The 57671-nt window shown below is 41.8% G+C and carries 43 protein-coding genes (1 of these 43 running past the window's edge); 23 read left to right on the top strand and 20 right to left on the bottom strand.

The window, feature by feature from the left end; all coding sequences use genetic code 11:
- A protein-coding gene (locus G3O08_RS07470) for a hypothetical protein (RefSeq protein ID WP_163284465.1) crosses the window boundary here: on the bottom strand, positions 1-19 show its 5' end (the start). 1091 nt of this gene lie to the left of the window's left edge; only the first 19 of its 1110 coding nucleotides appear in the window; it begins with the start codon at positions 17-19; its stop codon lies beyond the left edge, outside the window.
- A 139-nt stretch (positions 20-158) separates the two neighbouring features.
- Here G3O08_RS07470 and G3O08_RS07465 point away from each other — a divergent pair, with 139 nt between their 5' ends.
- Entirely contained in the window at positions 159-1304 is a 1146-nt protein-coding gene (locus G3O08_RS07465; protein ID WP_163284463.1) for a hypothetical protein, read from the top strand.
- 103 nt (positions 1305-1407) lie between these two features.
- Here the strand turns inward: G3O08_RS07465 and G3O08_RS07460 are convergent, their stop codons facing one another.
- The 11 genes from G3O08_RS07460 to gcvP all read right to left on the bottom strand — a co-directional run bounded on the left by G3O08_RS07460 (position 1408) and on the right by gcvP (position 18192).
- Complete coding sequence (locus tag G3O08_RS07460; RefSeq protein ID WP_163284461.1) at positions 1408-2775, bottom strand: hypothetical protein; 1368 nt, start codon at positions 2773-2775, stop codon at positions 1408-1410.
- Positions 2776-3099: 324 nt separating this feature from the next.
- A complete protein-coding gene (locus G3O08_RS07455; RefSeq protein WP_163284459.1) occupies positions 3100-4065 on the bottom strand; it encodes an alpha/beta fold hydrolase in 966 nt (321 codons plus the stop codon).
- Positions 4066-4074: 9 nt separating this feature from the next.
- A complete protein-coding gene (locus G3O08_RS07450) occupies positions 4075-5670 on the bottom strand; it encodes a hypothetical protein (RefSeq protein ID WP_163284457.1) in 1596 nt (531 codons plus the stop codon).
- Between the two features lie 64 nt (positions 5671-5734).
- Complete coding sequence (locus G3O08_RS07445) at positions 5735-6493, bottom strand: fibronectin type III domain-containing protein (RefSeq protein ID WP_163284456.1); 759 nt, start codon at positions 6491-6493, stop codon at positions 5735-5737.
- On the bottom strand, positions 6480-7979 hold the full coding sequence (locus G3O08_RS07440) for an AMP-binding protein (RefSeq protein WP_163284454.1): 1500 nt from the start codon (positions 7977-7979) through the stop codon (positions 6480-6482). The genes G3O08_RS07445 and G3O08_RS07440 overlap by 14 nt, the downstream gene beginning before the upstream one ends.
- Entirely contained in the window at positions 7976-9496 is a 1521-nt protein-coding gene (locus G3O08_RS07435) for a sodium/pantothenate symporter (protein WP_163284452.1), read from the bottom strand. Before G3O08_RS07435 ends, G3O08_RS07440 begins: the two co-directional genes overlap by 4 nt.
- Entirely contained in the window at positions 9489-10529 is a 1041-nt protein-coding gene (locus tag G3O08_RS07430) for an alpha/beta hydrolase (RefSeq protein ID WP_163284450.1), read from the bottom strand. The genes G3O08_RS07435 and G3O08_RS07430 overlap by 8 nt, the downstream gene beginning before the upstream one ends.
- Before the next feature lie 6 nt (positions 10530-10535).
- Positions 10536-11531 (bottom strand): 3-oxoacyl-ACP synthase III family protein, encoded by a 996-nt coding sequence (locus tag G3O08_RS07425; protein WP_163284448.1) that lies wholly within the window; start codon positions 11529-11531, stop codon positions 10536-10538.
- A 12-nt stretch (positions 11532-11543) separates the two neighbouring features.
- Entirely contained in the window at positions 11544-12287 is a 744-nt protein-coding gene (locus G3O08_RS07420) for a beta-ketoacyl-ACP reductase (protein WP_163284446.1), read from the bottom strand.
- A gap of 333 nt (positions 12288-12620) precedes the next feature.
- Entirely contained in the window at positions 12621-14741 is a 2121-nt protein-coding gene (locus G3O08_RS07415; RefSeq protein ID WP_163284444.1) for a T9SS type A sorting domain-containing protein, read from the bottom strand.
- A 571-nt stretch (positions 14742-15312) separates the two neighbouring features.
- Positions 15313-18192: an aminomethyl-transferring glycine dehydrogenase gene (gene gcvP / locus G3O08_RS07410; protein WP_204336807.1), complete on the bottom strand. Its 2880-nt coding sequence runs from the start codon at positions 18190-18192 to the stop codon at positions 15313-15315.
- A 149-nt stretch (positions 18193-18341) separates the two neighbouring features.
- Here gcvP and G3O08_RS07405 point away from each other — a divergent pair, with 149 nt between their 5' ends.
- Positions 18342-19055, top strand: a complete 714-nt coding sequence (locus tag G3O08_RS07405; RefSeq protein WP_163284440.1) for a hypothetical protein — start codon at positions 18342-18344, stop codon at positions 19053-19055.
- Positions 19055-19894, top strand: coding sequence for a UbiA prenyltransferase family protein (locus G3O08_RS07400; RefSeq protein ID WP_163284438.1), 840 nt, complete (start codon positions 19055-19057; stop codon positions 19892-19894). The genes G3O08_RS07405 and G3O08_RS07400 overlap by 1 nt, the downstream gene beginning before the upstream one ends.
- A 429-nt stretch (positions 19895-20323) precedes the next feature.
- On the opposite strand, the gene hemL is transcribed toward G3O08_RS07400, so the two are convergent.
- On the bottom strand, positions 20324-21616 hold the full coding sequence (hemL, locus tag G3O08_RS07395; protein WP_163284436.1) for a glutamate-1-semialdehyde 2,1-aminomutase: 1293 nt from the start codon (positions 21614-21616) through the stop codon (positions 20324-20326).
- A gap of 84 nt (positions 21617-21700) precedes the next feature.
- Between hemL and kynU the strand changes: the two genes are divergently transcribed.
- The 3 genes from kynU to G3O08_RS07380 all read left to right on the top strand — a co-directional run bounded on the left by kynU (position 21701) and on the right by G3O08_RS07380 (position 25305).
- Positions 21701-22978 carry a kynureninase gene (kynU, locus tag G3O08_RS07390; protein ID WP_163284587.1) on the top strand — a complete coding sequence of 426 codons (1278 nt, stop codon included), beginning with the start codon at positions 21701-21703 and terminating at the stop codon, positions 22976-22978.
- 80 nt (positions 22979-23058) lie between these two features.
- A complete protein-coding gene (locus G3O08_RS07385; RefSeq protein WP_163284435.1) occupies positions 23059-24402 on the top strand; it encodes an FAD-dependent oxidoreductase in 1344 nt (447 codons plus the stop codon).
- Between the two features lie 63 nt (positions 24403-24465).
- A complete protein-coding gene (locus G3O08_RS07380; RefSeq protein ID WP_163284433.1) occupies positions 24466-25305 on the top strand; it encodes a hypothetical protein in 840 nt (279 codons plus the stop codon).
- 387 nt (positions 25306-25692) lie between these two features.
- Here the strand turns inward: G3O08_RS07380 and G3O08_RS07375 are convergent, their stop codons facing one another.
- A complete protein-coding gene (locus tag G3O08_RS07375; protein ID WP_163284431.1) occupies positions 25693-26277 on the bottom strand; it encodes a tetratricopeptide repeat protein in 585 nt (194 codons plus the stop codon).
- Between the two features lie 18 nt (positions 26278-26295).
- Here G3O08_RS07375 and G3O08_RS07370 point away from each other — a divergent pair, with 18 nt between their 5' ends.
- The 3 genes from G3O08_RS07370 to G3O08_RS07360 all read left to right on the top strand — a co-directional run bounded on the left by G3O08_RS07370 (position 26296) and on the right by G3O08_RS07360 (position 30034).
- The gene (locus G3O08_RS07370) at positions 26296-26547 is read left to right on the top strand and encodes a hypothetical protein (protein WP_163284429.1); all 252 of its coding nucleotides are present in this window, start codon (positions 26296-26298) and stop codon (positions 26545-26547) included.
- 100 nt (positions 26548-26647) lie between these two features.
- A complete protein-coding gene (locus G3O08_RS07365) occupies positions 26648-29302 on the top strand; it encodes a PKD domain-containing protein (RefSeq protein ID WP_163284427.1) in 2655 nt (884 codons plus the stop codon).
- 3 nt (positions 29303-29305) lie between these two features.
- On the top strand, positions 29306-30034 hold the full coding sequence (locus G3O08_RS07360) for a hypothetical protein (protein WP_163284425.1): 729 nt from the start codon (positions 29306-29308) through the stop codon (positions 30032-30034).
- 222 nt (positions 30035-30256) lie between these two features.
- Here the strand turns inward: G3O08_RS07360 and G3O08_RS07355 are convergent, their stop codons facing one another.
- Positions 30257-31078: a T9SS type A sorting domain-containing protein gene (locus G3O08_RS07355; RefSeq protein ID WP_163284424.1), complete on the bottom strand. Its 822-nt coding sequence runs from the start codon at positions 31076-31078 to the stop codon at positions 30257-30259.
- A gap of 605 nt (positions 31079-31683) precedes the next feature.
- Positions 31684-32172: a GNAT family N-acetyltransferase gene (locus G3O08_RS07350; protein WP_239541051.1), complete on the bottom strand. Its 489-nt coding sequence runs from the start codon at positions 32170-32172 to the stop codon at positions 31684-31686.
- Positions 32173-32205: 33 nt separating this feature from the next.
- Between G3O08_RS07350 and G3O08_RS07345 the strand changes: the two genes are divergently transcribed.
- A complete protein-coding gene (locus G3O08_RS07345) occupies positions 32206-33000 on the top strand; it encodes an SOS response-associated peptidase (protein ID WP_163284422.1) in 795 nt (264 codons plus the stop codon).
- On the opposite strand, the gene G3O08_RS07340 is transcribed toward G3O08_RS07345, so the two are convergent.
- Positions 33001-36183 carry a UvrD-helicase domain-containing protein gene (locus G3O08_RS07340; RefSeq protein WP_163284420.1) on the bottom strand — a complete coding sequence of 1061 codons (3183 nt, stop codon included), beginning with the start codon at positions 36181-36183 and terminating at the stop codon, positions 33001-33003.
- 102 nt (positions 36184-36285) lie between these two features.
- Here G3O08_RS07340 and G3O08_RS07335 point away from each other — a divergent pair, with 102 nt between their 5' ends.
- From G3O08_RS07335 to G3O08_RS07295, 9 genes are all read left to right on the top strand, one after another.
- Positions 36286-37059: an MbnP family protein gene (locus G3O08_RS07335; protein ID WP_163284418.1), complete on the top strand. Its 774-nt coding sequence runs from the start codon at positions 36286-36288 to the stop codon at positions 37057-37059.
- A gap of 14 nt (positions 37060-37073) precedes the next feature.
- On the top strand, positions 37074-38213 hold the full coding sequence (locus tag G3O08_RS07330; protein WP_163284416.1) for a cytochrome-c peroxidase: 1140 nt from the start codon (positions 37074-37076) through the stop codon (positions 38211-38213).
- A 215-nt stretch (positions 38214-38428) separates the two neighbouring features.
- Positions 38429-39349: a T9SS type A sorting domain-containing protein gene (locus G3O08_RS07325; protein ID WP_163284414.1), complete on the top strand. Its 921-nt coding sequence runs from the start codon at positions 38429-38431 to the stop codon at positions 39347-39349.
- 227 nt (positions 39350-39576) lie between these two features.
- Positions 39577-44616 (top strand): PKD domain-containing protein, encoded by a 5040-nt coding sequence (locus G3O08_RS21680; protein WP_163284412.1) that lies wholly within the window; start codon positions 39577-39579, stop codon positions 44614-44616.
- A gap of 5 nt (positions 44617-44621) precedes the next feature.
- Positions 44622-46169, top strand: coding sequence for a PD40 domain-containing protein (locus G3O08_RS07315; RefSeq protein ID WP_163284410.1), 1548 nt, complete (start codon positions 44622-44624; stop codon positions 46167-46169).
- 5 nt (positions 46170-46174) lie between these two features.
- Positions 46175-47200: a PorP/SprF family type IX secretion system membrane protein gene (locus G3O08_RS07310; protein ID WP_163284408.1), complete on the top strand. Its 1026-nt coding sequence runs from the start codon at positions 46175-46177 to the stop codon at positions 47198-47200.
- A 96-nt stretch (positions 47201-47296) separates the two neighbouring features.
- Positions 47297-47875 carry a SiaB family protein kinase gene (locus G3O08_RS07305; protein WP_163284406.1) on the top strand — a complete coding sequence of 193 codons (579 nt, stop codon included), beginning with the start codon at positions 47297-47299 and terminating at the stop codon, positions 47873-47875.
- 4 nt (positions 47876-47879) lie between these two features.
- On the top strand, positions 47880-48200 hold the full coding sequence (locus G3O08_RS07300) for a hypothetical protein (RefSeq protein ID WP_163284404.1): 321 nt from the start codon (positions 47880-47882) through the stop codon (positions 48198-48200).
- Positions 48201-48902: an NRDE family protein gene (locus G3O08_RS07295; protein WP_163284402.1), complete on the top strand. Its 702-nt coding sequence runs from the start codon at positions 48201-48203 to the stop codon at positions 48900-48902. It abuts the gene before it with no gap.
- Positions 48903-48917: 15 nt separating this feature from the next.
- Here the strand turns inward: G3O08_RS07295 and map are convergent, their stop codons facing one another.
- The 3 genes from map to G3O08_RS07280 all read right to left on the bottom strand — a co-directional run bounded on the left by map (position 48918) and on the right by G3O08_RS07280 (position 51460).
- Positions 48918-49736, bottom strand: a complete 819-nt coding sequence (map, locus tag G3O08_RS07290; RefSeq protein WP_163284400.1) for a type I methionyl aminopeptidase — start codon at positions 49734-49736, stop codon at positions 48918-48920.
- Complete coding sequence (locus G3O08_RS07285) at positions 49706-50173, bottom strand: BT0820 family HAD-type phosphatase (protein WP_163284398.1); 468 nt, start codon at positions 50171-50173, stop codon at positions 49706-49708. The genes map and G3O08_RS07285 overlap by 31 nt, the downstream gene beginning before the upstream one ends.
- Positions 50174-50254: 81 nt before the next feature.
- Positions 50255-51460, bottom strand: coding sequence for an OmpA family protein (locus G3O08_RS07280; RefSeq protein ID WP_163284395.1), 1206 nt, complete (start codon positions 51458-51460; stop codon positions 50255-50257).
- A gap of 177 nt (positions 51461-51637) precedes the next feature.
- On the opposite strand from G3O08_RS07280, the gene G3O08_RS07275 reads away from it, so the two are divergent.
- From G3O08_RS07275 to G3O08_RS07260, 4 genes are read left to right on the top strand one after another with little or no spacing between them, the layout of a single operon-like run.
- Positions 51638-52774 carry an OmpA family protein gene (locus tag G3O08_RS07275; RefSeq protein WP_163284393.1) on the top strand — a complete coding sequence of 379 codons (1137 nt, stop codon included), beginning with the start codon at positions 51638-51640 and terminating at the stop codon, positions 52772-52774.
- Positions 52771-53520 (top strand): polysaccharide biosynthesis/export family protein, encoded by a 750-nt coding sequence (locus G3O08_RS07270; RefSeq protein WP_163284391.1) that lies wholly within the window; start codon positions 52771-52773, stop codon positions 53518-53520. Before G3O08_RS07275 ends, G3O08_RS07270 begins: the two co-directional genes overlap by 4 nt.
- 3 nt (positions 53521-53523) lie before the next feature.
- Positions 53524-55935, top strand: coding sequence for a GumC family protein (locus tag G3O08_RS07265; protein ID WP_163284389.1), 2412 nt, complete (start codon positions 53524-53526; stop codon positions 55933-55935).
- Positions 55932-57290 (top strand): lipopolysaccharide biosynthesis protein, encoded by a 1359-nt coding sequence (locus G3O08_RS07260; protein ID WP_163284387.1) that lies wholly within the window; start codon positions 55932-55934, stop codon positions 57288-57290. The genes G3O08_RS07265 and G3O08_RS07260 overlap by 4 nt, the downstream gene beginning before the upstream one ends.
- Positions 57291-57671: the final 381 nt, after the last annotated feature.

Here is a 57671-nt window from a genome sequence, read left to right as displayed (position 1 = left end):
GGGAGATATACTTTTTCACAGTATCAAATCTGTATTTTTAATTTGGATACGACAAGGAAACGATTTATGTTTTGTTAGGAACAAAATGTTGAAAACATCCTGAATTTCCAGAATAAATGTTTCCTTTATTGTCTAAAATTGTTAACTAAACATTTTTTGTGCGCCATTCAATTTTAACCTTACTTTTTGCTCTTTTCACCGTTTCGCTATTTGCGCAGCAGAAAGACGTAATTGAGAGAGAATACTTTCCTGGAGCTCGGGCTAAAAATTCGGCTATTGCTGCAGCGCGTTATGCACAGGAAGGATATTATTACACCAAGTTTACTACTTATATCAGTGCGGTTGACAGTTCGCGCATGTTTGCCGATACGGCCCTGTTTTTTGTAAAGCGCTCACTAATGCTCGCCGATACAGCCCTTTTTTATGCCCCGGCAATCAATTACCCGGCGGTTGACTATCTAAATATAGGTCGGACGAAAACCGTTGAAGCGGACAGGGTTATCAGAGAATATTATCCGATGACTGCCATAGGTTCTCACAATATTTTTGGCAGGGAAGCCGCCTTAAATCTCAGTAATTCGGTCATGGACTTCTACAATGCCTCATTACTGCTTAATGCAGAATCAAATGCACCGAATTCTGAAGAGAAGCGATATGAAGTATTGCCTTTTGCAGATGAAGTAACCCGTCTTGAAACGGATGAAACAGCTTTCCAGATGGCTTCAAATGCTTTGGAAGAAGAGCTTACAGAACTGGATGTTCTCGCAGTTTCCATTCAGACGAAAATCAATAGTGCCTCTGATCAAAAAACCCGCTTTGCGCTTCGTCAAAACCTCGATAAGGTTGATAAGATGATGGCTCAAAGTACTTCACGGTTGAAGGATACATCGCTTAGAATTGAGGAAATAAGGCAGTTGCTCAATAAAAAGCACCTTGATGATGTAAAGAATGTGGAAGAACCCGAACATCTTTCTTATTTTGAGACATCGGGCACCCAAGAAAAGATTGAAATGGATAAAAAAGTACCCGATGGGCTGGTTTACAAAATTCAGCTAGGCTACTATCCGAGCGATGTGGATATCGAAAATTTCCACGGTTTGTTTCCAATATCCGGTGAAACCGTACGCAAAGACCTGGCGCGCTTCTATGCTGGCTTGTTTTACTCCTATAAAGATGCCGACGTGGGTAATGACTATGTGCGAAACAATGCCATAGCAAATGCATTCATTGTGCCCTTTAACAATGGGAAAAAAATAAGTATCAGCACTGCCGTGGAGATGGAGCGCGAAAGAGGGGTTAAGTAAACTCTTTTAATTAGAGTCTGTAAATAAACGCTAGTGTGTCGGTCAAAATTTTTGATAGTCCTTAAGGGTGCTTTTTGGTTGTTAGGCTATACAAAGACTTTAATTAATTCAATTTCTCAACTTCCGTTAAAAGTGATTGCATTTCTGCTTTCTGCTCGGGTTTTATAATTGATCTTATTTTTTCCAGTTTTGATTTATAATGCGCCGAAGCCAGTTTCATTTCCAAAAACCCTGCAGCCAGGGTATATAATTGCAGATATGGAGCAAATTCCAATTGATTTTCCCGGTCATTAAGTTTGTGTTTCCGCTCCATTCGCAGCAAGTCGGCGTGTCTGTCATCTTGCATTAAAGCCGAAAAGTAAACCCGAAAGAGGTAATGCCACTTGAACTGGAAAATGGAATTTCCAAGTTCATCAATCAATCTTTTGGCCAGACGGATACTTTTTTTGTACTCCAGATAATTGTTCAGGCAGCGGCAATAATTTGCCATAAATATAAGTCTGCGTCCGCTATCTTGCGAAGATTTGTACACGTGCATTGCATCTCTTGATCGGTACAGTACTTCATCAAATTTATTTAAATTCATCAATACGCTGCAGTAATTATTCAAGTAGTACAAATAATCTTCGGTGTATTGCTTAATAGATTGAAGTCCGCAGAACGCTGCGCGCTCATGGTCGCCTTCATAGTTTCGCAAGAGCAATTTGTTGGCGTAATAGTTAGCCAAGATTCTTCTTGAATAAAAATCGCCTTTCAATAGACTTTTTTCCAAAGCCGCCATGGGAGCGTGCATAGGCGTAATTTGCCGTGAAATAATGTGAAAGAGATTGTAGGCTACAATAGCCTGGTAGCGATTTTTCTTGCTTATTTGATCATTGTTAAATGTATTAAGAAGCCAATCAATGTCGGCGGTCTCTACAGAATTTGAATGAAGTGATTCAGGCAACACGAATTTAGATGTTAAATCGTCAATATGCTTTTCAATTTCTTCATTTTCAGCATAATATATTTCATATTGCTCAAGGAAGTTTTTAATGATGAGATACTCTTTTTCGCGGTATCGGATAAGCAAATACCGCTTATAGTTTTGCATTGTACGGTAAAAGCTCGCTGCGTGAAACCACCCGGGCTCAAAGCTTTCTATTTCGCGCAGTATGCGTTGCTGCTCTTCAGGAGGAATAGCGTCTGTAGTGATTTGATAATCAATTTTCGTGATCCATGCATAATAGGCATCTACATCAATTTTATCGAGTTTGGTATTGAAGTAACTAATTATCCGCGAGTATTTTCTCGGGTCAATTTCAGGATTAAATACAATATGTCTTTCGGGAAAATTGACGAGTATGTGAAGCTTATCCAGAATAGAAATCAGCTCTGGATCTGAAATCTCATTGTTATTTCTAACGTGTTCTACTTCGGTAGGGAAGAGCGATAGAGCAAAAGAGTCAAATTTCTGGAGGGGCTTTTTCACAAACCGAAGTTATGAAAATTTTATGTGCTCTCCGTCGCCAAGCTTTGAGCTCGGGGACTATTCTTCCGGCATCTTGTTTGCCCGTAAAAACCGAAGGTTGAGGCCGGGCTCTGTTGAAAGATCGTTAGTTTTTATTTGAGCTTTTTTTAATCCATAGAACAAACTTGTTCAAAGAAGCCTTGCCCCGATTGCTTCGGGATTCGAAACGAGACGCCAGAGCACGGCACCCTCGTCGCGATTCCTTTGGTATAAACAGAGACGCGAGCGTGTGCAAGAAGCCTCCAAAGCCGAGTACACTTTGCACCAACAATCTGAAATCTGAAATCAAAAATCCGAATTCAAAAATCCAGAAATCATCTGATTCACCTCCTCAGCTTTTTCGTACATCACAAAGTGCCCCGCTTTTTTAATAACTTCAACTTTGCTGTGGGGAATAAGCTCTCCCGCTTTTTCAGCAATTTTTGCGGTCTGACCTCCGTGAAGATATCTATTTGGAATCAATGCATCAGAATCGCCAAAAACGACAAGTGTGGGTTGTATGATTTTTGGCAAATCGCGAATTACCGGCTGATTGACCATTCCCTGCACACATTTGGGAATAATATTGCAATACCATTGAAATTCTTCTCCCGCGCCGGTCATGGCGTATCGGTCTCTAACCATAAAAAAAGCGTCTTTTGGCATTTTATAGAAGTTGCTGCCAAAGTTTGTTTCAATGTCCTGAAGGCTGCTCAGCATTACGCCTTTTGCCGTAAGGGCATTTCTAAACCAATCTTTTTCGCCTATGCTGAAAGTTTCTATCCCTGCCGGAGCGATCAAGACGAGTTTTGATACCAACTCGGGATATTTTAGCGCAGCTATAATAGAGATTTGTCCGCCCATTGAGTGGCCAGCAAGGACGATATTATCTAAATTGAGCGCTTCGGCGAATTCACTTATCACAGCTGCATAAAACGTCATGCTGCCAGAGAAATTTCCCTTCGAAGATTTGCCATAACCGGGTAAATCAATAGCAATACAGCGATAGTTTTTGCTCAGACCGGCTACCGTTTTCTTCCAGGCTGGAGCGTAGCTTCCCAGGCCGTGAACAAAGATAATTGTTTCTGTTCCGTTGCCTTCATCCATGTAGGCGATTTCAATTCCATTTGAAACGGTTATTTTTTTTACCGGAAAGGGATAAGTGATTTCTTCATAGCTGCTCACTTTTTCCAAATCCTGATACATTCCCTGGGCGTGTACAAAGCCATGTGAAAGAAATGCTATTACGAGTATTAGTCCAATCTTTTTCATAGTGTGAATTTAAAACATAAGCCATTTAAATGCTAAGAATGCGGTCCAGGGATCAATGGGTCGCTTATTAAGCCTTTTATCGGCATCTACAAACTGGTCGCCATTTGCGTAAGGCGCATCATAAAAATCGCCGAGCCAAACGTGGGCTCCGCGAAGCTCGAGCTCCATGAATGTTTTTATTTTCCAGATTAATCCCAGGTTTGCTTCTGTTCCCAGGTGCAATCCGCCCTGGTTTGGTTCGGCATTGGCGAAAGCAAAACCACCATTTGCCGAAAGGATAAATTTGTGTGGTACAATGGCTTTCTTAACCCTCACCGTAGCTGCATTGAGCCCATAACCCATGTTAGAGATGTCAGAAACTAGTGGCATATAGCGGTTTACCACATTCCCGGAAGGGAAGAGAATATTAGCTCCCGTACTGATAGGTAGGTTACCGGGTGCTCCCCAGGTATTTCCGGTAATTACCCCAGTATAATTGCCATCAGTAATTCCATCTTCGTCACCGGTAGTATATATATAATCAAATCCCACTTCATCATCTTCGGTTTTACCGTAGCGATATCCATAACGCAGGTTGGTACCAAAACCGCTGATGGAGGCAATTTCACCATTCTCACCTTCAATATTTCCGGTATTGTAATTAAAGAATCCCGATACGCGATGATTGTTATAGGCATAGTCTTGATTGTAATCAAAGAAGGTACCCAGCCAGGCAACATTGGTTTTGTACTCCTTATCTGGAAATACGAAACGATATGCTCCCGTATATTCTGTAAGCAGGCTTTTTGGTCCCTGGCCCAGAATCGAAGTACCGCCTTTTCCGGTTGAATTATCGTTCATCCAATAAACCGATCCACCCAAATTGAATTGGGGAGAAAAGCGATACATTCCCATTATTTTTGACAACCATACGTCGTCTTGAAGTTCAATTTTGTTTTCCCAAAGATTATAGATTCCCGCTGAGATAGTTCCGCGATCAAAATCTTTACGTCCGCTTATTCCTGCAGCATCACCGGCCCAGTACATAAGGCGGTATCCGCTTAGTTGTAGTTTGTCAAAGGTGGTTCTATAAGGATGATACGGCGAATCGAAAGCGCGCATTAGCCCAAAATTGATCGCGTAGCCCGCTGCGGGAACGATCTCAACTTCAATATTTTGTGTTTGAATGTTTACAAAGTCGCCATTAAAACCTGCTCCCTGGTTTCCGCCTGAGCCGTAAGAGGCATCTCCCCATGTCCAGTCTATTTCAAATGAGGCGCGCAGGGTAACTTTTCCGTCCATTAATTTAGGTGTGTAAATAAAGAAAGGCAGGAGGCGCTGTTCAACAAAATTCGTTGATAGGGTATCTGAAGTGCGTGCCGTGCTACGACCAAATAAACGACCAATAACTTGTCCCTGAAAAAAGTCACTTGTCGGAAAATAATTGGATGTAACGGCTTGATTGAAATAATAAGCGATAAAAGTGAGCTCCTTTCCTGATTTTACGGGTATTTCCTGATTGAAATAATACGGTATGGCTACCAATGCAGAGTCTGGATTAGACTGCGAAAAGAGGGCGAAAGGAGAGCTAGCTAAAAGGGTTAATAAGTAGAATTTCAATCGCATAAGTAATGAGTTTGATTGTGAAAAATATCTCCCTTCGCATTTTGATGAGAAGGGAGATATTTAATTATTGTCTGTTGTATTTCTGGATATTCGTCATTCCAAAAGCACCACCGGAAGTGGATCCAAAACCAGCTTCCTGAGTAGGCGGAGTAACTCCTGTAATGCCTGGGTCAGTCTGTGCTACTTCATACCACATTGAATCTGGAGAAGCTGCATATACTTTAAATATACCCTCTGATGTCAATGAATTTGGCGATGATTGATTTAGTACAATTGAATAAATTCCTTCAGAATTTGGGTCACCAATTGTGTATGTACCTTCAAGTACGGTTTGGGCACCGGCAGCTTCTGAAGTTACCACATAGCCATTGTTTGAGCTAAATTCGGCCGTAATGCCCGTAATTCCGAAACTAGCCAAAAGAGGTGAAACATCATAAGCAGTCCACGAGCCCACTAGCGGGGTTGGTGTAGAAATGCTAACTGAACTTGAGAAACCACTTGCTCCATCCGTGCAATTATTACGTACGTAAAAGTTGTACTCGGTATTAGAATTTAAACCATTGATTGTAAAGGGTTTCGTGTTAGCTTCTACTTGTGTGCCAGAACCTTGGGTAAAGCCGGCTGCACCGTATTCAATGGTCCATGCACTTCCGGTAGACGTCCAGCTAAGAGTTACCGAGCTGGCAGTCGTGTTGTCAATGATCAAATCTGTTGGTGTTGCACAGGTTCCTGCAGGTGGGGTCTCTTCATCATCGCTACTACACGATGAAAATGCTACACCAAGGCTTAAAAGCCCTAAAAAGAAAAATTTACTTGTTTTCATGATTACTTGTTTTTATTGTTTGATTTAATTTAGATTTAATTTCTTTTTTATCGATTTTCCCTGTTGCGTTTTTTGGAAATTCATCCAGGAAAACAATGTGTTTAGGGAGCTTAAATTTTGCGAGATATTCCTTGCAATAATTCAAAACTTCCTCTTCTGTAATTTCGCTTCCCGGTTTTTTAATCACGAATGCAGCTCCGGTTTCTCCCCACTTTTCGTGTGGTACTCCAACTACAACCGCTTCTGAAATAGCCGGATTTGTTTGCAGCACTTTTTCAACTTCACGCGGGTACACGTTTTCGCCGCCGCTGATGTACATTTCCTTTTTGCGGCCTACCACATAGATATATCCTTCGGAATCGCGCTTTACCAAGTCGCCGGTTTTAAAATAATCGTCTGCAAAGGCTTTAGTCGTTTCTTCCGGGTTGTTCCAATAGCCCGGCGATACATTCGGGCCGCTGATAAGCAATTCGCCAACTTCTTCAGGTTTGCATTCTTGTCCGGCCTCGTTTACCACCTTGCCGGTAATGTAAAAATTGAAAAATCCGATTGATCCACGCTTTCGGGTAGTATCTGATTGGTGAAGTGAAGTAACATTGGGTCCAACTTCTGTAAGGCCGAATCCTTGTCTGATTAGAATTCCTTTCTTATCCCAAGTTTCAATTTCAGGAATAGGCAATGCCTCGCCACCCACAATAAAGTAGCGAATTGCGGTGAGGTCTGCTTCCGCAAATGCGTTTGAATCTGACATGATTTTGAGCATAGTTGGAACCGCCATAAAAAGTGTTGATTTACTTTTTTCAAGGCATTCCAACACCAAATGTGGTTCGAACTCATTAAGCAGCCAAATTGTACCACCATGATGTAAAAATGGGGTTATTAACACATTCCAGCCACCTGTATGAAAGGACGGCATGCAATTAAGTGTAATATCATTTGATGTAATATCAAGACGTAGCTCTGTATTTATACTGTTCCAAAAGAGCATTTTATGAGTGTAAATGCATCCTTTGGGTCTTCCTGTAGTACCCGAAGTGTAAAGAATAAAAATTGGGTCGTCTTCAGAAATTGAATTGGAATAAGTCTCCTTTGAACTGCCAGATATTTCATTCCAGTTAATCTTCGGCGGTTTCAAGTCTTTAAGCTTACCGGCAAAGGCATCTTCAAAAATAATGAGTTTGGCTTGCGAATTTTCAATCTGGTACGCCACTTCGTGTGCGGTGAGGTGTGTATTTATTGGCACCAGAATATACCCTGCTTTTTGGGCGGCGCTAAAAAGAGCTATAAATTCGGCATTGAATGCAGATAAAATCGCAATTCTATCGCCTTTTACAAGTCCGAAATTCTTATGAAGATTAAATGCAATATCTTGGGCCAGCTCATTGAGTGCCTTGTATGTAAAGTCAATAGCCAACTTCACATCGCGTATTGCAACTTTTTCAGGCGAATATTCAGCCCATTTTCCTATCCAGTCAAAAGCCATCATGTCTTGATTGATTCTGTTCTTAGAAATGTTTCATTCGAATTTGAAAATCGCAGCCATAGCAGTCCCACCATTACTGAAGACAAGATAGCGAAAGTAGCCGCTATTGCCGGATTATTTACCGGGTTTTGCATATAGCTTCCTATATTGCCATAATACACCGAAAAGTGCACAACCAGAGCTGTGAGCGAACTCGCAATCGCCGCTCCGGCGTTGGTCTTTTTTGAAAACATTCCCATAACCAATGGAAAGAATGCAGCACTAAAAAAAGCGTAGACACCGTTTTGTGCGAAAATGGCAACGCTCAATTCCGGCTCCAGAATTTGCCTGGTTGATAGGGCAATGGTGATCAGCGCAAGCACCACAATAACCATTCTGTTTAATCTAATTTTTTTTCTGTCAGAGAGAACCTCAAGTTTGGGGCTATTCGCGATAAGCAAATCTGAAGTAAATGTTACCGACAAGCTTTGTATTAAACCTTCCAGCGTGCTTATACCGGCTGCGATCAGGCCCAGGGTTACCACTAGTCCGGTGCCTACTTTAAAATGTTCAACGATATACAAGGGCACAAGCTGATCTGGCTTAATGGGTGTGCCATCAAGGGTAAAAGCCGGAAAGGTAAGTCGAGCATAAAGCCCCACAATCACCACCAGAAAGAAGATAACCATCGTACCAATTCCGGCAGCAAGAAACTTGTTTACTTGAGATTCCTTAGTCAGAATCAAAGATTTAGTAATAATGTGAGGTTGGCACACTATCGCAATTCCAATCACAATTTGGCAAACAATAATTTCAAAATAGTCTCTGAATAAAAAGCTTTCGGGATTTGTGGTCTTCACCAAATTTGGGCTTATGGCGGCGAGCTGATCCATAAACCCCGCGATACCATCAGAGAAAAAATTTCTTCCCGAAGCGAGCAGGATAATAGCCACGATAAGCATGAGCACGGCTTGTATAGTATTGGTGTAAACCAGCGAATTGGCACCACCAAACATCATGTAGGTAAATACAAATGCTACAATACCAATCATTACTATAATTGGCTCTACTTGAAGAGATTGTGAAAGAAGTTGCGCCAATCCCACCACAATAAGTACAATAAAAGTAATCAGTAAGACTGAAAGAATAGAAAAGAAGGTTGCATAGCCTTTGCTGTCGTACCTCTTACCCATCCACTGCGCCATAGTAAGTGCCTTTACCTTTGTGCCATGCGCTCTAAATCGCTTGGTGAGCACTACAAGTGAAACAAATGCGGCGACTGGAAGAACGATGGCGTAAGAGATGACCCCCGAAATTCCGTAAAGACCTATTAAACCCGGATTTATAATGAAAGTCGCAGCGCTGGTCATACTGGCGGCGAGTGCCAAGCCTACGGCGACAGGCGAAAAAGCAAAGCTGCCAAGAGCATAATCTGACATGGTGGTTGTTTTCTTGGCACCCCGAAAAACCAGATATAAGATTACCGCCATAAGCACAGCGAGCATTCCAATGGTAGGCAATATGTATTCTGAACTATTCATGCGCTTCTAACCAGGGAATAAATAATGCATTAAAGGCTGTGAAATCTTCTATATAAGGGGAGTGAGCACAGTTGTCCAATACGAGCTCGCTGTATTCTCCACCCGACTTTTTATAAGCATCAAGTGCAAAGCGGGTTTGCTTAATCATGGGCTGCGGGGGACAAATCTCGGCTCCGGGCCACCCCTTTATGTGACCCGCAGCGCCGTGCACAGCTGTGTCAAAAAGCGAATTGTCTGATACAATTTTATCTTTTGCACCCCGTAACCAAAGCACTGGAGGCTTGACTTTCAAGGAGCAAAGATTTGCCAGTATATCGAATTTTGTAAGCGGAGCAGCAGCATTAATTTGCCCAAATTTGCCCGGTGCAGAAAATGGAAAGTTCTCTGATGGTTTCGAATCTCCAGGATAAAATTTATCTCCGGTTTGCATTTTTAAAAGTCCGTCTAAAAGCTCTTCAATATCTTCTGGAACGAATGGAGGATCCCAGTAAAAATTGTTCATTATATTCAATGGGCTGGATGGATTGTCCATTGATTTATCCTTTTCCTGAAGTAGCTTTACAAAGTCGGGATTTATCACTCCCGCGCCACTACCGGCACCATCTTCAAAAGTTGGTGTGCCTTTTTCGTCTTTGCTTCCGCCAAATCCAAATGGGGAAGCCGGATTAATCATAGTAAGCGATTTTATCCGGGCATGATCTTTTATCAAAAGTTCCCAACCCACCCCGCCACCAAGAGAATGACCAACGAAATGGTATTTCTCAATTGCCAGTTCATCAAGTAGGTCTGTGATATCATCTACAAAGCAGCCAAAACTTCTGGAAGCATCGCAGGGAATGGCTTCGGTTTTTCCAAATCCGCGCAGATCGGGCGCAAGAGCTCTATACTTCTTTGAAAGTTTGCGCATCAGCGATTTCCAAAAAACAGAATCTGAGCCATTTCCATGCACAAACAAAATCGTGTCTTCACCGCTCCCGTTTACCAGCAGGTGTTGGCGAATTCCATTTGCCGATATGTAGGAACTTTCAACCATGATTAATCAATATTTAAAGAGTGCTCCGGCAAATGCAAGTCCTCCACCCGAACCAATGAACATTAAATAGTCACCTCGATTAATAGCGTTGTTTTCTACGGATTGATGCAAAGCCATAGGAATACAGGCCGAACCGGTATAGCCATAGTAGTGCATTACATATTCTGCTTTATCATGCTTAACACCGAGAATGTCAAGTGTCTCGTGAATAGCATTGATATTTATTTGAGTAATATAAAACCGGGCGATATCATCCGGATCGATTCCGGCTTTTTCGCACAGTTCTTTTATCATCCGCGACCAGGTAACGGGGTTTAGCTCTTTCGGGAACTTATGGACAAACTGCAGCAACTGGGTTTTTTCTTCCAGAACCTTTACAGAAACCGGGGTTTTTGCGCCACCAGCGTAAATGCCCATCCACTCGTTGTACTCACCTTTTGATTCCAGCACAGAAGCCAGCATGCCTCCGTTGCCAGTTTCAATGGCCGATAAAACTGCTGCACCAGCACCATCTGCGAAAAGTGTAACGGTTTTCTTGTCTTTTAAATTCAGGAACTTTGACATATTGTAAGCCCCGATTACCAAGATATGTTTGTACTGCGAATCAACTTTAATGTACTTTGCAGCCATATCAAGGGCTGTAACAAATCCGGCACAGGCAGCATTTATATCAAATGTACCTGCGTTTAAAGCTCCTAAGCGGTTTTGTACCACACTGGCAGTTGACGGCGATACAAACTCGGGAGTATCTGTAGATATAATAATGAGATCGAGATCTGCGGCGGTAACCCCTGCATTTTCTAGAGCCATTAAACCAGCTTTTTCAGCAAGGTCGGCGGTAGATTCATCTGGCCCGGTCCAGCGACGTTCATAAATCTGAACGTTATTGCGCAACCAAGTGTCAACATCTTCGCCTAGCAATTCATTAAAATAGCTATTGGTTACCACTTTAGGTGGTGCGTACATTCCTGTACCTGCTATTATGGCATTTCTGTTCTCCATTTCACGCGTCGTTTAAAATACCATTCCGCCATCTACATTCAAGACGGTTCCAGTGATGTAATTTGATTTGTCAGATGAAAGAAAAACATAGGCATCTGCAATATCCTGCGGTTTACCAAGACGCCCAAGCGGCGTTTTACCACGCAATCCTTCAAGCACCTTTTCAGGAACGGAGAGAATCATTTCGGTTTCTATAAAACCAGGCGCTACTGCATTTACATTTATTCCGTATTTACCAAGTTCGCGCGCCCAGACTTTTGTAAGACCAATTACTCCGCTTTTTGTAGCTACGTAGTTACTCTGTCCAAAATTGCCATTGTGCGCCACAACCGACGATGTATTGATAATCTTACCCGAATTCTTTTCCATCATTTTAAGGCTTACCGCTTTTCCGCAATTAAAAACGCCCGTTAGATTTACATCAATCACTTTTTGCCATTGCTCCGGCTCCATCTTTTTGAGGGTCGAGTCGGACGTTATTCCCGCATTATTAATTAGAATATCAATCTTACCGTGCTTATCAAATACTTTGTTTGTAGCATTCTCTACTTCGGTGTAGTTGCGGGTATCAACGTGCATAAACTCCACAACCGATGTATGTTCTCCTGTAAGTTTCTGTGTTTCTTCCGCATTGGTTTTATTTATATCCCAAATAATTACGGTAGCTCCTTCTTTAAGAAATGTGAGTGTAGTTTCACGACCTATGCCGCTCGCGCCACCTGTAATTATGGCTATTTTTCCTTCCAACGATTTCATTGTTAATTCTGTTTTTATAATCAAGTTTCAATTGATATTTGTGAATGTAAAGGCAAAGATTCAATATCGGAAAAGAAATTTAAAATATTTACGTGGGATAATATGTCTCCATATATTCCAAAGTACAGATATTGAAGTTGATAGGGTGTATTGTATCACATGTGATAATTCTATTTGTTTTTGCGCAAGGGGCAGGTATAGATAAGCCGGTCTGACTTTTTTTTGGGAATGCACATCTGATTTTACGAGCCGTATGACCTCCTAAACTAAAGCACGTAAAAAACCCCTCAACGCAAGCGCCGAGGGGTTTAAATATTTGAGATTTACGTTTGCTTACTGAACTGTAAGTTTACGTGAAACCTGGTATTCTGAAGTTACAATGCTGTATGTGTACATACCTGGAGCAAGGTTACCTCTTTGAAGCTCATAGCTTTGTGGCATACCTGCAGGAACTGTACCCATATCTTTTTCGAATACAAGTTTTCCTGAAATGTCTCTTACTTCAAGTTTTACATTATCAGCTTTGTCAATACTATACTGAATTCTTGTTACATCTGTAAAAGGATTCGGATAGTTCTGTACCAAAGAAATTCCTGTTTCGTAAGTAATCTCATCAACATTTATGGTAACAGGATCTGCAACTCTAAAACGAAGCGGCATTACTGCATCACCCAAACCATACCAGCCTGGAGCGTTGGCGTTGTAATTGAAAAGATAAACAAGCGATCCCAATTCTTCCTCTGGTGAAGATACCGGAACGTAAACCGCATTTCCGAATGGAATTCTAACCTCTGCCTGGTAGGCTGTATTTGGCTCTATAAGAACAGGAGTAGGCAACTCAAAAGAAGCATAGTGGTACGCTGCTATACCGTCAGCTGTGTACCAAATATCGTCTTCAGTAATCGTAAACTCAATATCAATTCCTTCGTAGTTTAGCGGGTCATTACCAAATTCAACAGTGGTAAGTGATTCCGGAACATCTGGATCTTCGTCTATAAGTGAACCTTTACGAACGTTGAAATATACTGTTGTACCAACAACTGTTGGAGCAAAAGTTGGTCCTGTGAACATAAATACCGCCTCAACGTGAGTAATAGCTTTAGGCCCTACACCTTCGGCTACTTCTGGAAAAGAGTATGCTGTTGACCAAATAATATTATCGGCGAATGGATATCTTCCACCGTTAACATTTCTCGTGTTTTGCATAATAGAAAAGTAATCAAATGCACTGCTCTCATCAGTAAAGCGCGTTGCAGTTGTATCACCTACGTTATCCATAGGTCGTGAGTCTGCTTCATTTTGAATAACAGTATAAGCAAATCGATACAGACCTGTTTCAAGATCCGGAATTGAAGTGGGCTCTAAATTAATTGTATCTGTCATACCGTAAGGCATGTTAATAGACTCAGTTGCGCCTATGGGGAAAGTAGAACCATCAGGCTTAATTCCTGTAACTACAACCTGAACACCAGTTTGTGTTTCAAAACCATTATTCGTTACGACCATTCCAAAAGTAAGTGGACGTGCAAAATAAATAGGGGTTCTTGAATTCTCAAATGTGCGAAGATATTCTTCACCATTTAAAAGACCTTCATTGTAATCGGTATATCCGGTAGAGTGGTTGTTATACCATGTAGCTCCGGCTTGAAGATCATTGTCTTCAAGTTCTTGAATAGATACGTCATCAATTTGCCAGAAGTAGTCTGTTTGAGCGCCGGCCCATAAGAAACGAACCTTAACGTTATCAAGGGTTATTGCACCCTGAAGCGTTTCAGAGATATCAATTCTGATTTCCTGATTGATATTGTCATTCGTACTTCCGTATGGATAGAAAACATCGTAAGGAACCCAAGTAACACCACCATCAACACTTACTTCAGCATTGGCAACCAGTCCGCTACCTGCACAGCACATACGTAGTCGCTGATAAAATACAAGGTTTGCGTTGGTAATGCCTTGACCGCTAAGGTCAATTGAAGGAGAAACAAGAGCTGAAATAATTTCAGCACCACCGGAATTATCCCAACGGGTAGCGTCAATCATCATGAATCCATTATCGCGTGTTGGTGAGTTTACCTCAGCACCACCATAGAAACTTGATAGGGCATCTTGATAAGCTGGCTGACCAACAAGTGGCGCGTCAGGATCATAACCATTTGGCTGATCAGCAGGGAATGTTTGAAACCACAGCTCACCATTGTCCAAATCGAAATTCCAGGCGCCATTGTCACCTTGTCCGTCAAATCCATTGCTGAAATCTTCAGACCAAAATACTATTGCGTCTGTAGATTTAGTGTCAAGATTGCCTTTTACTACTTGATTGTCTGTTGCTACAGTGCGCTCTGCATCCGGATACTCAGGAGCAAATTTCACTGTTTTGTTTACCTGTGCAAACGATTGCGTTCCAAAAGCAACCATTGACAGAGCTATACTTAATGTGTACAGTTTTTTCATATTGATTTTTGTTTTTTGTGTTAAGAAGCCTAAAAGTATATATTAATACCGAACTGGCAAGGGTATTCTGATAGCAATTTTTCACATTATGCATTTCCTAAATGCGAAATTAGAATATTATGAAGCGATAAAATCCAGTATTTATTTGATTTTAAGGCATTGATTTGGTTTAAATATAGATTTAAGTAGTTGACAATGAAGTTTTTAAATCAAACACTCTCCGCAAGTCGTGTACCCTAATCTTAAATTTGCACCTTCTTGTAATCCATCCGACAGTTTAACTGCAAGCTAACCCGGAAGCTTCAAGTTCTTGTTAAATCCTAAACTCAGGGATCTCATGACAGTAGGGAATAATCTGAAATCTGAATCCTCCCGCGCCCTAGCCCTTACGTACGCACTCCCAAAAGGTCGAAAGGGAATCCCGCACACAAATTAGAGTTTCAAGAGTTAATTCAGCATGTTTTGCACTTTTGATTAACTCAGTGATGGCAATTTTCGAATTCTAAATCCTAATTCTGAAATCAACACTCTGAAATCTGAAATCAACACTCTGAAATCTGAAACGATTCGATTAGATAAGCAAATCTTCATACTCATCAATAGGAGGGCATGAGCACATCAGGTTTCTATCGCCATAAGCATTATCTACTCTTCCTACCGGAGCCCAGAATTTAGATGCTCTGGTGTAGGGCAATGGAAACACTGCTTTTTCACGCGAGTAGGGGTGTTCCCATTTATCGGCAGTAGCCTCAACCGCTGTGTGTGGCGCATTAACCAATACATTATCATTCTTTGGATAAATCTCCTTTTCTACTTCATCTATTTCCTGCCGAATAGAAATCATAGCATCGCAAAAGCGGTCTAATTCCTGTTTCGATTCACTTTCAGTAGGCTCAATCATCAGCGTACCGGCAACAGGAAATGAAACAGTTGGTGCGTGGAAACCATAGTCGATAAGCCTTTTCGCAAGATCTTGCACCTCTATACCCATTTGTTTAAATGGTCGGCAATCAAGAATCATTTCGTGGGCTACTGTTTTGTTTTTGCCTGAATAGAGAACGGGGTAATGCTTCTGAAGGCGCATTTTAATGTAGTTAGCATTCAGAATGGCATACTTTGTTGCAAGTGTTACGCCATAACCGCCAAGCATTTTAATATAGCCATAAGATACAAGCAATATGAGGGCACTTCCCCACGGTGCTGCGCTTACAGCGGTGGTATTGTGCACACCTCCGGTTTCTACAATGCTGTGCCCGGGAAGGAAAGGTACCAAATGGGCTGCTACGCCGATGGGGCCCATACCGGGACCACCACCTCCATGAGGTATCGCAAAGGTTTTGTGGAGATTTAAATGGCATACATCTGCACCAATAATTCCTGGATTTGTCAATCCTACCTGGGCGTTCATATTGGCACCGTCCATATACACTTGTCCGCCATTTTCATGAATAATGGCGTTCATTTCCATAATGCGCTCTTCAAATACACCGTGGGTAGATGGGTAAGTTACCATCAATGCCGAAAGGTGTAATGCGTGTTTTTCTGCCTTTGCCTGCAGATCTTCCACATCAATATTTCCGTGTTCATCGCATTTTACTACCACGACCTCCATCCCGGCCATTACGGCGCTTGCAGGATTTGTGCCATGTGCACTGCTGGGTATCAAGGCAATATTTCTGTGACCTTCGCCCCGGCTTATGTGGTAATTGCGAATAACCATCAGTCCTGCGTATTCGCCTTGAGCGCCACTATTTGGCTGCAAAGACATACCCGCAAAACCGGTAATTTCGCAAAGCATACGCTTTAACTCCTCAAACATTTGGCGGTAGCCTGCCGTTTGCGATGGCGGTGCAAAAGGATGAATATTAGCCCACTCCGGCCAGGTAATTGGCATAAGCTCACTCGCGGCATTTAATTTCATAGTGCATGAACCGAGCGAAATCATGCTGTGGGTAAGCGAGAGGTCTTTATTTTCCAATCGCTTGATATAACGCATTAATTCGGTTTCGCTATGGAAGCTGTTAAATACAGGATGCTCCATAAATCTCGACTCGCGTTCAAAAAATCCTTTGATCGGAGAATCAATTTCAGTTGAAATTTCAGGCGATGAATCAGGGGTCTTTGCAGCTTCTACAAATACGGCAAAGAGATCTTCAAAATCTTGTCTGCTAATTGTTTCGTCAAGGCTTACGCCAATGTGATTTGAATTGTAATAGCGCAGATTGATTTCTTTCGCCTCCGACAATTCTTCAATACGTACTTTGGTAATCCCTTCGGGAAGTTCTACAAATAAGGTGTCAAAATATACATCATTGTCAATTTTATAGCCAAGAGATTTTATCCCTTGAGCCAGACGCACTGTTTTATTGTGAATGTCTTGGGCAATTGTGCGAATTCCATCAGGACCGTGATATACGGCGTACATAGAAGCCATAATGGCAAGCAAGGCTTGGGCAGTACAGATATTAGAAGTCGCTTTATCTCGTTTTATATGTTGCTCGCGGGTTTGCAATGCAAGTCTAAAGGCCGCTGCACCATGTCTGTCAGTAGAAACACCTACAATACGTCCGGGAAGATGCCTTTTATAAGTTTCGCGGGTAGCAAAAAATGCTGCGTGAGGTCCGCCAAAACCCATAGGAACGCCAAAGCGCTGACTGTTTCCCAATACGGCATCGGCACCCCACTCTCCAGGAGGAGTCAAAAGAGCCAGGCTCATTAAATCTGTTGCTACGGCTACAAGCGTATTATTTGAGTGGGCTTCTTCTACAAATTTTCTGTAATCTGCCGCATTACCTGTTGAATCAGGGTATTGTACAATGGCTCCAAATACTTTATCATTAAAATTAAAATTGGTGTGATCTCCCAAAATAAGCTCTATACCCATTGGTACTGCTCGCGTGCGCAATACATCTATCGTCTGTGGATAACACTGTGCCGAAACGAAAAACTTATTGGCTCCGTTTTTTTGTGCTTCGCGGCTGCGCAATGCATAAAACATATTCATAGCCTCGGCAGCGGCAGTAGCCTCATCGAGAAGCGATGCATTGGCCATTTCCATTTTAGTAAGATCCATTACCATGGTTTGAAAGTTGAGCAACGCCTCCAGACGGCCTTGTGCAATTTCACTTTGGTAAGGAGTGTAGGCCGTGTACCATCCCGGATTTTCAAGCACATTGCGCTGAATAGCAGGCGGCACAATGGTGTTGTTGTAACCCATGCCTATATACGTGCGAAATAGCTTATTCTTCGCTGCCATTTTTTCCAATTCGCGCAGGTACCAGTGCTCGCTGCGCGAACCCGGTAAGTCAAGTGGTTTCTTTAAGCGGATCTGCGCCGGAATGGTTTTGTCAATTAACTCATCCATAGTGCTGTAACCCATGTCGTTCAGCATTTGCTCCGCATCTGCTTCGCGCGGTCCGATATGTCTTTTTGGAAAATCTCTTAGTGGCATAATATATTCGGCTTTACCTTGTTTTTTAAAGCCGCAAATATACATACAAATGATATCACAAACATTATTTTTGCTTCCATCTGAAATCTTGGAAATCCAATTTTGAATTGGCCATTTTCAATCTATCTTTGACTCCTAATTTTACCCTGTTGAGATTATTTCTTTTTCTGATTCTTTTTACGCCATTCGGTCTTTTGGCTCAAAAACCGGCAGAGCTCCTGTTTATGAATGGCAAGAGGCTGGAAGTGTACGATTTAAATGATACTTCGTACGTACCCCTTCAGTATAAGTATGACAAGAATTTTTTTAAAAAGGAACGCATGAATATCAAGGCCGCTCGCAAGCAAGGTGTGTTGTTTAATCCCAATTTCTCTACTCCCAAGGCAGAAGCGATTCCTATTGTTTTGAAAAATGGTGGCATAGATCGCGAAGATGTGTTTTCGGTAACCTATCCATCGGGCGATGAAAAGGTATATTACTTTTTTGACGAACCGATGGGGAATTACTTAAGAGAAGACCAAATGCGTGCTTTCGTTTACGGCGAGCGCGATGCGCGGAATGCTGTAACAGGAAAAGGTTGGTTTTATGGCGGCTTGGCTACCGGAGCAATTACGGGGTATGCGCTCAAAACCAGCGTAGTATCCCTTGCGGTGCCTCCACTTTTTGCGCTTACCGCCAAAATCCCTACCATTCATATCAAAGAACGATACATCGCTGATAAGGCTTATCAATACAATGAAGATTACGCATCGGGTTTTGAATCTTTTGCGCGAAGCAAGAACACCATCGAAGCTTTGAAAGGCAGTGCAATAGGAACGGTATTGGGAATTATTGCCTACTCCATTATCGACAATAACAGGTAATGAAATCTGAATCTTCGATTTCCAGAGCTTTGTTTTGGTTAGGCGAAACAAATATTTTTATCGCTTTTGCGGCCGGCGCGTGCACATTGGCTACGTATGCTTTTCACGATGTTGCGCCCAGCTACAATCTTGTGGCATTTATATTCTTTGCCACCCTACTCATTTACAACTTACAGCGCCGTATTGGTGATTTAAATGCTTCGGCGGTTTTTTACAAAAGCAAAACCATTTTGATGATTCTGGGTGCAATAGGATTGATTCCTTTTGCCTTCCATCTCACACTTATAGAATTGGCTGGTCTGGCCGTGGCAGGTGCCATTTCGTTGGGTTACGCATACCCGTTCATTCCGTATAAGGGCGAGCGTTATTCAATTCGCAGAATTCCCTATCTGAAATTATGGGTAATTGTTTTGGCATGGATTCTTAGCACCACCATCGTTCCGCTTATCGAAATTGTTGATCTCAATTCTGCTGACGACCGTCTAAGCACCATTTTATTTGCTTTGCAACAAGGCGCCTTTATTCTGGCTTTAACTATTCCATTCGATGTGCGCGATCTGGAAGATGATTATCCATTTCAACGCACATTGCCCATGGTTTTTGGAATAGAGTGGAGCATTAAATTTGCTCAAAGGGCTATGATCGCCGCTTTTTTGTTCGCCTTTTTCAATTATTTGATTGGCTTTTTCGCGTTTCCGCAAATGTTGATGCAGATGGGAATCTCCGCTCTCGGCTTTTTTGTTGTCGCCCGTGGCAAAACACACCGCTCTCCGCTTTACTATTCTATTGTATTAGATGGAATGATACTGCTGCAGGGCTTGTTGGTGTTGGCTGTATAGGATTAGTATAAATTCAATACTATTGAGTCATTTAGCAATGGAATGGTTTCAATTTATTCTTACTCGATTTTACAGACACTTGGGCAATAAATATAAATGTGACGTGCTGAGCGCAGTCGAGGTAACCGTGTAATAGAATTCTGATTTTCGCGTGGATTATCAACGTAAAATTATCGCAGGACGATATAACTGTTGTTAGAATTCAATTCCATAAACCTTTAAATCGAAGCTGTCCATTTCGAGTGCCTCAACGCGGCGCATAGGGATTCCCTTCGGTCTTTAGGTGTAGCATATTAAAAAACAAAAAGTTAAGTACGAAGAGGTGCGACACCTCACAGGGTCGTAAAATACGTTATATTTTAATCAATCTACAGACATTTGACCCTAACAGGCTCATGATGAAAAGAGGAGTTTTACAGGTGAACATTATTATCCAAAAATCATCTCCAAACTTTCTTTAAAGGCAGCTACCGCTTTCTTTAAATCGTCTGATGAGTGCGCCCGCGAAATAAACCCGACTTCAAATCCGGAAGGGCCGATATAAACACCACGCTCAAGCAACGCTCCGTGCAGTGTTTTAAAATTTGCCATGCTATTTTGGTCAATATCAGAGCTTCTTACAATCGCCTCTTTTTCTGTAAAGGCAACCCAAAAAATAGAGCCTACTCTAAAAATCTTAAAGGCATATCCTTTTGCTTCCGCGAATGCGTTTATTTCACCTGCAAATCCAGCTGCTTTTCTTTCAAGATTTTCGTAAAATCCATCGCTTAGGCAGGCTTTAATCTGGGCTTTTCCTGCAGCCATGGCTACCGGGTTTCCGCTTAGGGTTCCGGCCTGATAAACAGGGCCATCGGGAGCCACGCAACTCATTATTTCATTGCTGGCACCGTAAGCTCCTACAGGCAATCCGCCACCGATAATCTTTCCAAAAGAGATAATGTCGGGAGCAATGCCGTAAAGTCCTGCCGCGCCTTCAAATCCCACCCGGAATCCGGAAATCACCTCGTCAAAAAAGAGCATAATTCCTTCGCTGGTGCAGATATCGCGCAAAAACTGAAGAAACTTTTTATCCTGAAGCAGCAATCCATTATTTGCCGGAATCGGCTCGATAATAATGCAGGCAATATCGTCTTTGTATTCTTCAATAGCCTTTTTTACAGCGTCTTCGTCGTGAAGCGGAAGAACAATGGTTTCTTTTACATAAGCTTCAGGTACACCTGCCGACGATGAGGTACCCAGCGTGGCCAGACCGCTGCCGGCATTTACCATCAGCGAATCAACATGGCCGTGGTAGCACCCTTCAAATTTTATGATTTTATCGCGACCCGTATATCCACGTGCAAGCCTCACGCCAGACATAACTGCCTCGGTACCCGAATTTACAAAACGTATTTTTTCAATATAGCTGTGATTGGAAATAATCATTTCTGCCAGCTCATTTTCCAATTTTGTCGGTGCGCCAAAAGTGGTTCCTTTTTTAACCGTTTCATTCACAGCCGAAACAACTTCCGCAGGAGCGTGACCCAAAATTAAAGGGCCGTACGAACAACAAAAGTCTATAAATCCATTTCCGTCGGCATCGTAAATATGTGCTCCTTCGCCGCGTTCAATAAAAAGCGGATGGCCACCCACGGCTTTAAATGCCCTTACTGGACTGTTTACACCACCGGGAAACAGGGTTTTAGCCTTCTCAAAAAGTTGGTCGGAAATAGTACGTTTCATGAGCTATCGTATTTTAACTATTGGCAATAAATTGAAATGCCGTATTTTGTGCGCAAATTTAATGTTTTAATCCCCATTTGCGAAATGCAGGAGTATAAAGAAGAAGCCAAAAACCACGATGCGCAAGATGCCCTTGCGGATTTTAGAAACTCGTTTTATTTTCCGGAAACGGAAGCCGATCACTGTGTGTACTTTACAGGAAATTCGCTTGGGCTGCAACCAAAAACGGTACGTGATGAAATAGATATTGAGTTAAGAGATTGGGCTAAATACGGTGTAGAAGGGCATTTTGAGGCCGAGCATCCCTGGTTTAGCTATCACGAATTGCTTATGGAGCCTGCTGCAAAAATGGTTGGTGCTCTTCCGGGAGAGGTGGTGCATATGAATGGGCTCACCACAAATATTCACCTTTTAATGGTGAGTTTTTATAGCCCTACAAAGCACCGCTACAAGATAATTTGTGAAGCTAAAGCCTTTCCAAGCGATCAATATGCACTGGAATCTCAAGTGCTTTTTCATGGATTTAACCCCCATGATGCCATAGTGGAAGTGCATCCCCGAAAGGGCGAGCACACCATACGCCAAGAGGATATTGAAGCAGCTATTGAAGAGCATAAAGATGAATTGGCACTCGTTTTTTGGGGCGGAGTGAATTATTATACCGGACAGCTTTTTGATATGAAGGGTATTACGGAAGCCGCTCATGCACAGGGGGCGGTAGTTGGGTTTGATTTGGCGCACGCCGCCGGAAATGTGCCGCTTGAGTTGCACAATTGGGATGTTGATTTTGCAGCCTGGTGTACTTATAAATATTTCAATTCCGGTCCCGGATCGGTTGGCGGAGTTTTTGTACATCACAAGCACGCCAACACCAAAAACCTTCCGCGCTTTGCCGGGTGGTGGGGATACAACAAGGAAAAGCGGTTTAAAATGGAATCTGGTTTTGATCCTATTCCGGGGGCAGAAGGATGGCAACTAAGCAATGCTCCGGTTTTTGCCATGGCGCCACATTTAGCTTCGCTAAAAATATTTGAGAAGGCCGGAATGGATCGACTAAGAGCTAAAAGTGTAAAGCTGACCGCATTTCTGGAAAGGATAATAAACCATGTTGCCGAAAAGAATACTGCTGAAATAGAATTGATTACACCTTCTGATCCCGATGCGCGGGGAGCGCAACTAAGCATTCTGGCACACGGATATGGTAAAGGATTGTTTCACGATATTCAAAAAAATGGCGTATTTGCAGACTGGCGTGAACCCAATGTTATAAGAATTGCACCTGTGCCGCTGTACAATTCGTTTTACGATTGTTATAAATTTGGTGAATTGCTTGACAATGCGCTAAAGAAGTATAAAAAATAGAACGACTCGATATCCAAGTGAGTCTGTAAGAAATTGAATACGAGAAAATTGCGTTCTTCACGCGCGCTTATTGAAAAAATATGAAAAAAGTACTGGTAATTGGAGGCGGACTTGTGGGCTCGCTGCTTTCTGCAAATCTTTCGCGCCACGGATATAAGGTGAAACTCTATGAACGCCGGCCTGATGTGCGTGGCATAGAACTTCAGGCTGGAAAATCGATTAATCTGGCCTTAAGTACACGCGGTTGGAAAGCGGTAGATTTAATTGGCTTACGCGAAAAAATTGAGAAGATTTCCATTCCGATGTACGGGCGTATGGTGCACGATGAAGAGGGGAATAAATCATTACAGCCATACGGCAAAGAGGGTCAGGCCATTTATTCAGTATCGCGAGGCGAACTAAATGTGTGCCTACTTGATAAAGCAGAAAAAGAATACGATGTAGAAATGAACTTCGACTGGCGCTGTGTACATGTTGATTTTGAAACAACTACAGCCGAGTTTGAACATACGGAAACCGGAGAGAAGCGAAAAGAAACGGCTGATTTAATCTTTGGAACCGACGGAGCATTTTCGCAGGTACGTGCAAATATGCAGCTTACCCGCAGGTTTGATTACCAGCAAGAATTTATTCCCCACGGCTACCGCGAGTTGCTCATGCCCGCAAATGCCGATGGATCTCACAAAATTGAGAAAAATGCACTCCACATTTGGCCCCGAGGCGGGTATATGCTTATTGCTCTCCCAAATTTGGACGGTAGCTATACGTGTACCCTTTTTATGCCTTACGAAGGCAAAGATTCGTTTGCTGCACTGGAGGATGATGAGAAAGTAAAACGCTTTTTTACGGAAGTATTTCCGGATTTTACAGAAATGATGCCCGACATCATCAAAAATTACCGCGAGCACCAACTTGCTGATTTGGTTATTATTCGTTGCTATCCGTGGGTTAACAAGAATACGGCAATTCTGGGCGATGCTTCTCATGCCATTGTTCCTTTTTACGGACAGGGGATGAACTCGGGTTTTGAAGATGTTTCGGTAATGGACGAGCTTATTGAAAAACACAATCATGACTGGGAAAAAATTCTTCCCGAATTTCAGCAATTGCGCAAGCCCGACGCTGATGCTATAGCGACATTAGCCATGCGCAACTATGTAGAAATGCGCGACCTGGTGGCCGATCCGGGTTTTGTACTTCGCAAAAAAATTGAGGGCAAGATTTACCGCAAGCATCCCGAACAATGGATGCCGCTCTATTCGCAAGTTACATTTAGCCATACGAGATACAGCCAGGCTTTAAAAACCGGAATGATTCAAGATCGAATTATGGAAGAGGTGATGAAACGCCCTGATATTGAATCTACTTGGGATAGCGCTGAAGTGGAGGAGGCAATATTAGAGAAGCTCAAAGCGTTAAAGTAGGTAACAATTCGGGTCTTTCTGCGTATTTTAATGGCGGATTATTCCGTTTTAAGAGAAGCGTATATGAGAAAAGTCCTTTTGATAGTCTCCCTTTGTTTGCCATTACTGTCTGTAGGGCAATACCAGCGTAGCAATGATATATTTCCAAATTTTGGAAATTACGAGCGCAAGGGGTGGTTGATAAATCCGGCAATTACCTATACCCTAAAGCCGTTTAAGAAGAACCAGCAACGCATGTTTACCGGTTCAGATTCGGTGTATGATGTGCTGATTAATGCCAAAGGAAAAATGGGAGTAGGGCTTGAAATAGGGCGCTTCTACGCCATAGACAATTCGCGGATTATCTCTTATGTTGATTTCTCGCTGGGTATAAAAATACTGCGCGGTGCCGAAAAATTTGAAGCTACCCTTGATGATCCAGATCGCGCTGAACCTTATATTTTGAATGGCGAAGGGGTGTTTTCGCAAAACTATGCTACGGCGAGTTTTAATGTTACAAACGCACAGCCTCTAAGCCGCGGGACATCTATGCACAATACTATAGGAATCAATGCCGATTACCGCCTTACTGAGTATTATGAATACAATGATCGTAGCTTGCCAATGGACTTAAATGTTCCCGGACGGTTTGTATTTCAGGCACATTATAAACTTGGTTTTGGATTTACAATGGGCAAAAACCTTATGCTTATCCCATCTGTGGAAACTCCGCTGGTTACTTTTCACGAATACGACGACTTAAAATCTACGCTTTCAATTTTTAACTCACGCTATCGCCCGGTTATTTTCAGACTTACCGTTTTGGTAATGGACAATAAACCCGACAGGAAATGCCCGAAAAACAAAAAGCGAAGTAAAAGCGAGAGTTTGTTTGGCGCATTGGATACCAAAAGGCCATGGTAGAAAGAACAACAATTGTAATTTCTTAGTGTGCGACACCTTACAGGGTCGTTTTTGCCCATCATGTAATATTTCTCCTACAGACCTGCGACGCCTTTAGACCGAAGGGAATCCGTATGGACAGGGTCGATTTTAGGGTTTATTGAAATTAATTGTACCAATGATTAGGCTGTGTCACATGAAAATTCTTGTTTATGTCTTACTTGAAATTAACGGCCACTGTCCATACGAATACTTCTACTCATCTTGATTTCGCTCGATAATCTACGCTCAATACAACCTGCTTTTTCGGTGTACTGGTCAAATGTCTGGAAGCATCGTAAGAAATGGCTCGAAACCTTACTTTTCAGGATGACTGATTAGCTACACCCATCAAAAGGTTGTTGCGGTTTATGATTTATGCTTAAATCCGTTTTTGACGAAACGCAAAAACTCATTAAACTGATCTCCAGAAGAAAATACCTTTGCTATTTCGGCTCCCAGAGTCGTGCCTTTCTTTTCCTTGTTGAGGTCTGTTTGAATGTTTCGAGGTCTTTCGGCTGTAGCATTGGGATCGCCAGACTGATCTTGGGCGAGCTTATCAGCAAAATCAAAAAAGACTTTCGCCTTTTGATGGTGCCCCAGTTTTTCAATCAATAAGCCCAGATTGTTGTGCGCAATGGCATCGTCGGGGTCTAATTCTACAGCTTTTTCGTAGTCTTTTACTGCCCCTTCCACGTCGCCCATGGCATCGCGAATGTACGCGCGGCTCGAGTATCTGTATGAACGTGCAGGCTCCAGTTCTTGCGCGCGATTCATATCTTCAAGAGATTCTTTTAATTGATTGTTATGAAAAAATGCCACAGCTCGCTCGCTGTATAGATCAGCACTACTATTTTCTGAAATAGCGCGGGTATACCAATAAATGGCTTCTTTAAATTTGTGCTCCGAATAGAACTTCTCGGCTTTTTCGGTGTATTTAGTTAAGTTTGACATGTAAAAAATTTAAAAATCTTGTTTCCGATTTATAGAAAGTACTCAAATAACAAGTCGTTCTTTAAAGTGTTCGATTCAAATTCATTTGAAGAAATTCAGGTATTGGGATCAAATTACTGGATTTATCCTTTTGTTGCAAAGATACTTCCCGACAGGAATTTTATCAAAGATATGATAGAAATGGAAGGAGGAGGGTGGATCGAAATTTCTGCGGAAGCGTATAATGGTTTTAAATCAAATTGCGAAAAGGAATTCAAGAAACAGAATTAATTAACTGACGCTAATTATCGGTAAATTAGGTCTTGGTCGAAGAATTTATTAGTTTTATCAATCCTAGAAAAGCGATCTATCGCGAGGCAAAATAAATATATTGCGTAAAGTTCTATTCATATTCATACTCTTATTCCTAACCGGTAAGGGATTCGCGGCTCATATAATTGGTGGCGAAATGTATTATGAATGCCTGGGAGGTAATCTGTATCAGGTTACTATGAAGCTTTACCGGGATTGTAATAGTTCGGGAGCTCCTTTTGATGCACCTGCCATGTTTGCAATTTTCGATGAGTCCAATAATCTGGTTACCGGCAAGTCTGCATTTCTTGCCTCTGAGGCGAATATTGAACCTGATTTGAGCTCGCCCTGCCTCACCTTCCCGCCCGATATTTGCGTGCAGGAGGGAATTTATGTTTTCACAGTGCAACTGCCATCCAATACGCAGTCGTATCAAATTGTTTATCAGCGCTGTTGCCGGAACGGAACCATTCAAAATTTGATAAATCCGGGCGATCAGGGGCTTACTATCGTAGCAGAAGTACCGGCAATTGATCTTGCGGAGTGCAATTCTATGCCTTCCTACAACAATTTCCCACCACCGGTGCTTTGTGGTCAGGAATATTTTGAATTTGACCATAGTGCAACAGATTTGGATGGAGATTCGCTGGTTTACTCGTTATGTTCCCCTTTTATTGGCGGCACCACTAATAATCCTGCACCCGATCCGCCTTCTAGTCCTCCCTATACTCTGGTAGCGTGGGGAGCGGGATTCGGAGCACTAAATCCACTCAATGCAAATCCGGGACTTTCTATCGACCCAATTACGGGTTTGCTCACGGGTACACCCACCCAGCTTGGGCAGTTCGTAGTTGGAGTCTGTGTGGAAGAATGGCGAAATGGTCAGTTGCTGAGTGTGAATACACGCGATTTTCAGTTTAATGTGGCCCTTTGCGAGCAAACTTATACAGCGATTATTGCCGAGCCGGAGCCTGCCGATTTATGCGATGATTTGAATTTTCAATTTGAGAATTTAAGCGATCCCGACAATCAATTCGTTTGGATTTTTGGCGACCCGACTACAGAAAGTGATGTGAGTACCGCTTATAGCCCTTCATATACCTATCCCGATACCGGTGTTTATAGCGTAATGCTGATTACCAATCCGGGATTCTTTTGTTCCGATACAGCTTTTTTGGAGATCCCGCTCTATTACGAAATTCAGATCAATGTCCAAATAGCAAGTTTTGAGTGCATTAACGGCCAGCAGATTTTCACCTTTGCGGCCAATGGAGTATTTGATGAGGGCGCTACAATTAACTGGAATTTTGGGCCAAATGCAACACCTCAATTTGGGAATGGAACTTCTGTCAGTGGGCTCACTTTCTCTACCTTGGGTCCGCAAGAAATTGATGTGGAAGTATTAGATAATGCCTGCAATGCACAAGATCAGGTTACCGTAGTGATTCCTGACCCACCTGAGATTTCAATTGTGCCACAAGATGTTTTTTGCAATGGTTACACCTATCAGTTTGATCAGGAAAGTGAAAACGCAGGAATATTTTCATGGAATTTTGGCGTAAGCGGCACCAATGCAGATGTGAGTTCCCAGGCTACGCCCATTTTTACTTTTCCCGAGTCGGGAGTGTATACGGTTTCCCTTACGGGGAATAGCTCACAAAATTGCCCGATAACCGTTACTGAAACATTTGATTTACAAACGCTTCTTGCACCTGAAATTGCTCCACACAGTATTGTATGTCTTGAAGGAAACTCCATCAGTTTCGAAGCTGCGGGAAGCTTTTCGAATGAGGCTGTATTTGCCTGGGAATTTGACCAGGCCAGTCCCGCCACGAGCACTCTCCAGAATCCTGTGGGTATTTCTTTCGAAGCAGCGGGTATTCATCCCGTACAGCTCACCATTTCAGAACACGGCTGCACGCGCACAGCCGAGGGTAATATGCCTATACACGCTAACCCCATAGCCGATTTTAGCGCCGGAACTTTATATGGCTGCGCGCCTCTAACAGTGGCTTTTAGCGATCAGTCGTTTACACAGAGCACTGCCGTGAGCTATACCTACGATTTTGGCGACGGCACCCAGTCTTCGGCGCGAAGCACCAATCATACTTACACAGAGCCCGGCGTTTACTCAGTACATTTTTACATTCAAAACCTAAACGGCTGTATTGATTCTGACGACGAATTAAAAGAAGCAATTGTAGAAGTGGTTCCAACTCCCAAACCGGGTTTCAAAGCCGATCCGCTAGTAGTTTCTGCAATTGAACCAATAATTGAAATTATTGACATGAGCGAGGGCAGTATTTCATGTGAATATATCTTTGATGGCCAGATTTTTAATGATTGTAATTTTGAGCATATGCTCCAGATTGTTGAGCCACAAACTATTGTGCAGACTGTTGAAAATGAATATGGATGCACAGCCAGAATAGAAACAGATATTAAAATTTCAGATCACCTCATTTATGTGCCCAATGCATTCACACCCGACTCTGATGGCCTCAATGATTTCTTTTTTCCTGTAGCAACAGGAGCAGTAAACATTGAAATGCACATTTACAATCGCTGGGGCATGGAGGTGTATAGCAATTTGAATGATAAGACGGGGTGGAATGGATCAAGCCCGAATGACAACTTTTTTGCTCCGCCCGATGTTTATCATTATGTTATAATTCTCACTGACAATCTGAGCTGGAATTTTGAATATACCGGTTCTGTAAGCTTACTTCGCTAATTCATGAAGAAATTTTTAATTGTATTACTCGTTCTCGCCGTGGCGGGATTTGCTGCTTATCAATATTTTGATGAATCTCCACCTTCCGGTAAAAAAGGTGAAGCAGCAGAGGCGCTTGCTGACAAGATGCTTTCAGCCATCGGCAAAGATAGTTGGGATGCTATTCCTTATATTCAATGGACATTTAAAGATGCCCGACACTATGTTTGGGATAAGCAAAACGACCGCGCCGAAATTAAATGGGATGATAATGTGGTAAAGATGAATCTGGACAATCAATCTGGGTCTGTAACTAAAGCCGGCGAACAAATAGAGGGAGAAGAAAAGCAAGAGGCGCTTGAAAAGGCTTGGGGCTATTGGTGCAACGATTCTTTCTGGCTCAATGCTCCCGCAAAAATTCGAGACTCAGGTACCATGCGATCAATTGTAAAAATGGACGATGGAACCGATGGACTGCTCGTAGAATATACATCTGGAGGTGTTACGCCAGGAGATGCATACCTCTGGGCACTTGATGAAGCGGGACTTCCCATTTATTACAAAATGTGGGTTTCAATTATTCCTGTAGGAGGAATGAAAGCCACATGGGGCGATTGGAAAGAAGTAATGGGCGCCAAAATATCCACTTCTCATGATTTGGGATCATTTTCTATTCCTATTGGTAATTTAAAAGCCGGTAAAACCCTTGCTGAAATGGGGTTGGGAGAAGATTTTTTTGAAGGAGTTGATTGATTTTTGCTCCGCTGTAGGTCTTAAGAACGCTCCGCAAATTGCGCCGTCGCCAAGCTTTTAGCTTGGGGACGCTTTGTACGGCATCTTGCCGAGTTTCCTGAAACAAAAATCTGTTTTGCTGAAGGTAAATTGCTGTGGCACATGATAGCTCAAATTTCTTTAAATCATTAAGGAGTTAAGAAAATGAAGTTTTGGGTCTTGGAGCAATACAGATCACAACCCTCAGTTCTTCACAAACGTGGCACTATAAAAATCACCATCGATATTAAGCCTTATAATGTAAAGCCCCTTATTTAAAGTTGAAATATCAAGTTGCTTCTTTTCAGTTTTTGAAAACATAAGTTCCTCAATGCGTTTGCCGGTACTCGAGTAGATAGTTCCGTAACAAGAGCTAAAATTTTGATCAGTTAAATCTAATAAGAGTATGTTGGAAGTTGGGTTTGGATAAACTCTAAAATTGAGTTTAGAATTTAGTTTTTCAATTGATGTGGGAAAATAATAAATAGTGCCCCATTCATCCAATCCTTTTTTAAAATAAGTTAAACCTAACCAGTGAGATGTAATAAAACCTTCGTCGTCTCCATACCAATTGGTATCATCGTAAGGCCCTCCACAACCCTCAATATAACTTGTTTCTATTACCCAGCTATCAAATATTGGAGGAGTGCTTAAATTCACTTTTCTCCCATTATAATCCGCCGAATAGTATACAGAATCCATATTGCCAAGTAGGGAACTCAAATTCGTATAAGAAATCGTATCAACAAAGAAGTTATAACTACCCTCCGGGTTATTTGTTCCCGAATAATAAGTGTTTACACTGCGTATATAAAAGACAGTATCGCTATTAGCTGAATAATATTTTCCTGAAATTAGAATACTTGAATACTCGAGAAAGCCAGAAAAACCGTTAGAACCAGTTTCCTTAATTTCAAAAACATCATTGATCTCGTAATCATATATTTCTCCTATCGTAGAAACAGACTGACCTTTTAAACCGGATGAAATAAGACCTAACAAAAGACTTAATCCAATCAATTTCAATTTTCGAAAATCTTGCATCGTGTAAAGCATGGCTATGAGGTATGGTATTTTAAATGGTTACTGCGGTCGGCTAGAATATTTCACCTATTTGATTTCACTAAAAATACAAATAATTTTGATTTGACATACCTTTAAGTGCAGATATTCAGACTCTCCTGTATTTACCTAAGAGAAAGACGATGCGCTTTATTAAACCATTGAGAAATTGAGAAAATTAAAAATTGTCACTGAAGATAATGCCATTGCCAATTGCCAATTGCTTATTGCAAAATTGCCCATTGCCTCCCTTGTGCATTCCTCTACATACCTTTAGATTTGTCTCACCCTTTTAATCTTTTCAAGATTGTTGATAGTGTTGTTGAAAAGAGGGGGTTTGGGGGAGACTCAAAACTTCGTAAAATTGTGAATAAAAAAAAGAATGGGGTGAACTATCTTACATACTAGGCCTCTATGCCTACGCACTCCCTTCGGTCGTCGGCGAAAAGCCTCGTCGGATGCAGGAAAGGGAGTTCACATCGCGGTATAGTGAATATTAGAATTTAAATGGAGGATTTGAGTAGTAATTAATACGGTTGTCAATTACAAAATTGCCTATTGCCTATTGCCTATTGCCTATTGCCAATTTTCTTAGGAAACCGCATATCAATATGTTCAATCCCATCCCATAAATAAACATCACTTATCTGAGTAAAACCAAAACCGGAGTAGAATTTCTTCAGATAGAGCTGGGCAGCAATTTTGATGGTTTTCGCGTTTAGCTCTTCAATGCAAAATGTCATTGCCTGTTCCATAACGATTTTTCCAACTCCCGTTCCGCGCAGTGATTTGTCAATGGCGACTCTGCCAATACTCACCTCGCCGTAAATTACACCTGCCGGAGCTATGCGGGCAGTGGCTAAAGTTTTACCGGAGCTGTTTTTTCCCAAAACATGGATGCAGAGCGGGTCTTTTCCGTCTATTTCGGGATAGGCGCATTCCTGTTCCACAACAAAAACATCGACTCTCGTTTTTAGTAAATCGTGAAGCTCATTTGTCGAGAGCTCGCCAAATGTTTTTATTTCCCAAGTCATTTCCGGTTTTTGGATGTCGCTCATTTCTTTGTACTTTTCCGACAAAGATACAAGCACATGTGTGGCAGATACGTAGTTATTTCAAAAATTTCAGAAATAGAAGAGCGATTTGGAGTGCACGCTCTCGGGCCGTATAATCCCAATTTTAATATCGGCCCCGGTAGTTTTGCGCCGGTTATCACGGATAAAGACCCTGATAAATTACAGTATTTTATGTTTGGAATGACACCATTTTGGGCTAAGAAGAAGCTCTACTTTTTCAATGCACGTGCTGAAGGGGATCACAATAAGGAAAACGATCCGAAGTACCACGGAGCAATGGGTATCATTTCAAAACCCGCCTTTCGGAAATCTATTCGCAGCAAGCGTTGCCTGGTTATTGCTGATTCATTTATTGAGGGCACTACTACAAAAAAACTCGATGAGCCATACGTGGTGCACCTCTCAAAAGGACAACGACCATTTGCCTTTGCGGGTATTTGGGACGAATGGGTTGACGTGGAAACCGGCGAAGTGGTAAATTCATTTGCCATTATAACCACTACGCCAAACAAGCTTTTGCAAATGTTGCCGCACCACCGTTCGCCGGTTATTTTACCGAAAGGAAAAGAACGCGAATGGCTCGATCCCAACTTATCGCTTGGTGAAGTTACTGCCATGCTGCAGCCATACGAAGGAGGTGATATGAATGCCTATCCGATCTCTACTGATATCAAAAACCCCAGAAACAATGGTATTGATTTGCTTAAGCCCATCGGCCCGGCCGTAGCCTCTGAAACGAGTTTGAAGTTAGAACAGGAATTAATGCTGGAAGGAATGGGTTTTTCACGAGCCAGGTCAAGACCGCGTTAATCAAAAAAGAGAACCCTGATGCGCACCGGAATTTAAAGTCACTGGCACCCAAAATACAGGAGAGATATAAAGAATAAAAGCTTTTACCGGCTTCGCACTCATTTGCTGTAAAGCCGCGCCATACCTGGCAACCTGCTCCTCGTATTTCTCATCTTCTTCGCCCGTTTTAAAATCGATTAATACTGTGTTTTCTTCATTTTCGAGTACCATATCGGGACGCAATATTTCCGAATTGTAAAATAGCTCCCGTTCGGCCAAAACCTTTGACGACTCGAGTAATTTGACAAATCGCTTATCGCTGTACAAACTATCGGCCATTGCTAATAATTCGATGTGCTCCAATGGAGTAATTTCGCCTCCGGCCATCAATCTATCTAGCTTTGCCTTTGCCTGCTCTGCCGATTTTGACACAGAAACAATAGTGTGAAAACGGACACCTCGCAGGCGATCGGCTTTTTGAATTTGCGGAGCGGTGAGCACTTTTGTAAACCAGGGCTCATTATCGGGATTTATCCATTCTATTGCCCCGCCCTCAACTACATCAGTTTCTGGTTTTTCGCTTTCAGGCAATACGCCGATTTCTATGGTAGAGCCTGATTCACTGTGGTCTGTGGAGTTATATCCTGACATTGAAGCTAGTTTCGAATCGCGTATTTGCTCAAGCGCATTCATAATTGTTTCGCCTATTTTTGAATCGCCATTTGAGCCGAACGATATACACAAAGCTTCTTCGGCTCGGGTAAGCGCTACATAAATCAGATTGAGATTGTCGAATTTTGAAGCATCCTCGTCTTCTTCCCACTCTGCCGTAAGTCCCATATCTTTTAGGCGATTGTTTAGCGGAAGCGGAGCGAATGGAATCGTAGAAATGGGATTATCACGCAAGTCAAACCATTTTAATTCAGTGCTTACCGCACGAAACCTCCAGTCGATATCCGGAGCAAAAACCACTTTAAACTGCAATCCCTTTGCTTTGTGAATCGTCATAAGCTGTATGGCGTTGGAACCTTCGCTTCCGGGTACGCTCGGCTTTTCGTTCAAGGTATCCCACCAATCAAAAAATTCACGACAGGTACCATTGAGACCTACACGACTGACAATGACATTTAAAAGTGCATTCAGAAAACTATTTCTGGAATTAGGCAAATAGTCGGCAATTAATCTTTCGGTAAGCTCATAAATCCCCTCCGAATTTTTTAATCCGCTGAAAATTGGTTTGCGGTGCTTTTTTAAATAGGAGTTGAGGTCTATTCCATTTTTAAATAAAAAAAGATGGGGTTCGAAAGGCAAGTGAAAAATGGTTTGCATGCTTCGCATAATCGAAAGCTTTGCCGGAGTATTTTCGCGATCGTAAGCCAAACGCATGAAAGCCAGAATAAGCCTGACTTGGATGTTTTTGTCAATTTCAAAACTATTTGCCGTTGCCACTGGAATATCGGCATCCTGAAGTCTGTCTAAAATTAGCCGACCTTCCTTAGCGGTACTGCGCACGAGGATGGCCATATCGCTATACGCATAGCCCTGATTGGTAAAAAGCGCAATATTTTCAAGCAATTTATCCCAGTTCGCATCTTTTTCGGGCTTCTTTCCCAGATGATCAATGCGCACATAGCCATCAGTTAGTTTGGGATTAGCATTCTGCGAAACGCTCTCTTCTTTGTACTCTTTTTCGTACAGCGAATCAAGACGGGTGAGATTTTCGCCGAGTTGAGAAAACAGGGCATTATTAAAATTTACGATATTTATTCTGCTTCGGTAATTTGTGGCGAGCTCGTTAATTTCTGAAGTGCGTCTAAGCGTTTCGGCTGCTACAATTCTCAAGTCTTCGGGTGGCGAAAGCAATTCGGGCAATGCAATAAGCTGTTCGGCCTTTCCTCCACGCCAGCGGTAAATGCTTTGCTTAGCGTCGCCTACAACCATACTCGTTTGTCCTTTTGCGAGCGACTCTTCAATAAGTGGAAGGATATTAAACCATTGCAGCTCTGAAGTATCTTGGTATTCGTCAATCAGAATATGGTTAAACCGCATTCCGTAATGTTCGTAGAGATAGGCTACCGGTTCTTTGCGAAGGGCTTCAGAAATTAGTTTGTTGAATTTTGAAATGGGCAGAATATTTCGCTCTTCGCAGATTTCTTCAATACACAAACTCAATTCTTCGAGCACGGCTATCAAATCTATTTGCCACATCAAAGCATTACTCAAAGTGAAATCGCGGTGGTTTTCTTCAAACACTGCAATGCTTTCTTCAAGTTTTGAAATCAACTGACCCGAAAAGGAATCAATTTTTGACTTTAGATGCCCCGCTGCCGACTTGGCGACAAGCTCACCTTCCAAAGCTTTTTTGATGTATGAATTACAATGTGGAGTCTTATCTGGATAATCGGCCATTTTAAGAAAATAGCCGCCATATCCACTTGCTTTATGCGAGAAATCGTTTATTTCGATTTGTTTAGCGGCAAGAAATTCAAGAACTTCTTTTCCCTTTTTCTGAATGGAATTCTGTGCGGTTTTCCGCTTTGCCAGGAGGTCCTTGCGGATAGCAACAAAATCTAAATCTTCCTGATTTTTTAAAGTCGTTATCGCTTCCAAAGCAGATTCGCCAAGCACCAAACCGCGCATTTGTTCCAGGTCTCTGGCTATGTCAACCCGTTTTTCATCATTGAGCTTTAAGGCCATATAGCCCAAAAGATGAGTGGTAATATATGGATCGTCGCCAACGCGGTCAATGAGTCGCTGCACAGCTTCATGAAAAAGACTTTTTTCATCTAGCTCTACTTCAAAATCTGATTTTAAGCGAAGGTCTCTGCTAAATGAGCGAATAAGGCGGTGGTTAAATTGATCTATGGTGCCAATAGACAGATCGTTAAAGTCGTGAAGCAGAATTTTAAAGCTGCTTAGCGCACGCTGCGAGAGGGTTGCAAGATCTGTATTTAACTCTTTCAGAAGACCGTCAATAACGAAATCGCCTCCTTTATAATCAGCAGAAATAGTGCTAATTTTGTTCAGCTCCGAAATGAGTCTTTCTTTCATTTCGGCGGCAGCCTTATTGGTAAATGTAATGGCGAGAATTTTCTTAAACCGATTCGCATCAGTAGAAGCAAGGCTTAGCTTGAGGAAAATGTAAATCAGGGTAGTCGTTTTACCCGATCCGGCCGAAGATTTGTAAATGAGGAATTTTGACATAGCGCTTTAATGCCGATAAACTTACAATTATAATGAAAATGAAATGGGGAAATCTGGTCTAATATTGTACTTTAACAAAGATTTCAAAGAAACTGGATCACTATGAGAATCACAAACTTGCTGGCAGTAGTTTTTTCAGTGCTTTTTATTGGCGGCTGTACCAAAGATGATGAGACACCCGCGGAACGTCCTGCAGAATTATCCATTATGTTTTTACCCATGATTGGTAATCAGGAGATGCAAATCGCACAACCTTATGTAAATGTAGATGGTTATCCGCTTTTTTTCAAAGATCTAAACTTTTATCTTTCAAATATTCGCCTCATTGCCGAAGATTCTTCGATTGTGCCGCTAAGCGACATTGAAATTTTCAGCGTTCGAAATCACCGTACAAGCGCCACTTATACCATTCCTTACGGAAAATATGTGGGCATTGCTTTTGATCTTGGTGTACCCGCAGAACTTAACAGCCCTGAAAATCCTGATTTTTCTATCGGCGATTTTGATTCCAATCATCCGCTTAGTGAATCAAACGGCATGTTTTGGAGCTGGCAGGGAGGATACCGGTTTTTTTCGATAGAAGGTTTTTGCGATACCGTGCCAAATACGGCTGCCGCTCTTCCAATCTCTTTTGGACTTCATTCCGGTCTAGACACGCTTTACAGAGAAATTCCGCCTTTCAGCCGACAGTTTGATGTAGGGTCAAATGATGTGGCATTGATTTCGTTTAAGCTGAATCTCGACACCTTCTTTTTGAATGAAAATTCGCATATAGATTTAAAATACGAAACCCAGTTTCATGGCAATATGACCCAAATGCCCCTCGGAATTAAAGTGGCAGATAATAGCGCGGCATGTTTTGAAATAATTCAATAAGTCAATCAATATATTTGGAGATATCTATTAGAAATAGCGTTTTATTAATCTGGCCTTTGGTCCTTTTGGGTTTGCTGTTTAGCTGCAAGCCCGATGATGATGGAGAACCGGGTGAGCCCGCGCCCAAAAGTATTTTATGTGAAGTAATACCCGGCAGTGGAACTCCACACGAATTTCAAAAACCGTATTTCTTTCCCGAACCTTCTTTGCCGGCTTATAATCCGATGACCGAAGAAGGAATAGCTCTCGGACGCAAACTTTTTTGGGACGAGCAGCTTTCGCGAAATAATGCATTGAGCTGCGGCTCATGCCACGCTCCCGAGCACGCCTTTGCCGATAATGTGGCAGGAAGTGTTGGGCTCTATGGCGATTTTACACCCAGAAACAGCATGGCACTTATTAATCTCGCCTGGAACAATAATTTCTTTTGGGATGGCCGTGTAAATACGCTTGAAGAACAGATTGCCAGCCCTATTCACGATCCCATTGAAATGGATATGGATTGGCCAACGACCGTTTCGCGCGTGAAGCAAGATGCTGAATACCCCACAATGTTTGCCGCTGCTTTTGGAAACGATTGTGTGGATACATTACGCATTTCGTATGCCATAGCACAGTTTATGCGCACAATGGTTTCTGCTAATTCACAATTTGATAAGGCATATTATTATGGTGGACTTCCACTAAGCCCCTCAGAAATTCGCGGCCAGGAATTGTTTCTTGCAGAAGGGGGCGACCCCAATATATATATTGGTGGCCAAAATGGTGGCGATTGCTTCCATTGCCACGGGGGCGCTTTTGTACAATTTACTGATCACCAGTTTCACAACAACGGTCTCGACTCCGTTTTTACTGATCTCGGAAGGGAAGGAGTAACAGGTATAGCTTATGATCGGGGACTTTTTAAAACGCCTACGCTTCGAAATATCGCCCTCACCGCTCCCTACATGCACGATGGTCGTTTTGGTACCCTTCACGAAGTAGTAGAACACTATAATTCGGGTGGTCATTTATCCCAAACTTTAGATCCGCTGATGAAATTTCCGAATGTTGGTTTGGGCCTTTCAGAGCAAGATGTTGATGACTTGGTAAGTTTTCTCGAAACCTTGACTGATACTAGTTTTGTGAATAATACAAACTTTGGCAAGCCGTAAGATTAGAATCGTATTTACGCCAGTAATTTTGTTCAATTCAGGTGTCGCATTGCTATATTTTATAGGTATACAGCATATTAAGAATTAAAGATTCTGTAATTATGGTTAAAACGATTTTGAGATCTAATTAAAAAAGGCTAATTTCAAAGCGCTCAGTTTTATACAGAATGCTCACTTTAATGGAAACAGAGTTTTCATTATAAACCATTTAAATCATGAAAAATTTTCTACTCCTTCTCACTTTCATTTCTTCAAGTTTATTTGCACAGGAGGCAACTTGGTTTGAGACCGGAACATCCTGGAAATATCAATACCAAACTTTTGGTTTTTTAGATGAAATTGAAACTGTTGGAGCCGAATATGTCATTACGGAGCAAACAACCCTTAATAGTCAGCCTTGTGCTAGGATGGAAGCCGTTGGAGACAATCCTAATCCTTTAGGCTGCAATGCCAATCCTGCCCCATATTATTTTTACGAAACAAACGATTCAATTTTCTTTGCCAGCGATTACGACCAGACTTTTCGGTTAGCTTTTGATTTTGGAGCAGAGCCGGGAGACTCCTGGGAATTCACTTATCCTGTAGAAGTGTATGGTGATTATACTACTTACCTTGTTACCGTAGATTCAATCTCGACCGTTCAGCAAGATGGCCAGGATTTAAAGGTCATGTTTCTAGATTATAATCTTATCTCGGGTGAGCCTTCTAGCTCAATGGAGTTAGAGCAATACACTGTTATCGAAAAAATGGGTGCAACTCAAATATTCTTTGTGCCATTTGGGTACTGGCATGTATGCGAAGGTGTTATTGGAACATTCCTTCTGTGTTTTACAGATGCAACCACCTCGTATGTTGGTGACGGTTTTACTTCTTGCACGGTAGGGTTGAATAATCCTCAAGTCTCTGACTTTTTTCAGATTGCGCCTAATCCATCGCAGGGCTCTTTTGCAGTTTATAACTCAAAAAACTTTACAGCAGAAATAAACTTGTATTCAATAAGCGGCAGTTTGGTTTATTCAGGTCAAATGCAAAATGAAATGCATACCGTAAATACTGATATCCTTTCTCCCGGACTATATGTATTAAATATTCGAACTGAGGCAGGTGTGATTCACAAAAAAATCGTATTGGAATAAAACCTTTAGAATCAAACATTTTCCAATAATTCGGCTTGAATTTTTCTCACTAAAACCTTTGAATTTAACTAACACTGGTTTCAAAGATATTGGTTAATTTTTTTCTTTTCGCGGAAGCGTAACCTAAAAACTAATAAAAACTATTGAAGTTTTTCGACCATAGTGTGCCTTAACGGGTACCCTAACCTTTCCCATCATCTGCCGTATACTGCCCTATGATGAGGAAAATGACTAAAATTGGGATAGGGCTCTTCATAGCCGCATTTTGTATGCACTCCAATTCATTTGCGCAGTGCGAATTGTTTGATTTCTACGGGAATCCGTCCAGCAACCCTGTTTGGTACAGCTGTAATGGTAACGATTTTACACTGAGCATTCAATCGCCAAACTCAATAGGAGCATATACCATAGACTGGGGTGATGGATCGCCAATTCAAAACGGTCCCGGGTTAGTTCCACCAAATGCTGTGTACCACATTTATGGCGCTACTGTTGATATTTACACTGTTACATTTACAGAGACAGCAACAGGCTGTACTATAACCGGAACCGTAATAATGGAAGAAGCTACAAATGCTTCTATCCAAATTCCTGTTGGCGGGCTTACACAAGCCTGTGCTCCGCAAGTAATGGAATTTATTAATTCCAGTACAAATACCTCTACCACCACAACTTTTATTTGGAATTTTGGAGATGGATCGCCAAACGAAACCTATGATTATACCAATCTGGGTCAAACCATTTCGCATACCTACCAACAAGGAACGGTAGATTGTGAAACTGTGGTAACTCTTACGGCAGAGAATAACTGTAATACTGTACAGGGTGGGCCGAGTAATGCGACATTTAACCCCATTCGGATATGGGATATTGACGACGCGGGAATTACCGCTTCTGAAACCATTCTTTGTTTTCCGGATAATGAGGTAACTTATACGAATACTACAGAGCGTAATTGCCTTTTTCAGGGAAATATCTATCAACGTTATGAATACTGGAATTTTGGTGATTACTGGGGCCTTGGATACGACTCAATTATAGACTGGAGAGCCTGGCCACCTACCTTCCCGCATACGCTTGAGTATCCGGGTATTGGTTCTTATACCACAACTTTGCTCGATAGCAATCTTTGTGGAATTGATGTGGCTACAATTACAATTCAAATTGTTCCACCACCCACTGCCGGAGCTTCGGCCAATGCAGCCTCAATTTGTGAAGGTGAAACAATAACCTTTACCAATAGCTCATCTTCTTCGGCTACAGATTTTGAATGGAATTTTGGTGATGGTACTCCTCCGGTTTATTCCGGAAGCAACACTGTAGATCATGTTTTTTCAAATTTTGGAAATTACACCGTGCGACTCATAGCGGCCGTGGGGGGCTTATCGGGCGGTTGTGCCGATACTGCCTATGTGCCCATTACCGTTTTGCCTGCACCCGAAGCTATTATTTCAGTAGATAACACCGCTGCCTGCGATACACTCGTAGCTACTTTTACTGATAGTTCTACTGGTGTTATTTCTTCATATGCTTGGGATTTTGGAAATGGAAATACCAGTTCAGCTCAAAATCCGCCGGTGCAGAATTATAATTCTCCCGGAAATTATAACGTTACACTTACCGTAGAGGCTCCAAACCTCTGTAAAAATACGGATACACAAATTGTTAGGGTTTACGAAAGTCCCGTTGCCGATTTTATGGTCGATGATGTATGTATTGGTTCAATAGGTAGTTTTCTCGACTTATCAACCCATGCCGGAGGCGACCCCATTACAACGTGGTTTTGGGATTTTGGTGATGGAGCCACTAGCGTTGATACCAATGCTACCCATGCCTATACCGTGCCTGGGCCATATGTAGTATCTCTTACAGTAGAAACTGCTACTTGTACCGATACAAAAACATTGAATATCAATGTGCAGAATGCGCCCACGGCTTCATTTTCACCCGATATTGCAGCAGGTTGTGCACCCCTTGAAGTTGACTTTACTAATTCCAGCGTAGGAGGTAATACTTTTACATGGATTTTTGGTGATGGTAGCGGTTCTGCAAGTGTAAGCCCAAACCATACTTTTAATAATTATGGAAATGTTGACTCTGTTTACACTGTAAAATTAATTGCCCGAAATGCATTTGGGTGTACTGATACCGTGCAGTCTAATATTACGGTTCATCCAAATGCCGTTTCACAATTTCAAACTTTCTATACGCCAGCTTGTAATGCCGATTCTGCCATATTCCTGAATAATTCGCTTAATGCATCAAGCTTTGAATGGAATTTTGGAGATGGTTCGCCAACAACAAATGTGATTAATCCAAAGCATTTATTTACAAACTCAAACAATACCCTTGTTAATTATACGGTAACGCTTATTGCAAATACACCCTTTGGGTGTGCTGACACGAGCACGACAACAATTTCGGTATACCCACAGCCAAACTTTGACTTTACACTCGATGTTGATTCGGGGTGTGCGCCATTCTCAGTACAATTTCCAGTGGTGAGTGGGGCAGTGGCATACTATTGGACTTTTGGTGATGGAACGATTTCTATTGCGCCAAATCCATCGCATACTTATGCAAATAACACTTTGATTGACAGAACTTACACGGTTCAATTGGTAGCTACTTCTGCCTTTGGTTGTAATGATACCACTACTGCCGATATTGTGGTTCACCCCAATCCGATTACACAGTTTTCGGTAGATCGCACCGCCGGTTGTAGCCCGCTTACAGTTTCTATTGAAAATCAAACCATTCTCGGCGATTCGCTGGTGTGGACTTATGGCGATGGAGCTACTTCAGATACCATGGCAGTAATCCATGGCCACGAATTTGTAAACAATACAAATCAAACGGTAACATATACCATAGGCCTTAACGCCTTTACGGCAAATGGATGTAGCAGATCGTTTACACGAAATGTAGAAGTATATCCAAGTGTTGTCGCGTCGTACACACATCCCCTTGAAGGCTGTTCTCCGCTTTCATTTACGTTCGAAAACAATAGTCTTAACGGAAATATTTATCAATGGGATCTTGGAAATGGAGTAGTAAGCCTTGCAGACGAACCCATTGGCGGATATCAAAACAATACTATTTTTCCAGATACATTCGATATTCGCCTTATCGCAACTTCTATTTATGGATGTGAAGATACCGCGCGAAGTCAGATTGTAGTTTATCCCAAGCCAAATGCCAGCATTGTTCCCGATCGAACTACTGGTTGTAGTCCGCTGCAGGTTGTGTTCCAAAACAACAGCTCTACGGCTGACTCTTATGCGTGGAATTATGGCGATGGATCTATTTCAGATACGGCAGCTGTGATACATTCACACACTTTTTTATCAACTTCCACTGCGCCTCAGTTTTTTGATGTAAGTATGGTAGCTTCTACAGATTTTGGATGCACCGATACGGCAGCCTATGAAATTACGGTTTATCCTGATGTTATTGCCGCCTTTACAGGAAATCCGCTTGAAGGATGTTCTCCACTCGCTACCAATTTTGTAAATCAATCGTTCGGTGCTTCCACCTTCTTTTGGAATTTTGGTGATGGCAGCGAGGCGTATAGCCCAAATCCGGCTCACAACTTCGTAAATCTAAGCGATACAATTAATGATTACACGGTTACCATGGTTGCTCAAAGCGGTTTTGGTTGTACCGATACCGCAAGTATTGCTGTAAAAGTTCACCCCAATCCCGACATTAGTTTTGCTGTTGCAGGTATAGAAGGGTGTTTCCCGGCAGAGTTTACTTTTGGAAATTACTCCAGAGGAGCAAGCACATTTAACTGGGTGTATGGCGATGGTACCAATTCAAATAATGGCGACTCGCTGCATACGCATACCTATGTGAATAGTGGTACGGAACTCGCTACTTATTCTGTAACCTTAAACGGTACAAGTGATTATGGATGTACCGCAGCCGCAACTGTAGATGTAGACGTAATACCAGAAATAATCGCAGATGTAGTGCAGCCTCAGGGTGGGTGCTCGCCATATACCGCCGAATTTGTAAATAATTCTGTAGGTGCCTTTACCTATTATTGGGAATTTGGTGATAATACTTATTCACAGGATGCTGAACCAACGCATTTTTATACCAATGCAAATGCCGAAGATTCTGTTTATACCGTAAGGTTTATCGCTTCATCGCTATGGGGTTGCGGCGATACACTGGTGTTTGATATTCCGGTAGTAGGGCAACCACAGGCAGCTTTCGTTGCCGCTCCATCTGTACAAACATTCCCGGCAGCAACAGTAAATGTTGCCAATTTGAGCGCTGCCAACAGTACCGCTGAATTTGAGTGGGTTTGGGGCGATGGTATCATTGAACTATCTGACGATCCGGCAACACCAAACGCTCATACTTACGAAACATGGGGAGAATATACCATTAACCTAATCGTTGGAAATCAAGTATGTAATGATACTGCTAAGCAGGATATACGTATTGAGCCACCATTACCTATTGCTGATTTTGAAGGCGAGGGTATCGGATGTATGCCGCTGGTGGTTTCATTTACAAATACCTCTACTTATGGCGTTACTTATCTCTGGGATTTTGGAGATGGAACCAATAGCAATCAAGTGAATCCAACTCATACCTATTACCAGTCTGGGACATACAACGTTATGCTCACGGTAACCGGTCCTGGCGGCGATATTGATATAAAAATTAAAACAAGTGTGGCAATCGTTCACCCGAGGGCAGAGGCTTACTTTACTGTAAATCCTCCGGTAATAACTATTCCCGATCAGGTGTTTTTCTTGAACGTTTCTACAGATGCCACCATTTTTACCTGGAATTTTGGAGATGGAGGAACTTCAGATCAGTTTTCACCGTACCATTTTTATGAAACAACGGGTTGGCACGGGGTTACGCTTATCGCGAATAATGAATTTAATTGTCCCGATACGTTTGTAGTAGATCAGGCTGTACGCGGAAATGTTGACACAAGGATTGCTTTTCCAAATGCCTTTACTCCAAATCCGAATGGCCCCAATGGTGGCTATTGGACTGTTGACGATATGTTTAATAACGATATTTTCTTCCCTATGTACAAAGGTGTGGAAGAGTTTGAAATGCAAATTTTTAACCGCTGGGGTGAGCTTCTTTTCGAATCGAAAGATGTGCGCCAGGGATGGGATGGATATTATCGCGGTATGATATGTCAGCAAGATGTATATGTGTGGCGGGTTAAAGTAACCTTCCAGGATGGCGGAGATCTCACAGAAATGGGAGACGTAACACTTATAAGATAATGATTATGAATAGAATTTTTATTTTTCCAGCATTCTTATTCTTATGCTTTTCCACGGGTATGCAGGGTCAGAAACTAAGCCGGTATCAGAAAAATCTGATGTACGAAGCCGAAATCTATTTTCTGCAAGGCGATTATTATTATGCTTCTGAACTTTACAGCGAGTTGCATACTTCTGCGCCTGATGACGCAGAAATAACCGGAAAACTCGGAATATGCTACTTCCATTTGCCTACCCTTAAAGGTCAGGCAGAAAAGTACCTTGAAAAGGCGGTTGATGATGGGAACACCGAGGCTTTGTATTATCTCGCCAAAAAGCGCATTTCTGACTATATGTTTTTTGATGCTCTTGATTTGATGGACACTTATCAGGAGCGATCAAACAGATTGCGTTCTGAAACAGAAATAATTCATGTAATAGCAACCGCTCAACTATCTATTAAAATGGTGCAGAAGCCACTGTCGGTAACAATAAAAAATCTGGGCGAAAACGTAAACTCTCCAATGCACGATTACGCTCCCGTATGGGATGCACAGGGCAATAAGCTCTATTTCACATCGCGCCGCAGGTATGATGCGGGGAGTGAAAAAGATTTTTCTAAACAGTACGATGAAAACATTTATATCGTTGATTTAAATGCAGACAAAATGACTGCACGGGGAGCCGGTAATCTGCTAAATACGCGCACAAACGATGCGGCAGTCGCCTGTTCGCCAGATGGAAAATCACTTATTTTTTACAGAACCAGTAGAGATGGTTTCTCTGGCGACCTCTATATTTCTCAAAAGGAAGGCTACAGCTGGAGTGAAGCCGAAAAACTCAATCAGGAAATAAACTCAAAATATCAGGAGGCCAGCGCCTGCTTTGGAAATCGGGAAGGAACATTGATTTACTTCTCCAGCGACAGACCCGGAGGATATGGAGCTAAAGATATTTACCAGGTCACAAAACTACCTGACGGAAGCTGGAGCGAAGCACAAAATCTTGGTGATAAAATAAATACACCTTTTGATGATGATGGTCCCTATATTTCTATAGATGGCTCCTTATACTTTGCGTCGCAAGGTCATGCAAATATGGGTGGATTTGATATTTTTTGTGCCGCAAAAAATGGCGATGGCTTTGACAGACCCATCAACCTGGGTTACCCTATAAATACGCCCGGCGACGATGTGTTTTTCACAATTGATCCCACTGGAAAAATGGCTTATTTTTCTTCTGAAAGAATAGGAGGGTCTGGCTTGCAGGATATTTACCAGATTGTGTTTGATGATGCTAACAACATTATATACAAAGGTGAAATTACATCTATTGGCGATCAGATTCCCAAAAATGCAACAGTAACCCTGTTTAATAAGGAGAGCGGAAGTATGGAGGGGCTTTACCAGACCGATCCACTTGCTGGTACATTTGTTTTGGCTTTGAATACGAATAAGGAATATACAATGCTAGTAGAAGCCGAAGGCTATCAGCCTGTAGAGAAAGCTGTGTTTTTTGATGAAGACCAAAATGGCACGGTAGAGGTGGAGGAAAAAATATTTTTATCTAAATAAACTGAATGACGAAATTTCTACAAATATCACTACTTCTTGCCGTAGGTTTTGTTTTTACAATAAATCATGCAAAGGGCCAGGATCAGCAATACACACAGTTCTATGCGAACCCGATGTATCTGAGCCCCGCTTTTGCCGGTACGAGTATTCAGAGTAGAATTGCGATGAGTTATAGGAATCAATGGCCTGCCATTCCAAAGGCTTTTGTTTCTTACAACGTTGCTTTCGATCATTTTGTGTCGGAAGTAAACAGCGGGGTGGCATTAACTGTGCAGCACGACAAAGCCGGTACCGGTGGTATGAGCTATACTTCGGCCGCGCTGCATTACGCTTATGAAATTAATATAACCAGAAAAATAAGTCTCCGACCGGCGCTTAGTTTTGGGTTTGGATCTAATTTTCTGGATATTGATAAACTCACTTTTAGTGATCAGCTTGCCCGTGAAGATGATGGTGTAACAACCCTCGACCCGGATAGATCACGATTTGTTCAAGAGCCTGTAAACTATCCCGATTTTGGGGCCGGATTACTCATTTTTTCAGAAGCTTTTTGGTTTGGTGCGGCTATTAATCATATTAATGAACCTGTTCAATCTCTAACAGGAAGCGATACTCAACTACCAAAAAAGATAGGTGTGCATGGGGGTGTGCGGTTTAAGCTCTCTGATGTAAGCGCATTTAGAAGCAGACAGTATCTTGTGCCCGCCTTTAACTATCAAATGCAGGGAATGTTTGATCAGCTCGATTTGGGATTTTATTATGAGTACGATCCGGTGGTGATAGGGTTGTGGTATCGCGGAATTCCACTGCTCAAAAACAATGATTATAACTATTTAAATCACGATGCGATTGCCGTGTTAGTGGGATACGAAATAAATAACATTAAAATAGGGTATAGTTACGATCTCACTGTTTCAAAATTTAGCCCCAACAGTGGAGGAGCGCACGAACTTTCACTGACTATGGAATTTGCGAGCAAGCGGAATAAAAAACGTAATAAAAGAAGAGTTATGCCATGTGCAAAATTTTAAATTAACACACTGTTAACAAAAAATAAATGAGCTTAGTATAAAAATCATCAATCCAATCGAGAGTTTTTTTACCTTGGCAAAGCCAAAACTTTGTAGATGAAAGTGGACTCAAGTGCCTTGGGAATATTCGAAAAATATGCTGAGGTAACGTACGAAAAGGTGAAAAAATCAGATTCCGAAGATGTGATAGTTCACTTCGTGGGAGACCTTAATGTGGGCTATACCAACGCTATTTCATCTAAATTGGAGCAACTTGTAGAGAGCAAAGTGTCTGATAAACAGGCAAGAAAGCGCTTTTACACCGCGTATATTGAAGCCATCCAAAATATTCAATTGCACGGAAGCAGGGATCAAGACAGTCGAGTATCCGGTGCAGTAACAGTTTCTGTAAATGGTAAAAAAATCTGCGCCACATTTCTAAACATTATTGAGAAAAGGTTCGGCGAAAAATTGATAAATCGCTATGAATTGATCAATGAGAAAGACAGAACTGAGTTGAAAACGATGTATCTCGATCAAATGATGAATGGAGAAATGTCGAAAAAGGGTGGTGCCGGGCTTGGAATCATCACCATTGTTCTGAGATCTCAAAATCCGTGTGAAGTTGAGCTTATTCCACTTTCAGAGCATAATGAGATTTTCAAAAACACCATTTGCGTGGATTATAGTTCGTGATAAAATGATTTTTATTTTCGATTGGGGTCATGAAACACGAAAAGTGATTGGTCCACTTTCACAAGATGACCTCTATATAAAAGCACCTTCAGGATTTGTAGATCTTGTGTATATCAAATCCTGGTTTCGGGTATTCTTCATTCCAACAATTCCCACAGCTACACGTTATTTTTTAATTGTAGCTGAAAATAATCAAAGAAGGGAAATCAGCAAAGCCGATTTTGAGAAATTAAAACCACTCGCTGAGTTGAATGTCCTGGTGGTAAACGATGACATCTCGGAAGAGGAGTATAGTGAACGCCGTTCAAAAATCAATCACTATTAAATGTGTACGCTAACGTATGTCCCGCTAAAAAACGAAAAGATAATTACAGCTAATCGCGATGAAAGTCCTTCGAGAAATGCAAGCCTTTTAAGTCCTTATTTCTCAGCCGGAGGGCAAGCTTTTTATATCGCCGAAGAGCCACTGCGCGGAGGAACCAATATAGCCCTTGGTCAAAATGGACGCCACTCGGTATTGCTAAACGGTGCTTTTGAGCCTCACAATATGCACCAAACCTATGGGATGAGCCGAGGTATAGTCTTGTTGAAGAGCCTTGATTGTAAAAATGCATTCGAATTTGCTGATCAATTTCAATTTAAAAAGGAGAATATTCAGCCTTTTACCCTGATAGATTTTTCTGATTCCATTCGTGAATTGCGCTGGGATGGTGAGACCATTTTTAAGAAAGAGTTTTCTTTAGATGAACCTCATATTTGGGCATCAGCCCAACTGTACAGCCCAGAGGTACTGGAAAACAGGCTGAAGTGGTTTCGTAATTTACTTGATAAAGAAAATATTACTGCCAAAGAAATTCTCGATTTTCATTTTCAAGGGGGCAATGGCGATCCCGAAAATGATTTGGTAATGAACAGAGGTAAAGTTTGCACGGTGTCAATTACTCAGGTTTCTGAAAAAGAAGATCAAAAAGCAATTGTGCATTTTGATCTTGTAAGGGATGGGCAAACGAAGTATATCTTTGACTAAGAGACAAAAAGCTGCTTAGGCTACCAGAATATCTACTCCCATTCTCATCGCATCGAGTCCACGCTTTTCCAAGGCATCTTCTACGTAATCAAAGCTGGAAAGAATATCAGGTTTGCCATTAACCACGGCTATATCATGCTCAAAATGGGCACTATACTTTCTATCGGCTGTTACAATAGTCCAGTCGTCATCAAGCATTAAAATATCTTTGGTTCCAAGGTTAATCATCGGCTCAATAGCGAGAACCATTCCATTTACAATTTTTTTACCTCTTCCACGCTTTCCGTAGTTTGGTACCTGCGGATCTTCGTGCATATCAGTTCCCAAGCCGTGGCCTACCAGTTCGCGCACTACACCAAAACCGTGTTTCTCGGCGTGGTGTTGTATGGCGTAGCCTATATCGCCAATTCTGTTTCCCACAATTGTTTGGGCAATTGCCAGGTAGAGACTTTCTTTAGTGACTTTTAATAGGTTTTTCGCCTCTTCGCTTACATCGCCAATTGCAAAACTATAAGCATGGTCGCCATAAAAACCGTTTTTTACAGCACCGCAGTCAATTGACACAATATCACCTTCTTTAAAAGAAATCTTCCCCGGAATTCCGTGTACAACCGCCTCGTTTACGGAGATGCACAACGAGTTTGGGAAGCCGCCAAAACCGAGAAATCCGGGTTCGGCTCCCTGGTCTTTTATGTATTCGTAAGCTATTTTGTCTAACTCGAGTGGTGTAACACCGGGGGCTATTTTTTCGGCCATCAGCCCAAGTGTTCTTGATACAATCAACGCGCTTTGACGCATTATTTCTATCTCTTCTTCTGTTTTGATTTTAACCATGGCAATTTACTTAATAAGGTTCTATTCGATTTGTGATTCCGGTGTGCTTCTTCGTTTTTAAACTGATGATCAAAGTCGCCATCGTTAGGGTGAAGCATCTGGTATATTTCGCCCCAACCCAAAAAACCACCTACATTTCTATCGTCGATAAAAATATCAGCATTTATTTTTCTGCTTATGCCTTCCTCCACTTCTTCTTCGGGATAACTCCTGTTTACTGCGTAAAATGTTATTCCGTTCTGTTTACAATATTCTACAGCTTCCTGCAAATATTTGCCTTCCCGATAGGTCCAAAGAATTAATTTATGTCCTTTTTTTTGAAGTGCCTTTAGAGTTTCAAAAGCAAAAAGCATTTCATCACCAATTTCCGGATACGTGTGCTCCACTATGGTACCGTCAAAATCTACGGCTATTGTAAGAGCATCTTCACGAATCATTCTTTAATTTTTTGCAAAAGTATGAATTATCGCTTTCTTTAGGAGCAGATATCCTATAAATCCTGTGAAAAACCGGAATTATCAATTTTTAATAACTGTAAATTCAACCCTTCTGTTCATAGCCCGCCCAGCATCTGTGGCATTTGATGTAACTGGCATAGTGCTGCCATAACCCTTGTACGAAAGTCGAGAAGCGTCTACTTTTTCATCTTTCAGATAGTCCACAACACTTTTTGCCCTGGCTTCGCTCAGTTTCTCATTGTATGAATCTGAGCCAACATTATCGGTATGGCCACTTATTTGAATGGTCAGGTATGGATAATCTGTAAGGATGTCCATAAGCTTTTTGAGCTCGGGTTTTGATTCGGGTAATATGGTTGCTTTATCAAATTCAAAAAAGATATTTTTGAGCGTCACCGTGTTTCCAACTTGGTAATCAATGCTATCAAGTGTAATTTCTTTGGTTGAAATAATTTCTGTTTTCTCCAAAATCCGTTTTGGTCGCGGGGCAATGCTTTCTTTTGGTTTTGGCGTAAGGCCTTCATCCGGTTTTGCTCTTCGCACTTTTACATCGTCTATGTAATAGTAGCCTCCGCCTTCCCCTTCCGGGAAATGATTGGTGCTGGTAACGTCGTCATTGTAAAAATTACCAATCAGCAAATAACGTTTCTCGGCATCGACTGTAAAGACACCTGAAACCTTTTTCCAGATATTCCACCTCGATTTTACAATCTCATCGGTATTTATCTCTGGAGTAAAAAACAAGGGCATTCTATCTCTGGTTACCACAGCGGTATCGCTAAAGTACATCCCGATATTATTGGTTGCTTTATCTGATTTCACAGCCCGTGCGGTGTAAAATTCAGCGTAGTATTTCTCACCGGGTATAAGAGCCGAGTCGAGCTCTACGATGAGGTATTCGTGCCAAAAGGTTTCAGTACCGCCTTTTCCATACGTTTTTATTCCCGCCATATTATCGCCTGTTCGGGGACCTTGCTTGCCATCACTGTGCTTCGTAGGATTTGCCCAGCAGGTAGGCTTAAGTCTTAGGCTAAAAATATCGGGCGTAGTCTCCGTTGGCGAATCCCAGTTGTGAATGTCTTCCATGTATTTTCGGCCATTTTGATTCCATCGGCAATATTCTCTCACGGTTTTTTCAAAGCCGGGGTTTGGTACGTAGTTGTAGTATCCGTCGGGCTCTAATAATCCATCTAATATTTGACATTTCGCCGAAAGGCTAAACCCAAGAAAAAGAAGGACGAGGTATATGCTGGAGGTATATTTCATAAGTTTTCCACAAATAGTTAATTCTCTGTTCGTGCAAAGCTACCGCAATGCCTTATAAAGTGGGCGGTTGATTAAAAAAGCTTTCATCAGTTAGATGTGGATAATGACAGTGACACCCACCGCAGCAAGGGAACTTATGCTCCTATATTTGCTCATAGCTCAGACTGTCGAATCTCTATGTGCCATAAAGCTTTAAAATCGTTTGTTTATCTAATTGGATTTCTTCTGTTTTCTCCTGTTCTCAAGGCGCAAATAGAAGATCCTTTAACCTGCTTTAATGCACAAGAGATCGTGTTTCCATTAGAAAACAATGATTTTAGCCGGAGCCAAATTCTGCTGAATAAACAAAAAGTCAATGCGTTGTACTATTTGTACAATGACAAATATTCATTTTGGTATAAATTTATTGCTCAAGAAGATATTAAAATTGAGTTTTCGGTGTCGGCCAGTAATGCGAATGATAGATATAGAGCGGTAGCGTTTAAATATGGCAAGGCTGATTTTTGCGACCGGCTGATTAACGATAATATGCAACCTATGCGCCTTGATCGTTCGCCAATTTTTAATACTGACGGCTCAATACTATATAGAAACACTATAGAAGCTGCGGCTGGAGATACATTTTATATTTCGGTTTTAAGCTTGAATAGAGAAGATTGTGGACACTATTTGTACATGGAGGCAGAGGGTAAATCACTTTCGGTAAATGCTATTCACAAGCCGTGTTATGATTTTATTTATTTAGATGTACCAGATTTTAATGCCGCGAAGAAGGTAGCAGACGATGTGCAAATTGACCTGGATTTTGGTGAGGATGCTGCTGAACTGCCCGTCGATGAACTTAAAGCAGATTCCGGCTTTACCGCTTTGAGTACTATAGAAGTGCAGAGTAAGGCTGAAGGATTTGTAACAGTAGGAGACAGGCTGGTGCTCAATCAAGTTTATTTTTACAACAATACTTATGCCCTTAAACCCGGAGCCGATAACGAGTTAAATCAATTAGTAGCATTTTTAAAGGGAAATCCAACGATTGAGGTGGAAATTCAGGGCCATACGGCAAATAATAATGCTGAGATTACACCCGATCCCAATTTCAAAGGGCAGGGCAAGGAGTGGAATTTTAAAGGGTCGGCTTTTGAGCTTAGTGAAGAGCGAGCCAATGCCGTAAGAACGTATTTAATCGACAACGGAATAAATAAAAAACGCCTGAAAGCAGTGGGATATGGCGATACCCAAAAGCGTATTCCTGAAGCAACCACATTTGAAGAGTTTGAGAAAAATATGCGCGTTGAAGCATTGATAATTAAAGAATGAAACCAATTTTTAGCTTAGTTTTAATCGGATTGTTTTTAGCGTCATGCGTTTCCCATAAAGAGGTTACCTACTTCAATGATTTAAACAATACTATAGCAGGATCATTGAATATGCCAGACGCACCTGTATTGAACCTGCAACCAAACGACGTGGTAGAAATCGCCATCTCCAGCATTAGCAAAGATGCCAATGAATACTTTCAAAAGGGTGGCTCAGATATAGATCATAAATATGCGGGCAACACGTATCAAATTGCCCGCGATGGAACAATAGATCTTCCGCTGGTGGGTAAAGTTGAAATTGGAGGAATGACTAATCAGGACGCTGAAGCTCTGATTAAAGAAGCCTTACTAACCTATCTGCAAAAGCCATCGGTAAATATCAGATTGGTAAGTTTTGAAATCACCGTTCTCGGAGAAGTGAAAATGCCTGGAGTGTACGCCATTGCCGATGGGCAAGTAACCGTGCTCGAAGCATTGGGTTATGCCGGCGATCTCACTATTTTTGGAAAGAGAAATAATATTCTGATCATCCGAAATTCGGATGCAGGGAAAGAGTATTTCAGAATAGATTTAAACAGCGCTGATGTACTGAATAGTGAAAAATTTTATCTCCGCAATAACGATGTGGTTTATATAGAACCTTCAAAAGGACTAACATCTCGCGACGATAACGCATACAGAATTTTGCCACTGGTATTAAGTACCCTTACTTTTGCAGTTGTAATAATAGGTTTGAGCCAATAATCAATGGAAGAAAAAAACCTGAATACTCCAACCCGCGAGCAGTCAGATTTTAGCCTGAAGAGTTTTCTAATCAGATACCTCCGTTATTGGTATTTGTTTGCGATATCTATTGTTCTTGGTTTCTTTATTGCCAAATACTACAATTGGTACAAAACGCCCATTTACGCCATTACCGCAAAGCTCTTGGTAAAAGATGACACCGGCGGCAAGGATAGACTGCTGAAGCAAATGGATGTTGAAGCAGCCGATAAGAATATTGAAAACGAAATCGAAATTTTCAGATCACATAATCTGCTTGCTAAAGCGCTTGATCAGCTCGATTTTGATGTGTCTTATTTCCTGATTGGAAATGTAAAAGTTTCGGAGGTATATACTGATTGCCCGTTTAAAATAACCATTGATAAACTGGAGTTTAGCGCATATTCTCAGCCGTTTTTTGTCGATATCGTCGATAGTACAAACTTTGTTTTCCATTACGAAAAAGCTTCTGAAACCGAACAAATTAATGGTGTATTTGGCGAAAGATTTAATATGGGAATGGGAAATATAACACTTGAAAAAAGGGATAATTTCCCGCTAAACCAAATTGCCCATCCCAGTTTTGAAAAGCGGCAGTACCGAATCTCATTTAATACAATAGGTTTCAATCAAAACAAATATTTATCGCGATTGTCAGTGGCATTGGCCCGACCACAAAGCAGTATTCTTCAAATTTATCTGGAGGATGAAGTGCCTCAGAAAGGACTTGATTTTGTGAATGCATTGATAGATGTATATCTGAAAAATGATGTAGATGTAAAAAACAATGCAGCCTCAAACACATCAGATTTTCTCAATGCCCAGCTCGCATCAATTACAGACGATTTAGAGCGCATAGAAACTAACCGTGAGCGGTACAAAGTCTCAAAAGGGATTATTGATCTGGAGTCTGAATCGCAAATGGTGCTTGAGCGACTTAGAGACATAGACGCGCAAAAGGCCATTAACGATGCGCGGCTGAGCATGATAGGTCAGTTGAAGCGGTATGTTTTGGAAAATCAAGACTTGCGCGACCTGGCACCGGCAGCACTCGATATCAATGACGCCTTACTCATAAAATTAATCAATAAGCTTTCAGAGCTTCAAAGCCAGCGCGAGATCATTATCAACCAGAGTACTGCAAACGATCCAACCCTTGTGCCTATCAATGCCGAAATTGAATTAACGCGATCTTCTCTCCTCGAAAATATTAAGAATATTGAGAAAAGCCTGGAGAATACCGCCGGTGAGCTAAAAGGGAAACTGCGTGACAATAAAAATCGTGTAGAGCAAATTCCTACCACTCAACGCGAATTGCTTGAAATTGAGCGGAAGTTCAGAATTCAGGAAAATCTTTACATTTTTCTTCTTCAAAAACATGCAGAGCTTTCGATTTCACTTGCTGCCACCGAGAGTGATACCCGCTTGATAGACACGGCACGCGTATTGCCAGGGCCCATTTCGCCTGTCCATCAGCGCGCATTTTCTATTGCGCTTTTACTGGCAATCATCATTCCGGTTTTGCTCATTATTGTAGTTGAGAAATTGAGTGATAAAATTAAAAGTATAGCACAAATCCGCAAGCTTACTAGCGTTCCTATCTTGGGTGTTGTGCGCTACAATAAACATTCTTCACAGCTAGTATCGGTTGAAAAGCCGCGTTCTTCTATTGCCGAAGAATACCGGAGCATTCGAACCAACCTACAGTTTTTTAATAAGGGCGAATCGGCAACCGTTACCATGGTAACCTCATCTATTGGTACAGAGGGAAAAACGTTTACCGCCATGAATCTGGCCGCCGTAATGGCCGCATCCGGAGAGCGCGTAGTGCTTGTGGGGCTCGATATGCGTAAACCGCGAATAGTAGAACAATTTGAAATTGCAAATGATATAGGATCGAGTAATTATTTGAGCAGAAATGCAGCTGTCGATGACATTATTCATCCATCGGGCTATCTTGAAACGCTTTTTGTTATTCCATCCGGGCCTAATCCGCCAAACCCTTCAGAATTAATTATGTCTGAAAGAATGTCTGAGCTTATTGAGGAGTTAAAAACCCGATTTGATAAAATAGTTATCGATACACCTCCCATAGGCTTGGTTAGTGATGGATTGATTTTGGCAAAACATGCTGACAGTACTCTGTATGTGGTTCGCGATGGTGTAACGCACAAAGATCACCTCCACCATATCAATGGTTTATATGAATCTGGTCAATTAAAGAATGTGGCTATTGTTTTCAATGCAGTTCGTCAAAGTCGCACGGGGTATGGCAGTCGTACCGGTTACGGTTATGGCTACGGCTATGTATATGGATCAGACTACGGCACCTACTTTGATGATGAAGAAAAGAGAGGGGGAAGATTCAAAAAGTGGTTTAAGCGATTCGATAAATGATTGACAGGCTTGTTGCAAAATTTGTAAACAAATCTGATGCCCGTGGTCAGAAAGCATTTCGACACATTATTTACTCTGCCGGACTCAAGGTCATAAACGCAGCTATTAGTTTTCTCATAATTCCGCTTTATCTCGCCTATCTCACTGAGGTATCGTTTGGTATTTGGCTTACTGTGAGCGCCGTGCTCAATTGGTTTAATTTCTTTGATTTGGGTATGGGCAACGGCTTGCGAAATAGATTTGCTGAAGCCAAAGCAGCTAACGATACCATTCTTGCAAAATCTTTTGTAAGCACTACTTACGCATTGCTTATTCTGATTTCGGTCGCCCTGCTTGGATTGTTTTTGATTGCCAATATCTTCTTTGACTGGTCTGTAATTTTTGCCGCACCCGATTTTTTAAAAGCCGATGTAAATAAAATGGTTGTGGTGCTTGCAATTCTTTTCTGTCCGCAATTTTTTCTTCAGCTCATAAAAATGGTGGCTACGGCAGATCAGCGCCCTGCTATAGCCAACATGATGAATACGGTCGTGAATATTCTCCACCTGGTAGCCCTTTATATTTTATCGCAGCAGGGCTCCCCGTCGTTATTTACGTTGGCGCTGGCCATTGGGGGTATTAATCTGTTGGTGCCATTACTGGCAAATATTATTTTTTTTAGTGGAGAGTATCGCGATGTGGCACCAAGTTTGAAATCCGTAAATTTCGAGTATTCACGAAGTCTTATGGGGTTGGGTTTTGTGTTTTTCATAATGCAAGGGGCGGCTCTGGTAGTCTTTATGACTGATAATTTAATCATTACCAGAGTACTGGGGCCCGAAGAAGTCCCTGCCTACAATATTGCATTCCGTTATTTTAATCTTATAGTTGTCTTTTTTGGATTGGTTACCACCCCTTTTTGGTCGGCATTTACAGAGGCCTACGTAAAGAATGATATGCCATGGATTAATAAAGTTATGCGCAAGCTCTACACGCTTTGGTTTGGAGTTGCCGTTTTAGGCGTTATTATGTTTTTTGTTTCTCCCTACGTTTACAATCTCTGGATAGGCGATGAAATAGAAATTCCTATGCTTTTAAATTTGGTAATGATGATATGGGTTCTTGCAACTACAGGCCTTAGCATTTTCGGGATTTTTTTGAGTGGCGTGGGCAAATTACGTCTATCGCTGTACCATTCTATTGTGGTAATGATCATCAATATCCCATTGTCTATCTGGCTTGCGGGTTATTCAGAATTGGGGAGCGCAGGGGTAATGCTGGCAAGCCTGTTTGGCGTTCTATTGCGTCTATTTTTTCAGCCACGTCAAACCTTTAAGCTCATTAAAGGTACAGCTAAAGGCATTTGGAACAGGTAGTTTTCTTTTCCAGTTAGAGTAAGGGGTGATCTTTAACCGCTCCATACGACTCCTTCTGGTCTAAAGACCCGAAGTTTTTACATCAATCCCTGATCAAGTCCTTGAATCAGCCAACGGCAAGACCACAGGCATGAGTGCGCAAAGTGGAGTTAGTTTGTTTTTAATCGAGCAACTCTTCAGCCGCTCCGTCGACCATTGGGAGTGCGTATGTATTATTCTTTGGGATTCAGACCGTCTTTAAATTACTTGCTTCACTGGATTTCGACTGCGCTCAATGACCACGTGAGACAGCTACGCTTAGTTGAGGTGGAATGTAAAATTCTTTCCTCTAAATTTCAGTATCCAACGATGTCTTCACTCGATATAGCTCGCTATATCTTT

Origin of the sequence: Cryomorpha ignava (genome assembly GCF_010686655.1) — a bacterium.
GTDB lineage: Bacteria > Bacteroidota > Bacteroidia > Flavobacteriales_D > Cryomorphaceae > Cryomorpha > Cryomorpha ignava.
This window is presented reverse-complemented; position numbering and strand designations above follow the sequence as displayed.

Coding starts and splice junctions, on each gene's coding strand:
- G3O08_RS07455 (WP_163284459.1), bottom strand. CDS start 4,065: ATGAAAAAGATTGGACTAATACTCGTAATAGCATTTCTTTCACATGGC.
- G3O08_RS07450 (WP_163284457.1), bottom strand. CDS start 5,670: ATGCGATTGAAATTCTACTTATTAACCCTTTTAGCTAGCTCTCCTTTC.
- G3O08_RS07445 (WP_163284456.1), bottom strand. CDS start 6,493: ATGAAAACAAGTAAATTTTTCTTTTTAGGGCTTTTAAGCCTTGGTGTA.
- G3O08_RS07440 (WP_163284454.1), bottom strand. CDS start 7,979: ATGATGGCTTTTGACTGGATAGGAAAATGGGCTGAATATTCGCCTGAA.
- G3O08_RS07435 (WP_163284452.1), bottom strand. CDS start 9,496: ATGAATAGTTCAGAATACATATTGCCTACCATTGGAATGCTCGCTGTG.
- G3O08_RS07430 (WP_163284450.1), bottom strand. CDS start 10,529: ATGGTTGAAAGTTCCTACATATCGGCAAATGGAATTCGCCAACACCTG.
- G3O08_RS07425 (WP_163284448.1), bottom strand. CDS start 11,531: ATGGAGAACAGAAATGCCATAATAGCAGGTACAGGAATGTACGCACCA.
- G3O08_RS07420 (WP_163284446.1), bottom strand. CDS start 12,287: ATGAAATCGTTGGAAGGAAAAATAGCCATAATTACAGGTGGCGCGAGC.
- G3O08_RS07415 (WP_163284444.1), bottom strand. CDS start 14,741: ATGAAAAAACTGTACACATTAAGTATAGCTCTGTCAATGGTTGCTTTT.
- gcvP (WP_204336807.1), bottom strand. CDS start 18,192: ATGCCACTAAGAGATTTTCCAAAAAGACATATCGGACCGCGCGAAGCA.
- G3O08_RS07400 (WP_163284438.1), top strand. CDS start 19,055: ATGAAATCTGAATCTTCGATTTCCAGAGCTTTGTTTTGGTTAGGCGAA.
- hemL (WP_163284436.1), bottom strand. CDS start 21,616: ATGAAACGTACTATTTCCGACCAACTTTTTGAGAAGGCTAAAACCCTG.
- kynU (WP_163284587.1), top strand. CDS start 21,701: ATGCAGGAGTATAAAGAAGAAGCCAAAAACCACGATGCGCAAGATGCC.
- G3O08_RS07385 (WP_163284435.1), top strand. CDS start 23,059: ATGAAAAAAGTACTGGTAATTGGAGGCGGACTTGTGGGCTCGCTGCTT.
- G3O08_RS07380 (WP_163284433.1), top strand. CDS start 24,466: ATGAGAAAAGTCCTTTTGATAGTCTCCCTTTGTTTGCCATTACTGTCT.
- G3O08_RS07375 (WP_163284431.1), bottom strand. CDS start 26,277: ATGTCAAACTTAACTAAATACACCGAAAAAGCCGAGAAGTTCTATTCG.
- G3O08_RS07360 (WP_163284425.1), top strand. CDS start 29,306: ATGAAGAAATTTTTAATTGTATTACTCGTTCTCGCCGTGGCGGGATTT.
- G3O08_RS07350 (WP_239541051.1), bottom strand. CDS start 32,172: ATGAGCGACATCCAAAAACCGGAAATGACTTGGGAAATAAAAACATTT.
- G3O08_RS07345 (WP_163284422.1), top strand. CDS start 32,206: ATGTGTGGCAGATACGTAGTTATTTCAAAAATTTCAGAAATAGAAGAG.
- G3O08_RS07340 (WP_163284420.1), bottom strand. CDS start 36,183: ATGTCAAAATTCCTCATTTACAAATCTTCGGCCGGATCGGGTAAAACG.
- G3O08_RS07335 (WP_163284418.1), top strand. CDS start 36,286: ATGAGAATCACAAACTTGCTGGCAGTAGTTTTTTCAGTGCTTTTTATT.
- G3O08_RS07325 (WP_163284414.1), top strand. CDS start 38,429: ATGAAAAATTTTCTACTCCTTCTCACTTTCATTTCTTCAAGTTTATTT.
- G3O08_RS21680 (WP_163284412.1), top strand. CDS start 39,577: ATGACTAAAATTGGGATAGGGCTCTTCATAGCCGCATTTTGTATGCAC.
- G3O08_RS07315 (WP_163284410.1), top strand. CDS start 44,622: ATGAATAGAATTTTTATTTTTCCAGCATTCTTATTCTTATGCTTTTCC.
- G3O08_RS07310 (WP_163284408.1), top strand. CDS start 46,175: ATGACGAAATTTCTACAAATATCACTACTTCTTGCCGTAGGTTTTGTT.
- G3O08_RS07305 (WP_163284406.1), top strand. CDS start 47,297: ATGAAAGTGGACTCAAGTGCCTTGGGAATATTCGAAAAATATGCTGAG.
- G3O08_RS07300 (WP_163284404.1), top strand. CDS start 47,880: ATGATTTTTATTTTCGATTGGGGTCATGAAACACGAAAAGTGATTGGT.
- G3O08_RS07295 (WP_163284402.1), top strand. CDS start 48,201: ATGTGTACGCTAACGTATGTCCCGCTAAAAAACGAAAAGATAATTACA.
- map (WP_163284400.1), bottom strand. CDS start 49,736: ATGGTTAAAATCAAAACAGAAGAAGAGATAGAAATAATGCGTCAAAGC.
- G3O08_RS07285 (WP_163284398.1), bottom strand. CDS start 50,173: ATGATTCGTGAAGATGCTCTTACAATAGCCGTAGATTTTGACGGTACC.
- G3O08_RS07280 (WP_163284395.1), bottom strand. CDS start 51,460: ATGAAATATACCTCCAGCATATACCTCGTCCTTCTTTTTCTTGGGTTT.
- G3O08_RS07275 (WP_163284393.1), top strand. CDS start 51,638: ATGTGCCATAAAGCTTTAAAATCGTTTGTTTATCTAATTGGATTTCTT.
- G3O08_RS07270 (WP_163284391.1), top strand. CDS start 52,771: ATGAAACCAATTTTTAGCTTAGTTTTAATCGGATTGTTTTTAGCGTCA.
- G3O08_RS07265 (WP_163284389.1), top strand. CDS start 53,524: ATGGAAGAAAAAAACCTGAATACTCCAACCCGCGAGCAGTCAGATTTT.
- G3O08_RS07260 (WP_163284387.1), top strand. CDS start 55,932: ATGATTGACAGGCTTGTTGCAAAATTTGTAAACAAATCTGATGCCCGT.